This window comes from Desulfofundulus sp. JL263-se (assembly GCF_056316025.1).
Window position 1 is genome coordinate 1,829,387 of the sequence record NZ_CM149993.1, and the last position, 56,759, is coordinate 1,886,145.

Annotated in this window: 60 protein-coding genes, 5 tRNA genes and 4 pseudogenes (2 of these 69 running past the window's edge); 57 read left to right on the forward strand and 12 right to left on the reverse strand. The window is 46.7% G+C overall.

Annotation, left to right across the window (positions count from 1 at the left end):
- Together selB and ACX4JR_RS09300 are read left to right on the forward strand one after the other, a co-directional pair.
- A protein-coding gene (gene selB, locus ACX4JR_RS09295; RefSeq protein ID WP_476057805.1) for a selenocysteine-specific translation elongation factor crosses the window boundary here: on the forward strand, positions 1-1,691 show its 3' portion. It extends 271 nt beyond the left edge of the window; the window shows 1,691 of its 1,962 coding nt (coding positions 272-1,962); its start codon lies beyond the left edge, outside the window; the stop codon is at positions 1,689-1,691.
- Positions 1,692-1,753: 62 nt separating this feature from the next.
- Positions 1,754-2,902, forward strand: coding sequence for a class I SAM-dependent methyltransferase (locus ACX4JR_RS09300; protein WP_476057806.1), 1,149 nt, complete (start codon positions 1,754-1,756; stop codon positions 2,900-2,902).
- Here the strand turns inward: ACX4JR_RS09300 and ACX4JR_RS09305 are convergent.
- Positions 2,899-3,120, reverse strand: a complete 222-nt coding sequence (locus ACX4JR_RS09305) for a hypothetical protein (RefSeq protein WP_476057807.1) — start codon at positions 3,118-3,120, stop codon at positions 2,899-2,901. The genes ACX4JR_RS09300 and ACX4JR_RS09305 overlap by 4 nt on opposite strands.
- Before the next feature lie 21 nt (positions 3,121-3,141).
- A complete protein-coding gene (gene rnhA, locus ACX4JR_RS09310; RefSeq protein ID WP_476057808.1) occupies positions 3,142-3,594 on the reverse strand; it encodes a ribonuclease HI in 453 nt (150 codons plus the stop codon).
- A gap of 313 nt (positions 3,595-3,907) precedes the next feature.
- On the opposite strand from rnhA, the gene ACX4JR_RS09315 reads away from it, so the two are divergent.
- The 9 genes and pseudogenes from ACX4JR_RS09315 to ACX4JR_RS09355 all read left to right on the forward strand — a co-directional run.
- The gene (locus ACX4JR_RS09315; RefSeq protein ID WP_476060521.1) at positions 3,908-4,990 is read left to right on the forward strand and encodes a BMP family ABC transporter substrate-binding protein; all 1,083 of its coding nucleotides are present in this window, start codon (positions 3,908-3,910) and stop codon (positions 4,988-4,990) included.
- Between the two features lie 61 nt (positions 4,991-5,051).
- Complete coding sequence (locus ACX4JR_RS09320) at positions 5,052-6,575, forward strand: ABC transporter ATP-binding protein (RefSeq protein ID WP_476057809.1); 1,524 nt, start codon at positions 5,052-5,054, stop codon at positions 6,573-6,575.
- On the forward strand, positions 6,572-7,675 hold the full coding sequence (locus ACX4JR_RS09325; RefSeq protein ID WP_476057810.1) for an ABC transporter permease: 1,104 nt from the start codon (positions 6,572-6,574) through the stop codon (positions 7,673-7,675). The genes ACX4JR_RS09320 and ACX4JR_RS09325 overlap by 4 nt, the downstream gene beginning before the upstream one ends.
- Positions 7,672-8,604, forward strand: coding sequence for an ABC transporter permease (locus ACX4JR_RS09330; RefSeq protein ID WP_476057811.1), 933 nt, complete (start codon positions 7,672-7,674; stop codon positions 8,602-8,604). Before ACX4JR_RS09325 ends, ACX4JR_RS09330 begins: the two co-directional genes overlap by 4 nt.
- 28 nt (positions 8,605-8,632) lie before the next feature.
- A complete protein-coding gene (locus ACX4JR_RS09335) occupies positions 8,633-9,205 on the forward strand; it encodes a xanthine phosphoribosyltransferase (protein WP_476057812.1) in 573 nt (190 codons plus the stop codon).
- 139 nt (positions 9,206-9,344) lie between these two features.
- Entirely contained in the window at positions 9,345-12,185 is a 2,841-nt protein-coding gene (gene purL, locus ACX4JR_RS09340) for a phosphoribosylformylglycinamidine synthase subunit PurL (RefSeq protein ID WP_476057813.1), read from the forward strand.
- Entirely contained in the window at positions 12,182-12,955 is a 774-nt protein-coding gene (gene purQ / locus ACX4JR_RS09345; RefSeq protein ID WP_476057814.1) for a phosphoribosylformylglycinamidine synthase I, read from the forward strand. Before purL ends, purQ begins: the two co-directional genes overlap by 4 nt.
- A 24-nt stretch (positions 12,956-12,979) precedes the next feature.
- The gene (locus ACX4JR_RS09350) at positions 12,980-13,435 is read left to right on the forward strand and encodes an N-acetyltransferase (protein ID WP_476060522.1); all 456 of its coding nucleotides are present in this window, start codon (positions 12,980-12,982) and stop codon (positions 13,433-13,435) included.
- Between the two features lie 67 nt (positions 13,436-13,502).
- Positions 13,503-13,639, forward strand: a pseudogene (locus ACX4JR_RS09355) (thiamine pyrophosphate-dependent enzyme); the annotation flags it as partial.
- Between the two features lie 99 nt (positions 13,640-13,738).
- Here ACX4JR_RS09355 and ACX4JR_RS09360 read toward each other — a convergent pair.
- Together ACX4JR_RS09360 and ACX4JR_RS09365 are read right to left on the reverse strand one after the other, a co-directional pair.
- On the reverse strand, positions 13,739-15,622 hold the full coding sequence (locus ACX4JR_RS09360; RefSeq protein WP_476057815.1) for an NADH-ubiquinone oxidoreductase-F iron-sulfur binding region domain-containing protein: 1,884 nt from the start codon (positions 15,620-15,622) through the stop codon (positions 13,739-13,741).
- Entirely contained in the window at positions 15,561-16,118 is a 558-nt protein-coding gene (locus tag ACX4JR_RS09365) for an NADH-quinone oxidoreductase subunit NuoE family protein (protein WP_476057816.1), read from the reverse strand. The genes ACX4JR_RS09360 and ACX4JR_RS09365 overlap by 62 nt, the downstream gene beginning before the upstream one ends.
- A 151-nt stretch (positions 16,119-16,269) precedes the next feature.
- Between ACX4JR_RS09365 and ACX4JR_RS09370 the strand changes: the two genes are divergently transcribed.
- From ACX4JR_RS09370 to ACX4JR_RS09385, 4 genes are all read left to right on the forward strand, one after another.
- Positions 16,270-17,229: a restriction endonuclease gene (locus ACX4JR_RS09370; protein WP_476057817.1), complete on the forward strand. Its 960-nt coding sequence runs from the start codon at positions 16,270-16,272 to the stop codon at positions 17,227-17,229.
- A 176-nt stretch (positions 17,230-17,405) separates the two neighbouring features.
- Positions 17,406-17,927, forward strand: a complete 522-nt coding sequence (nuoE, locus tag ACX4JR_RS09375) for an NADH-quinone oxidoreductase subunit NuoE (protein ID WP_476057818.1) — start codon at positions 17,406-17,408, stop codon at positions 17,925-17,927.
- A gap of 92 nt (positions 17,928-18,019) precedes the next feature.
- Positions 18,020-19,834 carry an NADH-quinone oxidoreductase subunit NuoF gene (gene nuoF, locus ACX4JR_RS09380; protein WP_476060523.1) on the forward strand — a complete coding sequence of 605 codons (1,815 nt, stop codon included), beginning with the start codon at positions 18,020-18,022 and terminating at the stop codon, positions 19,832-19,834.
- Between the two features lie 2 nt (positions 19,835-19,836).
- On the forward strand, positions 19,837-20,481 hold the full coding sequence (locus ACX4JR_RS09385) for a 2Fe-2S iron-sulfur cluster-binding protein (RefSeq protein WP_476057819.1): 645 nt from the start codon (positions 19,837-19,839) through the stop codon (positions 20,479-20,481).
- Positions 20,482-20,524: 43 nt separating this feature from the next.
- Here the strand turns inward: ACX4JR_RS09385 and ACX4JR_RS09390 are convergent, their stop codons facing one another.
- Together ACX4JR_RS09390 and ACX4JR_RS09395 are read right to left on the reverse strand one after the other, a co-directional pair.
- A complete protein-coding gene (locus ACX4JR_RS09390; protein WP_476057820.1) occupies positions 20,525-21,301 on the reverse strand; it encodes a tRNA (adenine-N1)-methyltransferase in 777 nt (258 codons plus the stop codon).
- A gap of 327 nt (positions 21,302-21,628) precedes the next feature.
- A tRNA-Sec gene (locus ACX4JR_RS09395) sits at positions 21,629-21,726 on the reverse strand.
- A gap of 187 nt (positions 21,727-21,913) precedes the next feature.
- Here ACX4JR_RS09395 and ACX4JR_RS09400 point away from each other — a divergent pair.
- From ACX4JR_RS09400 to ACX4JR_RS09560, 33 genes and pseudogenes are all read left to right on the forward strand, one after another.
- Positions 21,914-22,876 (forward strand): polyprenyl synthetase family protein, encoded by a 963-nt coding sequence (locus tag ACX4JR_RS09400; protein WP_476057821.1) that lies wholly within the window; start codon positions 21,914-21,916, stop codon positions 22,874-22,876.
- A gap of 110 nt (positions 22,877-22,986) precedes the next feature.
- The gene (locus ACX4JR_RS09405; protein WP_476057822.1) at positions 22,987-23,628 is read left to right on the forward strand and encodes a precorrin-2 dehydrogenase/sirohydrochlorin ferrochelatase family protein; all 642 of its coding nucleotides are present in this window, start codon (positions 22,987-22,989) and stop codon (positions 23,626-23,628) included.
- Complete coding sequence (locus ACX4JR_RS09410; RefSeq protein WP_476057823.1) at positions 23,603-24,943, forward strand: glutamyl-tRNA reductase; 1,341 nt, start codon at positions 23,603-23,605, stop codon at positions 24,941-24,943. The genes ACX4JR_RS09405 and ACX4JR_RS09410 overlap by 26 nt, the downstream gene beginning before the upstream one ends.
- 188 nt (positions 24,944-25,131) lie before the next feature.
- Positions 25,132-26,073 (forward strand): hydroxymethylbilane synthase, encoded by a 942-nt coding sequence (gene hemC, locus ACX4JR_RS09415; RefSeq protein WP_476057824.1) that lies wholly within the window; start codon positions 25,132-25,134, stop codon positions 26,071-26,073.
- Entirely contained in the window at positions 26,066-27,589 is a 1,524-nt protein-coding gene (gene cobA / locus ACX4JR_RS09420; protein ID WP_476057825.1) for a uroporphyrinogen-III C-methyltransferase, read from the forward strand. Before hemC ends, cobA begins: the two co-directional genes overlap by 8 nt.
- 46 nt (positions 27,590-27,635) lie before the next feature.
- Positions 27,636-28,811 carry a putative heme d1 biosynthesis radical SAM protein NirJ1 gene (gene nirJ1, locus ACX4JR_RS09425; protein WP_476057826.1) on the forward strand — a complete coding sequence of 392 codons (1,176 nt, stop codon included), beginning with the start codon at positions 27,636-27,638 and terminating at the stop codon, positions 28,809-28,811.
- Between the two features lie 15 nt (positions 28,812-28,826).
- The gene (gene hemB / locus ACX4JR_RS09430; protein ID WP_476057827.1) at positions 28,827-29,813 is read left to right on the forward strand and encodes a porphobilinogen synthase; all 987 of its coding nucleotides are present in this window, start codon (positions 28,827-28,829) and stop codon (positions 29,811-29,813) included.
- A gap of 100 nt (positions 29,814-29,913) precedes the next feature.
- Complete coding sequence (gene nirJ2, locus ACX4JR_RS09435) at positions 29,914-30,906, forward strand: putative heme d1 biosynthesis radical SAM protein NirJ2 (RefSeq protein ID WP_476057828.1); 993 nt, start codon at positions 29,914-29,916, stop codon at positions 30,904-30,906.
- A gap of 1 nt (position 30,907) precedes the next feature.
- Positions 30,908-31,378 carry a siroheme decarboxylase subunit alpha gene (ahbA, locus tag ACX4JR_RS09440; protein WP_476057829.1) on the forward strand — a complete coding sequence of 157 codons (471 nt, stop codon included), beginning with the start codon at positions 30,908-30,910 and terminating at the stop codon, positions 31,376-31,378.
- Complete coding sequence (gene ahbB / locus ACX4JR_RS09445; protein ID WP_476057830.1) at positions 31,372-31,842, forward strand: siroheme decarboxylase subunit beta; 471 nt, start codon at positions 31,372-31,374, stop codon at positions 31,840-31,842. Before ahbA ends, ahbB begins: the two co-directional genes overlap by 7 nt.
- A 22-nt stretch (positions 31,843-31,864) precedes the next feature.
- Positions 31,865-33,187 (forward strand): glutamate-1-semialdehyde 2,1-aminomutase, encoded by a 1,323-nt coding sequence (gene hemL / locus ACX4JR_RS09450; protein WP_476057831.1) that lies wholly within the window; start codon positions 31,865-31,867, stop codon positions 33,185-33,187.
- Positions 33,188-33,295: 108 nt separating this feature from the next.
- Positions 33,296-33,817, forward strand: a complete 522-nt coding sequence (locus ACX4JR_RS09455; RefSeq protein WP_476057832.1) for an NADH-quinone oxidoreductase subunit NuoE family protein — start codon at positions 33,296-33,298, stop codon at positions 33,815-33,817.
- Between the two features lie 188 nt (positions 33,818-34,005).
- Entirely contained in the window at positions 34,006-34,257 is a 252-nt protein-coding gene (locus tag ACX4JR_RS09460; RefSeq protein ID WP_476057833.1) for a TM1266 family iron-only hydrogenase system putative regulator, read from the forward strand.
- Between the two features lie 70 nt (positions 34,258-34,327).
- Positions 34,328-35,395, forward strand: a complete 1,068-nt coding sequence (gene hydE / locus ACX4JR_RS09465; RefSeq protein ID WP_476057834.1) for a [FeFe] hydrogenase H-cluster radical SAM maturase HydE — start codon at positions 34,328-34,330, stop codon at positions 35,393-35,395.
- Positions 35,388-36,800 (forward strand): [FeFe] hydrogenase H-cluster radical SAM maturase HydG, encoded by a 1,413-nt coding sequence (hydG, locus tag ACX4JR_RS09470; RefSeq protein ID WP_476057835.1) that lies wholly within the window; start codon positions 35,388-35,390, stop codon positions 36,798-36,800. Before hydE ends, hydG begins: the two co-directional genes overlap by 8 nt.
- Positions 36,801-37,096: 296 nt before the next feature.
- The gene (locus ACX4JR_RS09475) at positions 37,097-37,738 is read left to right on the forward strand and encodes a redox-sensing transcriptional repressor Rex (RefSeq protein WP_476057836.1); all 642 of its coding nucleotides are present in this window, start codon (positions 37,097-37,099) and stop codon (positions 37,736-37,738) included.
- A 28-nt stretch (positions 37,739-37,766) separates the two neighbouring features.
- Complete coding sequence (locus ACX4JR_RS09480; RefSeq protein WP_476057837.1) at positions 37,767-38,252, forward strand: TIGR00725 family protein; 486 nt, start codon at positions 37,767-37,769, stop codon at positions 38,250-38,252.
- A gap of 3 nt (positions 38,253-38,255) precedes the next feature.
- Positions 38,256-38,657: a secondary thiamine-phosphate synthase enzyme YjbQ gene (locus ACX4JR_RS09485; RefSeq protein ID WP_476057838.1), complete on the forward strand. Its 402-nt coding sequence runs from the start codon at positions 38,256-38,258 to the stop codon at positions 38,655-38,657.
- Between the two features lie 104 nt (positions 38,658-38,761).
- Positions 38,762-38,839: transfer RNA gene (locus ACX4JR_RS09490), tRNA-Pro, on the forward strand.
- 82 nt (positions 38,840-38,921) lie between these two features.
- Positions 38,922-39,007, forward strand: a tRNA-Tyr gene (locus ACX4JR_RS09495).
- Between the two features lie 5 nt (positions 39,008-39,012).
- A tRNA-Gln gene (locus ACX4JR_RS09500) sits at positions 39,013-39,087 on the forward strand.
- Between the two features lie 363 nt (positions 39,088-39,450).
- Positions 39,451-39,684: a 4Fe-4S binding protein gene (locus ACX4JR_RS09505; RefSeq protein ID WP_476057839.1), complete on the forward strand. Its 234-nt coding sequence runs from the start codon at positions 39,451-39,453 to the stop codon at positions 39,682-39,684.
- Between the two features lie 194 nt (positions 39,685-39,878).
- Positions 39,879-41,306, forward strand: a complete 1,428-nt coding sequence (locus tag ACX4JR_RS09510; RefSeq protein WP_476057840.1) for an ISLre2 family transposase — start codon at positions 39,879-39,881, stop codon at positions 41,304-41,306.
- Positions 41,307-41,360: 54 nt separating this feature from the next.
- Complete coding sequence (locus ACX4JR_RS09515) at positions 41,361-41,534, forward strand: hypothetical protein (protein ID WP_476057841.1); 174 nt, start codon at positions 41,361-41,363, stop codon at positions 41,532-41,534.
- 116 nt (positions 41,535-41,650) lie between these two features.
- Positions 41,651-41,738: transfer RNA gene (locus tag ACX4JR_RS09520), tRNA-Leu, on the forward strand.
- Between the two features lie 131 nt (positions 41,739-41,869).
- Positions 41,870-42,178: pseudogene (locus ACX4JR_RS09525) on the forward strand (phage integrase N-terminal SAM-like domain-containing protein); the annotation flags it as partial.
- Positions 42,179-42,232: 54 nt separating this feature from the next.
- A complete protein-coding gene (locus ACX4JR_RS09530) occupies positions 42,233-42,856 on the forward strand; it encodes a tyrosine-type recombinase/integrase (RefSeq protein ID WP_476060524.1) in 624 nt (207 codons plus the stop codon).
- Between the two features lie 77 nt (positions 42,857-42,933).
- Positions 42,934-44,004 carry a recombinase RecA gene (gene recA / locus ACX4JR_RS09535; protein WP_476057842.1) on the forward strand — a complete coding sequence of 357 codons (1,071 nt, stop codon included), beginning with the start codon at positions 42,934-42,936 and terminating at the stop codon, positions 44,002-44,004.
- A gap of 481 nt (positions 44,005-44,485) precedes the next feature.
- Positions 44,486-45,130: a hypothetical protein gene (locus tag ACX4JR_RS09540; RefSeq protein ID WP_476057843.1), complete on the forward strand. Its 645-nt coding sequence runs from the start codon at positions 44,486-44,488 to the stop codon at positions 45,128-45,130.
- Positions 45,127-46,272 (forward strand): helix-turn-helix domain-containing protein, encoded by a 1,146-nt coding sequence (locus ACX4JR_RS09545; RefSeq protein WP_476057844.1) that lies wholly within the window; start codon positions 45,127-45,129, stop codon positions 46,270-46,272. The genes ACX4JR_RS09540 and ACX4JR_RS09545 overlap by 4 nt, the downstream gene beginning before the upstream one ends.
- A gap of 114 nt (positions 46,273-46,386) precedes the next feature.
- A pseudogene (locus tag ACX4JR_RS09550) lies at positions 46,387-46,815 on the forward strand (transposase); the annotation flags it as partial.
- A 109-nt stretch (positions 46,816-46,924) separates the two neighbouring features.
- Complete coding sequence (locus tag ACX4JR_RS09555; RefSeq protein ID WP_476057845.1) at positions 46,925-47,563, forward strand: mechanosensitive ion channel family protein; 639 nt, start codon at positions 46,925-46,927, stop codon at positions 47,561-47,563.
- Between the two features lie 53 nt (positions 47,564-47,616).
- A pseudogene (locus ACX4JR_RS09560) lies at positions 47,617-47,889 on the forward strand (DUF5395 family protein).
- 229 nt (positions 47,890-48,118) lie between these two features.
- Here the strand turns inward: ACX4JR_RS09560 and ltrA are convergent.
- From ltrA to ACX4JR_RS09585, 5 genes are all read right to left on the reverse strand, one after another.
- A complete protein-coding gene (gene ltrA / locus ACX4JR_RS09565) occupies positions 48,119-49,375 on the reverse strand; it encodes a group II intron reverse transcriptase/maturase (protein WP_476060525.1) in 1,257 nt (418 codons plus the stop codon).
- 314 nt (positions 49,376-49,689) lie between these two features.
- Positions 49,690-49,986: a hypothetical protein gene (locus ACX4JR_RS09570; RefSeq protein WP_476057846.1), complete on the reverse strand. Its 297-nt coding sequence runs from the start codon at positions 49,984-49,986 to the stop codon at positions 49,690-49,692.
- A gap of 82 nt (positions 49,987-50,068) precedes the next feature.
- On the reverse strand, positions 50,069-50,608 hold the full coding sequence (locus tag ACX4JR_RS09575) for an ATP-binding cassette domain-containing protein (RefSeq protein ID WP_476060526.1): 540 nt from the start codon (positions 50,606-50,608) through the stop codon (positions 50,069-50,071).
- 115 nt (positions 50,609-50,723) lie between these two features.
- Positions 50,724-51,221 (reverse strand): ImmA/IrrE family metallo-endopeptidase, encoded by a 498-nt coding sequence (locus ACX4JR_RS09580; protein WP_476057847.1) that lies wholly within the window; start codon positions 51,219-51,221, stop codon positions 50,724-50,726.
- 6 nt (positions 51,222-51,227) lie between these two features.
- Positions 51,228-51,740, reverse strand: coding sequence for a helix-turn-helix domain-containing protein (locus ACX4JR_RS09585; protein ID WP_476057848.1), 513 nt, complete (start codon positions 51,738-51,740; stop codon positions 51,228-51,230).
- 176 nt (positions 51,741-51,916) lie between these two features.
- Here ACX4JR_RS09585 and ACX4JR_RS09590 point away from each other — a divergent pair, with 176 nt between their 5' ends.
- The gene (locus ACX4JR_RS09590) at positions 51,917-52,156 is read left to right on the forward strand and encodes a helix-turn-helix domain-containing protein (RefSeq protein WP_476057849.1); all 240 of its coding nucleotides are present in this window, start codon (positions 51,917-51,919) and stop codon (positions 52,154-52,156) included.
- A complete protein-coding gene (locus ACX4JR_RS09595) occupies positions 52,140-52,457 on the forward strand; it encodes a hypothetical protein (RefSeq protein WP_476057850.1) in 318 nt (105 codons plus the stop codon). Before ACX4JR_RS09590 ends, ACX4JR_RS09595 begins: the two co-directional genes overlap by 17 nt.
- Positions 52,458-52,720: 263 nt before the next feature.
- Here the strand turns inward: ACX4JR_RS09595 and ACX4JR_RS09600 are convergent, their stop codons facing one another.
- Positions 52,721-53,188, reverse strand: coding sequence for a helix-turn-helix domain-containing protein (locus tag ACX4JR_RS09600; RefSeq protein WP_476057851.1), 468 nt, complete (start codon positions 53,186-53,188; stop codon positions 52,721-52,723).
- 220 nt (positions 53,189-53,408) lie between these two features.
- Here ACX4JR_RS09600 and ACX4JR_RS09605 point away from each other — a divergent pair, with 220 nt between their 5' ends.
- From ACX4JR_RS09605 to ACX4JR_RS09635, 7 genes are all read left to right on the forward strand, one after another.
- Entirely contained in the window at positions 53,409-53,669 is a 261-nt protein-coding gene (locus ACX4JR_RS09605; RefSeq protein ID WP_476057852.1) for a helix-turn-helix domain-containing protein, read from the forward strand.
- Positions 53,670-53,733: 64 nt separating this feature from the next.
- The gene (locus ACX4JR_RS09610) at positions 53,734-53,970 is read left to right on the forward strand and encodes a hypothetical protein (protein WP_476057853.1); all 237 of its coding nucleotides are present in this window, start codon (positions 53,734-53,736) and stop codon (positions 53,968-53,970) included.
- A gap of 14 nt (positions 53,971-53,984) precedes the next feature.
- On the forward strand, positions 53,985-54,224 hold the full coding sequence (locus ACX4JR_RS09615; protein ID WP_476057854.1) for a hypothetical protein: 240 nt from the start codon (positions 53,985-53,987) through the stop codon (positions 54,222-54,224).
- Complete coding sequence (locus ACX4JR_RS09620) at positions 54,224-54,466, forward strand: hypothetical protein (protein ID WP_476057855.1); 243 nt, start codon at positions 54,224-54,226, stop codon at positions 54,464-54,466. Before ACX4JR_RS09615 ends, ACX4JR_RS09620 begins: the two co-directional genes overlap by 1 nt.
- 20 nt (positions 54,467-54,486) lie before the next feature.
- A complete protein-coding gene (locus ACX4JR_RS09625; RefSeq protein ID WP_476057856.1) occupies positions 54,487-55,275 on the forward strand; it encodes a hypothetical protein in 789 nt (262 codons plus the stop codon).
- Positions 55,276-55,483: 208 nt separating this feature from the next.
- Positions 55,484-56,245 carry a hypothetical protein gene (locus ACX4JR_RS09630; protein ID WP_476057857.1) on the forward strand — a complete coding sequence of 254 codons (762 nt, stop codon included), beginning with the start codon at positions 55,484-55,486 and terminating at the stop codon, positions 56,243-56,245.
- 103 nt (positions 56,246-56,348) lie between these two features.
- Positions 56,349-56,759, forward strand: the 5' portion of a protein-coding gene (locus ACX4JR_RS09635) for a hypothetical protein (RefSeq protein WP_476057858.1). Its footprint extends 342 nt past the window's final position; only the first 411 of its 753 coding nucleotides appear in the window; the start codon lies at positions 56,349-56,351; its stop codon lies off the right edge, out of view.

Consider the following 56,759-nt stretch of genomic DNA (forward strand, 5'->3'; position numbering starts at 1 on the left):
TTGGCGGAATCGATATGGTTATGCTGGTAATTGCGGCAGACGAAGGTATAATGCCCCAAACCCGCGAGCACCTGGATATCATTCAACTTCTTCAGATAAATAAGGGAATTGCAGTCATCACAAAAATTGACCTGGTGGATGAAGAGCTTTTGGAGCTGGTAGAAGAAGATGTGCGGGACTTTCTTTCCCGGACAGCCCTTGCTGGCGCCCCTATCATTAAAGTTTCCTCCTTAACCGGAGAGGGAATAGACCAACTAAAAAAAGCCCTGACCGAAATAGCTGAAACCATACCTCCCAGACCGGAGACCGGTTTTCCGAGATTGCCGATAGACCGGGTTTTTTCCGTTACCGGTTTCGGTACTGTGGTCACCGGCACGCTTATTTCAGGCCGCCTGGAAATCGGCGCAAACGTGGAAATTTACCCGCAGGGCATTCAGTCTAAAATTCGTTCCCTGCAGGTACACGGGCAAAAACAAAGTCATGCCAGTGCAGGGCAGAGGGTGGCGGTAAACTTAACGGGCGTGGAAACCAGTGATATTAAAAGAGGGAACGTACTCGCCGCTCCGGGAACCTTAAAACCCTGGAACAGGCTGGACGTAAAGCTGCATCTTTTAGAAAGCACCCCGCGCCCGCTTAAAAACAGAGCCAGGGTAAGGGTATACCTGGGGACTGCAGAAATATTATCCCGGGTAATTCTTTTGGACAGAGAAGAACTAAATCCTGGAAATGATTGTTATGCCCAACTCCTGCTGGAAAAGATGGCTTCATGTGCCAAAAATGACCGGTTTGTTATTCGTTCCTATTCCCCCATGCGTACCATTGGCGGCGGAAAAGTTATCGACCCCACGGCCCGCAAACATAAACGGTTGCAGCCGGAAGTTATTGAGGCCCTTAAAACCAGGGAAAAGGGTTCCCCACCTGAACTGGCCGAACAATTTTTAGCAATACAAAAAACACTTCTTACAATAGATGAAATCAAACCTTTGTCCGATTTGAGCCGGAAAGAAAAGATCAATACTTTAACGGAATTACTCAATAAAAACAAAGTTAAAAAAATAGAGGGAGATCCTGACCTTTACGTTCTCACAAGCATTTACAGCCAATGGTCGGAACAAATATCAGACCTGTTAAAACAATATCACCGCCAGTACCCTTTACGAGAAGGCTATCCCAGGGAAGAATTACGGTCGCGGAAATTTTCCAATCTTTCCTCCAAGCAATTCCAGCAACTTTTGCAAACAATGGAAGAGGACGGATTTCTAAAATTACATGCCCAAACCATTTCCGCCCCCGGTTTTAAGCCGCAGCCAAGCGACAGGCAGAAAAAAATTATCGAGCAAATCGAAGAAAAATTTAAATCCGCCGCCTTTCAACCTCCCGCCTGGGTCGATACTTGCAAGCAGGTAAAACTTGACGAAGAGCAGGTTAACGAAATTTTACAGTATCTCCTGCGGGAGGAAATTTTAATAAAGTTAAGCGATAATATTTATTTTCACCGGGAGGTTTTGGAGGAGGCGAAATCAAAAATAGCCAACTACCTGAAAGAAAAAGGGGAAATTTCCATTGGAGAGGCCAGGGACATTCTCCAAACATCCAGAAAATACGCCCTGCCGCTCCTGGAATATTTCGATGCCCGGAAAATAACCCGGAGGGTAGGGGACATGAGGGTAGCCGGCAAGGCGCTGGAATAAAAAAGCCGCTGCTTCCTGGCAAGCGAATTGCGTAATGCCGGTAATGAATAGGGGGAATAATTTTGCCTGCTGCCAACCCGCTCTTGGATTATATAAGAAATGTAATTTCCAGCCAGGGACCCATAACCTTTGCCCAATTCATGGATATTGCCCTGTACCACAAACAGTGGGGCTACTATATGAAAAACGTCCAGTTGGGCCGGCAAGGAGATTTTTTTACCAGCCCCCACGTCAGTCCCGTTTTTGGCCGCATGTTAGCCCGCCAACTACACGAAATGTGGGAGCTGGCAGGGAAGCCCAACGGGTGGGAGTTGGTGGAATACGGCCCCGGAGAAGGCTTATTAAGCAGAGACATTCTAATTACCATAAAGGAAGAATTCTCGTCATTCTTTAATGCCATAAATTACCGGCTTTTGGAAACCAGTGACACCCTGGCCAAGCGACAAAAAGAACTTCTGAAGAAATCTAACTTCAAACCACTTAAAGTAAAATGGATCAAAAGTTTAGATGAAATAAGCCCGGTCCCTTTCAAAGGATGTATTTTCTCAAATGAACTGATAGATTCATTTCCCGTACACTTGGTTAGGCAAACTGAAGATGGCTTGAGGGAACTATACGTTACCATTCAAGACGGGGAATTGACCTTTATACCGGGCCAATTATCAACTGAAAAACTTGAAGAATACTTCGCAGAGCAAAGTATAGAACTGGCACCGGGCCAAACCGCCGAAGTTAATCTTAATGCCATTACATGGCTTGCCGGCGTAGCAAAATTTTTAAATAAGGGATTTGTTTTAACCATTGATTACGGCATGTCGGCTGAGGAATTATATTCCCCGGCTCGCTTTGACGGCACCCTTCGCTGCTTTTCCAGGCATCGGCTGAATACGTCCCCCCTGGAAGACGTTGGGCAGCAAGACATCACAGCAAGTGTCAACTTTACCGCCCTGGAAAAATGGGGTGAAATGGTGGGCCTAAAGAGCCTCGGTTCAATCAGCCAATCCCAGTTTTTAATTAATTTGGGTATTCTGGAAGAACTGAGAACGGGCCGCGAGTATAGCTACGACCCCTTAAAAATAAAAAAGACCATGGCCATAAAACAATTGATCATGCCCGAAGGAATGGGAAGGGTTTTTAAAGTACTGGTCCAATATAAAGGATTCGACACCCCTCCTCAGCTGTTCGGGCTGCGTCCGGGCAGAGGAATTTAAAATTCTCTACAAATGTTTATAAATACTTTTTTTCCGGGAAAGATATTTCCGGAGGTGATAATAATAACGTCCAAGTCAAGCAATACTGATTTTCCCTCTTTATCCATTGATGCTAAAAATTCCGGTTCAAAAAGCAAATGCGCCCAAAAACCGGACGACGCCACCCTGGAAGCAGCGATAAAGTCTTCAGAAAGGGATGAAAGCTGTTCCGTAAGCAACTCGGAAACATAAAAGCCGCGTTACCCACGCGGCTTTTCTTTAATCTTTTTTATGGCTTCCACGGCCAGCCGATCACAACGATTATTATACTTATTGTCGGCATGACCCTTTACCCACACCCATTTAACCCTATGCCTGGAAGCCAGTTCAAGGACTCTTTTCCAGAGATCCGGGTTTTTGGCCGGTTTATCTTTACCCCTCATCCACCCTTGGGCCTGCCATCGCTTTACCCATCCCTTATTCATGGCGTCAACAATATATTTGCTGTCTGAGTAAAGGGTAACCCGGCAGGGCCGTTTCAGGGCTTCAAGCCCCTTGATAACTGCCATTAGCTCCATTCTATTATTGGTGGTATTTTCACACCCTCCCGATAATTCCTTTATAATTTCCTTATATTTTAAAACAACCCCGTACCCCCCGGGACCCGGATTCCCGCTGCACGCCCCGTCCGTATAAATTTCAACTTCCGTCAAAAACATCTCTCCCGTTACACTTTTTAGGTAAGAATTATACCACGTATTACCATTGGATGTAAATACGCGGCATAGAAGCAAAAATTTTAGAATCTCCTGGATTTAAATAAATCATCCATCGACAATGATTTTTGTCATCTTAAGAAGGATTTTAGCGAATAACATGGAATCAATTTAGGGTTAACTTTAGATTGAAACGGCTTAAGAGGAGGTGGCAGTTTCCAAGGAGGTTTTTTAAAACTTATAAATCATAGAAAAGTAAGGGAGGTTGAAGGGGTTGTCCATAAAAAATTTCAAGTTTCTTTCGATATTAATGCTCACCATTGCAGCCACTTTGTTATTGGCCGGCTGTGGCGAGAACGAGAACACGGCACAGGATCAAAATGATGACAAAATTAAAGTGGCTTTCATGTATGTAGGGCCGGTAGGGGATGCCGGGTGGACCTATGCCCATGATCAGGGGAGAAAATACCTGCAAGAAAAACTTGATTACGTTGTGGCCGAAGATATAGTAGAAAATGTCTCTGAAGGGGCGGAGGCAGAAACCGTACTGACCCAGTTGGCCGAAAAAGGTAACGATGTTATTTTCTCCACCAGCTTCGGGTTTATGGACCCAACCATTAATGTTGCCAAGAAATATCCCGATAAAATTTTTCTTCACTGCTCGGGATATAAAACCGCCGAGAATGTAGGTACATATTTCGGTAGAATGTACCAGGCCCGCTTCTTAACAGGTCTTGTGGCAGGAAGAGCAACCAAAAGTAACATTATAGGTTATGTGGCTGCATATCCCATCCCGGAAGTCATTCGCGGTATAAACGCCTTTACCTTGGGAGTCAGAAAAGTAAATCCGGATGCCATTGTAAAAGTTGTGTGGACCAATACCTGGTACGATCCAGCTAAGGAAAAGGATGCCGCCAAGGCATTGCTTGATGCCGGGGCAGATGTCATCGCCCAGCACCAGGATACCCCGGGACCACAGGAGGCCGCCGAGGAGGCCGGAGTCTACGGTATAGGCTATAACACCGATATGAGTAAGTTTGCTCCCAAAGCGGTTCTTACTTCAGCCATTTGGAACTGGGGGCCCTACTATGTAAAAACCCTTGAAGCCATAAAAAACGGCACCTGGAAATCCAACCAGTACTGGGGTTCCCTGGCCGAGGGCATAGTTGATATTGCTCCTTTCGGCCCCATGGTGGATGATGAAACCAAAGAGCTGGTTAAAAAGTGGAGAGCCAAAATAGAAAATGGTAAATGGGACGTATTTTATGGCCCAATTAAAGATCAAAACGGCAATATCAGGGTAGAAGAAGGACAAAAAATGACCGATGAAGAAATTCTCAATATGGATTGGTTTGTAGAAGGTGTAAGGGGAAGCCTTAAATCCTCTAAATAAATACCAACCAGGGTTACTGGCAGGACATCCTGCCAGTAACCCTTTGTTAAGAGGCGACAGTATGAGGCAAGAATTCCTCCTGGAAATGAAACAAATAACCAAGAAATTTCCCGGAGTACTGGCAAATGATAAAATTGATTTCTCGGTGAAGCCGGGAGAAATTCACATGCTGCTGGGAGAAAACGGCTCCGGGAAGAGTACCTTAATGAGCATTTTGGCCGGGCTTTACAAACCCGACTCCGGTGAAATATATATTAAAGGCAAAAAAGTTAATTTTAAATCGCCCCGGGACGCCATTGATGCAGGTATCGGCATGGTTCACCAGCATTTTAAACTGGTGGAAACCTTCACCGTAGCAGAAAACATAATACTTGGAACCGGCCAAAAGTTTAAATTAAATATGCCTCTTGTGGAAAGTCAAATTACAAAAATTTCCGCAAAATACGGGCTGATGGTGGACCCTGCCGCAAAAATATGGCAGCTCTCTGTTGGAGAAAAACAAAGAGTAGAAATATTAAAAATGCTTTACAGGGGATCGGAATTACTGGTGCTGGACGAACCAACGGCTGTTCTTACCCCCCAAGAAAGCCGCGACCTGTTCAAGAACCTCAGACAAATGGCAGAAGATGGCCGGGGAATAGTAGTTATAACCCACAAGCTCCAGGAAGTAATGGAAGCTGCCGACCGGGTTACCGTATTACGTTCCGGGAAGGCTGTGGCCACCCTGTATAGAAAAGACATTACGGAGCAGGATCTGGCTTGGCTTATGGTAGGGCGAGACGTAGTTTTCCAGCAAAAAAAATCCCCTCAAAACTTCGGTGTAAAGGTTTTGGAACTAAATCAAGTGGAGGCCCTTAACGATAACGGCAGGCCCGCCTTGCGGGGGATTACGCTGGACGTTCGAAAAGGAGAAATTTTCGGCATTGCAGGGGTAGCCGGAAACGGGCAGCGGGAACTGGCGGAAGTTATTACGGGTATACGCAAGTGTACTTCCGGCAGCATCTACCTAAATAATAAAAACATTACCAACTTGGAACCGGGTGAAATTATTGGTCGAGGAGTAGGGTACATTCCGGAGGACCGCTTAGGCACAGGCCTTATACCGAAACTTGGCGCCGTGGATAATGTAATGTTAAAAGAATATAAAAGTGCCTTTTCCCGCGGGCCTTTATTGGATTATAAAAAGGCTTTTTCAAAGACAAAAAGTCTTATATCCCAGTTTAATATTAAACTAACTAATCCGAGTGCGCCGGTCAGCCTGCTATCAGGCGGAAACTTGCAAAAATTGCTCCTGGCCAGGGAAATATCATTAAACCCGGCTCTTCTGGTTGCCGTTTATCCTGTGCGCGGGCTGGACGTGGGCGCCACTGAAGCGGTGCACCGGCTGCTCCTTGAACAGCGATCTAAAGGGACCGCCATATTACTCATTTCAGAAGATCTGGATGAAATTTTTAAACTTAGCGACAGAATTGGAGTTCTTTACGAAGGCCAAATAACCGGCATTTTAAAAACAGAACATGCTGATTTGGAAGAAATTGGTCTCCTGATGATGGGGACTAAAAAAACAGGGGAAATGCTATCATGAACAACCTGCAAAATATACTTCCCCCCATATCCCTGGAAAAGAGACTTCTCCCTTCACCGGCAGCCAGCCTGCTGGTGCCGTTAATTTCGATTACTTTGGCCCTTTTAATCGGGGGAATATTTCTTGGTCTCACCGGTAAGGACCCCTTACAGGTTTATTTAGTAATGTTCGTCAACTCTTTCGGCTCTACTTACGGGCTGACCGAAACCGTTGTAAAGGCAATTCCCCTTCTGCTGGCAGGGCTAGGGCTGGCTGTTGCCTTTCGTATGCAACTATGGAACATTGGCGGTGAAGGACAAATATATATGGGGGCCTTTGGAGCCACCTGGGTGGCGCTAAACTTTCCTAATCAGCCTGTATGGATAGTATTGCCTGCGATGGTACTGGCCGGATGTATTGCAGGGGCCTTTTGGGCCCTCATACCCGCCATACCCCGTGCTTATCTGGGGGTTAACGAAATCATTACCACCCTTATGCTAAACTATGTTGCCATATTATGGGTGGATTACCTGGTCTATGGCCCGTGGAAAGACCCCAACGGGTATAATTTTCCCATAACGGCTCCTTTTTCGGAATCCGCCGTACTGCCCACACTGAACGATACGCGCATTCATGCCGGCTTATTAATAGGTATTATTTTGGCAATTATATTTTACATAATAATTTTTCACACAAAATTTGGATATGAAATCCGGGTAATAGGGGAAAGCCCCGAGGCGGCCCGTTATGGCGGCATGAACATTACCAAAAAAATTCTACTGGTGATGATGATCAGCGGAGCCGTTTGCGGACTTGCAGGCATGGCCGAAGTGGCCGGCGTTACTCACCGGCTTCAACACGGTTTCTGCCCGGGATACGGTTATACCGCAATTATCGTGGCCTGGCTAAGCAAGCTAAACCCCATTGGCATTATCATCGTTGCCTTATTGTTCGGCGGCCTGCAGGTTGGAGGATACGCAATACAGATGAGCGGCGTCTCTGCCACTGTAGTGTCAATGTTGCAGGGAATCTTGTTATTTTTCGTATTAGGCGGCGAAATACTTACACGATACAGGATCTCAATTAATACCCGCAACGGCCAGGGGGATGATGCCTCGTGAACTCAGACATTTTAATCGCCATGCTGGCCACCGCCATAACCGCAGGCACCCCGATCCTTTATGCTGCCCTGGGGGAGATTTTGGCCGAGCGCTCGGGAATATTGAACCTGGGCGTGGAAGGTATGATGCTGGTTGGTGCCGTCAGCGGCTTTATAGCCGCCTTTAAGACAAATAACCCGTGGATGGGTGTCTTTGTAGCCATGGCGGCAGGTGGGGCCATGGCCTCCATCCACGCATTTTTTACGGTAACCATGAAAGCAAACCAAACGGTCAGCGGCCTGGCCTTAACCATTTTCGGTACCGGATTGAGCGGATACCTGGGCAAGCCCATGGTTGGGATACCGTTAGAAATTTCCTTCAAGACACTTGAATTACCCGTATTAAGTAATATTCCATTCATCGGCCCGATAATGTTCCGGCAAGATGCCCTGGTTTATTTAAGTTACCTGCTTGTTCCTGCGCTATGGTTTTTTATATACAGGACCAAGCCCGGGCTGCAATTGCGGGCGGTGGGTGAAAACCCGGCAGCTGCCGACTCCCTGGGGATTAATGTTTTCCGTATCAAATATATTTACGTAATCTTGGGCGGTATGCTGGCAGGTTTGGGGGGAGCTTATCTTTCCTTGGTTTATGTACCTACCTGGATGGAAAACATGGTGGCCGGCCGGGGATGGATAGCCGTTGTCCTGGTAATATTCGCCACCTGGAACCCGGGCCACGCACTTTTGGGCTCATATATCTTTGGAGGAATTGACGCCCTGGGATACCGCCTGCAAACACTGGATGTGCTGATACCTCCCTATTTTCTTAAAATGCTGCCGTACCTTTTCACAATAATAGTCCTCATCCTCGTAACAGGGAAAAATGCCGTCAAGCATATCGGGGCACCCCGCTCTTTAGGTCTGTCCTATGACCGGGAAGAACGGTAACAAATCCCAGGTAAAAGGAGTTAAGTTTATGCAAGCTCTTAAGGAAAAAATATTAAAGGAAGGTAAAGTGCTGTCCGATACCATACTTAAGGTGGACTCTTTTTTAAATCACCAAATTGACCCCGCGCTTATCATGGAATTGGGAAAGGAACTCGCCTTTAGATTTCAAGAGGACTCTGTAACTAAAATTCTTACCGTTGAAGCTTCTGGAATTGCCGTTGCCATGGCCACCGGACTGGCCCTTAACGTCCCGGTGGTTTTTGCCAAAAAGAAACGGGCAGCTACAGCCGACCCCAATGTGTTTTCCAGTACCATTTATTCTTTTACTAAAAAAGAGTCTGTGGAAATATATGTAAACAGCCGTTTTTTACAGCCCACGGACAATATCTTACTGGTAGACGATTTCCTGGCTCAAGGAGATGCGCTTAGGGGCATGGTAGATATAGTCCGGCAATCAGGTGCCTCAATAGCAGGGGTAGGTATTGTCATTGAAAAGGTCTTTCAGGGAGGAGGACAAGCCCTCAGGGAAGAAGGAATACGGATAGAATCCCTGGCCCCTATAACCAGCCTTGCTAACGGGAAAATTATCTTTGATTCCTAAAACACCTTAAAAAGGTGTTTTTTATTTAGTTGCCCCTCTGGGTAAAAACACCCGATTGTTTTTTGTCCGCGTATGTACTACAATGTTACGGGGCTTTGTCGCCGGCTTTGGCACTCCAATCTGGAGGTGGAGACAAACAATGAGTATTCAAGAGGTACGGATAACAAATCGCCCCGGACTTCCTGATGCTAGGGGAGACGAAATATTATACGAAATTAAACATTCCCTTCGCTTAGATAATATTACTTCCGTTAAAACAGCCAAGGTTTATCGTTTCGAAGGTATAAGTGAAAAAGAAGCTAAGTACCTGGCAGAAAAACTTTTGGCTGAATCCATATTTCAAAATTATACATTGAACCGGCCCATCCTTACCGGCTGTGATCATATATTGGAAGTGGCCTATAAGCCCGGGGTTATGAACCCTGAAGCCGCATCCCTTATGAAAGCAGCCAGGGACCTTGGCATAAACCACTTGAAAGCAGCCGATTCCAGCATGGAATACGGTTTCACCGGAGTTGGCATCACCGAAGAAGACATAAACTTAATCACCCGACGCCTTCTGGTGAATGATACCGTTGAACGTGTGGTTAGGGAAAGGCCAAAAACATTAATTATTGGAGGAAGTCCTGGCAAAACAGAGATTATACCCCTTCGCCGGATGACCGAAGGTGAAATGGAGGAATTGAGCAAAGACCGGCTTTTCTTGAACCTGGAAGAAATGAAAATAATACAATCCTATTTTATGAAAATAGGCCGGGATCCCACGGATTGTGAACTGGAAACTATTGCTCAGACATGGTCGGAACACTGCGTTCACAAGACATTCAAAGCTAAATTGATAGTAGACGGGCGAGAAAAAAAGCCCCTCATGGCCCGCTTACAGGAATCCACCCGAAATGCCAACCATCCCCTGGTACTCTCGGCCTTCGTGGACAATTCAGGGGTAATGGAATTTTACGATGGCCAGGCAATTTGCGGTAAGGTTGAAACACATAATTCTCCTTCGGCAATTGAGCCTTATGGAGGTGCCATGACCGGCAGCGGAGGTGTTTTCCGGGATATTATGGGTACCGGACAGGGGGCAAAGGTAATCGCCTCCACGGACATGTTTTGTGTGGCCCCACCTGACTTACCCTTTTCAGAAGTACCGGAAGGGTGCCTGCACCCTAATTACCTGCTGCGCCGGGTGGTTGCAGGTGTACGGGATTACGGCAATCGCATGGGCATCCCCACCAATAACGGCTCCGTACACTTCCACCGTGATTTCCGGGCTAAGCCATCCGTCATAGTCGGAGCCTACGGGATAATTCCCGCCGATAAGTGTAAAAAAGGAGAACCCGTGGAAGGAGACCTTGCCGTGGTTATAGGAGGTCGCACCGGAAGAGACGGCATTCACGGGGCCACCTTTTCCAGCGGGGAAATGACCGACAGAACCATGTCCGTTAATTCCAGCGCCGTGCAAATAGGTCATCCTATAGAAGAAAAAAGAATGAGTGACGCCCTTCTATTAGCCAGGGACCGCGGCTTAATCCGGGCCATTACCGACTGCGGGGCCGGAGGATTCAGCTCGTCTTTGGGCGAAATGGGTAAAAACATAGGCGTGGACGTTTGGCTGGATAAAGTACCTTTAAAATATCCCGGCCTTGCTCCGTGGGAAATATGGCAATCGGAAAGTCAAGAACGAATGGTCGTAGCTGTCAAACCTGAGAACCTTGAATCTCTGGTGGAAATATGTAAGGATCATAACGTAGAGGCCACCGTTATCGGAAAATTCACCGGAAACAGGCGGCTTAAAGTATACTACGGGAAAGAAATAGTTTGTGACCTGGATATGGAATTTCTTTATAATGGCCTGCCGCAACGCATTATGGCCGCATCCTGGAAGCCTGAAACTTTTAAGGAACCAGATACCAGTAAATCAATTAAGTGGGAAGAAACTTACAAAAAAATAATGGGAAGCCTCAATGTATGCTCCAAGGAACCCATTGTACGTCAGTATGACCACGGGGTGCAAAGCGGCAGCGCCCTTCCTCCTTATGGTGGAGTGGCCCACGACGGGCCCAATGATGCTACTATAATTACCCCCATACTGGGTAAGCCCTATGGAGTGGTAATCAGTCATGGTTTGAACCCCATTTTGAATAAAATAAATCCCTATTACGGCAGCTTGTGGGCAGCGGCGGAAGCAGTATCCAATGCAGTGGCAGCAGGGGCAAACCCGGAAGAAATATGTTTAATTGACAATTTTATATGGCCCTTCCCCGATGAAGAGTCGCTGGGCGCCCTGGACATGGCCGTAGATGCCTGCAGTGACTTTGTAAGGGCTACAGGAATGCCTTTTATCTCCGGAAAGGATAGTTTAAGCAGCACTTACCGCTCCAAAGAAGGAGAGGTAATAAAGATTCCGCCCGTCCTTTGTATTTCAGCCTTCGGCCGAATTCCCGACGTTACCAAAACCTCTTCTGCAGACTTTAAAGAAAGCGGCAACCAAATTGTTTTCGTAGGTCATCGCGATACTTCCCAAATGGCGGGTTCTGCCTATTTTGAACTGCTTGGTGCCCTGGGTAATAACCTGCCCCGGGTAGAGCCGGAAAAGTTATACGAAGTTTGGAAAGTGATACACAAATTAATAAAAAATAATAGCATCATAGCCTGCCATGACATAAGTGAAGGCGGGCTGGCGGCATGTTTGGCGGAGATGTGTTTTGGCGGAGGCTTGGGAGCTGAAATAAATATTCCCGGGAAAGAAAGGCCGGATTACTTCCTGTTTAATGAGACGGCAGGATGCTTCCTGGTGGAAGTGCCTGCTAACAAGGACCCCGCCCTGCTGTTTAATAATGTTCCCTTCGTGAAATTAGGGGTTATCACCTCCCGCCCCGTTATTACAGCCAAACAAGGGAACCGGCATTTATTTGAAATTAGCTTAGATGAATTAAAGGCCGCCTGGCAAAAACCCATGAGGGAGGTGTTCGGCGGTTGAGGCCTAAAGTATGCATTTTAAGAACAGACGGAACCAATTGCGATATTGAAACCCTTTACGCGGTGGAAAAAGCCGGAGCACAGGGGCAGTTGGTTCATATAAACCAGCTTCGCAGCGGCATGGAAAACTTACTTGATTACCAGATACTGGTTATACCCGGAGGATTCACCTACGGGGATGATGTTCATTCCGGCAAAATCCTGGCGGTGGAATTGATATCATTTCTAAAGGAACAAATGCTGGAATTTGTATCCCGGGGCAAACCAATCCTGGGCATTTGCAACGGGTTTCAGGTACTGGTGAGAACCGGCCTGCTCCCCAAAGGCAGGCCGGGGGATATCTCAGTCGCTTTAATGGGTAACGACAGCGGGCGCTTTGAATGCCGCTGGGTAAACATGAGAGTGGAAAAGTCAAACTGTATTTTTACCCGGGGAATGGAAGGTTCAATAGTTAGTTACCAGGCCGCCCACGGCGAAGGGAAATTTTATACCGATAGAGACACCTTAGAGTTCTTGGAAAATTCCAGTCAGGTGGTGTTCAGGTATTGTACAGCTGATGGGGAGCCCACTTCCTTATACCCGGCAAATCCCAACGGCTCCCTTAATGCCATTGCGGGAATATGCGATCCTACCGGAAAGATAATGGGCCTGATGCCCCACCCTGAAAGGTTTATTGAACCTTACCACCATCCCAACTGGCGGCGCCAATCCACAAAGCCGCAAGGACTGGCCATATTTGAAAATGCAGTGAAGTATGCACAACAAATATAAAACTAAACAGGATGAGTGATGCTTATGTTGATTCGAAAGGCAAAAATATCCGATGTTGAAACAATTCACAGCTTTATCTCCTATTACGCCGGCCAGGGACTGATGCTTCCCAGGTCGAGGTCTTCCCTTTACGAGGATATAAGGGAATTTACAGTAGCTGAGGAAAAAGGCAAAATTATCGGCACCGGGTCATTGCACATAATTTGGGAAGACCTGGCGGAAATTCGTGCCCTTGCCGTTCACCCGGAACGTCAAAGGGAAGGTGTCGGGCGGGCGCTCGTACAATCTTTTCTAGCCGAGGCGGATGAATTGGAAATTCCCAGGGTATTCGCCCTGACATACCAGGCTCCCTTTTTCCAAAAATGCGGCTTTGCCATAATAGCTAAAGAAGATCTTCCTCAAAAAGTGTGGAAAGAATGTATTAACTGTCCCAAGTTTCCTAAATGTGAGGAAGTTGCCGTTATAATAAACTTAAAATAGTAGTCAACAAAAATAGTTGACTGGCATATTGTTTTATTCTTCCACTGATATTTATATCTAGATAACCATGACTGGTGGCCAAATGCTCCCTACAACCATGCCGGAACAAAAGACTGGACTGAAACCAGCCCTTATGGGCGGGATCCGGTGCGAACAGGCTATCCCATGCAGGGGCCCGAAATAATAGCCGCTATCACCAGGGATTAAGTACTAAAAAGAAGCCGGGGCATTAAATGCCCCGGCTTCTTTCGTCGGCACGAAACACCTTAGCGCAGCGAGGAAGGGGGCAGCCATCTACTTTTTTCAATGTAATGCAGTGGTAAAGATTGCTCCTTGAGGACACCTGGCCATGCAGGCGCCGCATTTAAGACACTTCTGCCGGTCAATGAAATACGGTTCTCCCTTTCTATCGCCTGTTATGGCGTTGGCAATACATGCCTTGGCACATAACCCACAGGCAATGCACTTTTCTTCGTCTATCGCATAATCCAAAAGCGCCCGGCAAACCCCTGCAGGACAAGTTTTGTCTCTGATATGAGCCTCATATTCGTCACGGAAATAACGAAGGGTGGACAAAACCGGGTTAGGGGCAGTCTGCCCCAGGCCGCAAAGGGAGGCATCCCGTATTTCGTTGCCTAATTCCTCCAATGCATCCAGGTCCTCCATGGTACCTTTGCCTTCGGTAATACGTTCTAATATCTCTAACATTCTCTTGGTACCCACCCGGCAGGGAGTACACTTGCCACAGGACTCGTCCTGGCTGAATTGCAAATAGAATTTGGCAATATTAACCATGCAATCTGTATCATCCATTACAATCAATCCCCCGGAACCCATCATGGAACCCTTTTCCTTAAGGGACTCATAGTCAATAGGGGTATCCAGGTGCTCAGCCGGAATACACCCCCCGGAAGGTCCCCCGGTTTGAACGGCCTTGAATTTCCTCCCCTCGGCCACACCACCACCAATATCGTAGATTATGGTATGCAAGGTAGTCCCCATGGGAACCTCAATAAGGCCGGTATTCATTATCTTTCCCGCCAGGGAAAACACCTTAGTTCCCCTGCTATTTTCAGTACCCACAGAGGCAAACCAATCAGGTCCCCACTGTAAAATTACAGGTATGTTTGCATAAGTTTCTACATTATTTAGCAATGTGGGCTGTCCCCATAACCCACATTCCGCCGGATAGGGGGGACGCGGCACAGGTTCACCCCGCTGCCCTGTGACAGAACGCAAAAGCGCCGTTTCCTCACCGCAAACAAATGCCCCTGCCCCCAACCTTAAATCAATATCAAAACTGAAATCTGTATTTAATATTCGACTTCCCAACAGCCCCTGGTCCCTGGCCCGGCTTATTGCTATTTGAAGCCTGTCCACTGCGATGGGATACTCAGCCCGCACATATATAAATCCTTGACGGGCCCCAATGGCATACCCGGCTATAGCCATGGCCTCTAATACACTGTAAGGATCTCCTTCCAAGATACTGCGGTCCATAAAGGCACCGGGATCCCCTTCGTCGGCATTGCATACCACATACTTTTCCTCACCTTTGGCCTCGGCAGCTATTTGCCACTTGCGGCCGGTCGGAAAACCCCCCCCGCCACGTCCCCTTAAGCCTGATTTTTTTATGGCTTCAATAACATCCCGGGGTTTTTGATTATACAAAACATCGGCCAGGGCGAAATACCCCCCCGTGGCAATATATTCTTCCATGCTTTCAGGATTAATTAACCCGCAATTTCTCAGCGCCACCCGGCGCTGTTTCTTAAAGAAGTTGATATCCTCTATTTTTTGCTTTATTTCACCGGATTGTTCTCTATAGAGCAGCCTTTCCACTATTTTACCTTGCTTAAGGTGTTTTTCTATTATTTCCTTCACATCTTTTTTCTCAACCAGGCAATAGCAGGTCTTTCCAGGATGGATAACCACAATGCTACCCATTTTACAAAAACCAAAACAGCCCGTTTTAAAAACCGAAACCTTATCTTCCAGTTTTTCCTTTTTAACTCGATCTACAAACTCTTCCCTGACCCCATGACTTCCTGATGACGTACAGCCGGTACCGGTACAAATCATTACATGGTACTTATCTGAATCAGGAAATTTTCCCTGGCGGAGTTCAATGAGGGGGAGAAACTTGCGCCTGATCTCTTTCAGGTCTCTCAAGTCGTTTATCATCATACTTCACCTCCGCCTGCCGCTCGTACTTTCTTATTAGCTTCGGTACGTCTCTTCTGGTTAACTTGCCGTGCACGTCACCATTTATCGTTACCACCGGCGCCAAACCACAGGCACCCACGCAGCGGGAACTTTTAACGGTAAAAAGCCGGTCGTCCGATGTATCACCGCCGTTAAGTCCCAGCCGGCTTCTGAATTCGTCCAAAATACCTTGGGCCCCCTGTACATAACAAGCAGTGCCTAAACAAACGTTAATTGAATACTTTCCCCGGGGTTCAGTGGAAAAAAGCGCGTAAAAAGTCACCACCCCGTTGACCTCGCTCACCGGCATGTTCATTTTTCCTGCAATATATGTTTGAACCTCTTCCGGAAGATAACCGAAAATTTCCTGTGCTTCTCTAAGTACTTTTATAAGCTGTCCCTCTTCCTGGCTGTACCGCTCAATAACTTCATCCAATTGCTTATATTTTTCATCAAGATTCTCCTGCTCCCAATCCATATCGCCACCTCCCGTAGTTAATGTTATTTTTAATCCACGGGTCACTTTTAATACTACTTAACCACCAATACTTGTTTTATTTTTAAAAAGAGTCTATTTTGGCAATAATTAGTAAAAAGGTGTAATTTAAATGTAAAGGGGACCGGAACAAATGATAAAACGTTTTTTGAGCCTGGGGTTCGGCTCTTGGGAAAAACGCAGGCAAAGGGGAACATATCTACGTTACTACATTGAGAATCCTGAGGATGATAGGAATATTCTGGCCAGATGGCTGGACTTTTTAAGCATCCTGCTGGTTACCTGGCTGCTGGGCTTTGTTTTATTATCCGGAATTACCAAAACCTTACAAGCCCTGCTTTTTTCGGCAGCACTACTGGCTATAGGACTGGTAATAACGGATATTGTTAAACGCAAGCAGCTGCGCCAAAAGCTTTTGCACACCCGCCTGGAACTGAATAAACAAAGTTATTTGGAAAAAATGGAACGAATGGAAGAAAAGGAGTTTTTCAGCTTCGCAACTGAATTGTTAAAAAAATATGGAATTCAGTTCACTAAAGAAAATATTTCCATAGGTTTAGAAGAGAAAATATGGGAAGGAACATTTAAAGAAAAACCTGTTTGGATTAAACTTTTCGCTGATGACAATAAGGTAACCCCAGCAGCTATGAAAAAACTTATAAATAACTTAACTGTCCACGACTTCACTGCAGGAATTGTAATTATAAAAGGAAAAGTCTCGCCCGAGGTCCAACATATTATCGAGCTTGAGCGTAACAAAATGTACGTAGAGGTATTGGACAGAAACAGATTGGCCCAGATGGCCGCTTCTTTGGAGAATATTACATTGTCCCGATCACTGGCAGATGAATTCTCTCAACTAAAAAAGCGGCAAGAAAAAAGAAAACTCCTTTTAAGAGAAATCATTGGTTCCCGGCAAAAAACAATAAGATTTATTTTATCCGGAGTATTGTTATTAGTTTTATCTTTCTTCTGGCAGAACACCACGTTAAGTCTAGTTTACGCCTTCTTTGGCATAGCAAACATTTCCTTAGCCGTTATTTCTTTTGTCCTTGAAAGACAAAAAGCCCGGGCTCAGTTATTGAAACCGTAAAAAATACCGCTCAACGCGGTAATTTTTTATTATAATTTTGAGAGATATTTCATTTTTTTGTTAAACTAAAAACATCTTAATAATATATTAAGATTTTATAATATAATACGGTTTATATCATCAGAAATTTATGATATATTTGTGATGACAATATTGAAAACAAGGAGTTGTGCCAATTGAAATTAACTGATGAAGAGAAAAAAATTGCAGTGAAAATAAGTCAAAAAATTTTGGCAGAATATGAGAAGGACAAAGGAAAAATGATTCCTGTTTTGCAGCGCATACAAAATGAACTGGGATATGTGCCGCCCCAGGCAATGGAAGCAGTGGCAGAGCATTTTAAAGTCCCGGCGGTGGATGTTTACAGTATAGTTACCTTTTATAACCAATTTCGCTTAACACCCCCGGGGAAGAACCAGGTAAAGGTTTGTATGGGAACAGCTTGCCACATGAAGGGCGGACATATTATATTGGATTCCTGGGAAAGGCGCCTGAAAATTAAATGTGGTGAAACAACTGAAGACCGGGAATTCAGCCTGGAAAGGGTGGCCTGTGTAGGATGTTGCACCCAAGCCCCGGTAACTGTAATTAATGAGGAAATACACGGAAAAGTAACTCCAACCAGGGTGGATGGCCTGATATTTTCGTATCAATTAAATAAAGAAAAAGAAAATAAAAAGGCAGGCGAAGAAAATTGAGTACCACAACCACAGTCGCCGCTTCAATTTTTAAAAAAATTAAACAGGAAGCCCTGGCAAACTGGGAAGCCTTAAAGAAAAAACCGTTGATCATGGTGGGCACGGCTACCTGCGGCCGGGCTGCGGGAGCTTTAGAGATAGTAAAAGTCATTAAACAGGAACTAATTAACCGGCAAATTGATGCAGAGGTAATTGAAGTAGGGTGCATGGGACATTGCTATGCCGAACCCATGGTGGTTGTCTGTAAACCGGGATACCCGGCAATTTGCTACGGATATGTTAACGAAGGATTGGCATCGATGCTGGTCAAGGAGTTTGTGGCCGGAGAAGACCCCTGCATCGAATTTGCCCTGGCCGCCCTGGAAGTTAACGATTTCATTCCCACTTTTGAAGATTTTCCCCGGGGTATGGTTGAACAAAAGATAGTCATGGAACTGTGCGGGCTTATTGACCCGGAAAACATTTATCAATATATAGCCAATGGAGGCTACGAAGCACTGGCCCGGGCCCTGGAAAAATCACCGCAACAAATTATAGAAGAAATAAAAGCCTCCGGGCTCCGCGGGCGCGGCGGCGCAGGCTTCCCCACCGGGATTAAATGGGAGACCTGTAGCAAATCCGAAGAAAAAATCAGGTATGTTATATGTAATGCCGACGAAGGCGACCCGGGTGCATTCATGGACCGTACCATCCTTGAATCCAACCCCCACCAGGTACTGGAGGGGTTGGCCCTGGCGGCCTATGCCGTGGGTGCCTCAAAGGGCTATATCTATATACGGGCAGAATATCCCCTGGCTGTTGAAAGGGTAAAATTAGCCATTAAACAAGCTGAAGAGGCAGGCCTTTTAGGTAAATCTGTGCTGGGCAGTGATTTTAACCTGGAACTGGAAGTGTTTCAGGGTTCCGGGGCCTTTGTCTGCGGGGAAGAAACGGCTTTAATCGCCTCCATGGAAGGAGAGCCGGGAATACCCCGCCACCGCCCGCCGTTTCCCGCCCAGGCCGGTTTACGGGGCAAGCCCACTGTCATTAATAATGTAAAAACCCTCTCCTATGTTCCCCATATTATCCGCAAGGGAGCCGGCTGGTTCAAAGACATCGGTACCCCCGACAGCCCGGGCACGGCCATTTTTGCCCTTGCCGGTAAAGTAATAAATACCGGACTGGCGGAAGTACCTATGGGTACAACCCTTCGCCAGTTAATTTACGATGTCGGCAGCGGCATTGAGGGCGGCAAACAATTTAAGGCGGTACAAATCGGCGGGCCTTCAGGAGGGTGTTTGCCCGAATCGTTCCTGGACACCCCCATCGACTTTGATTCTCTGCATCAGGCCGGAGCCATGATGGGTTCAGGCGGTATGGTGGTACTTGATGAAAACGACTGCATGGTGGAAATAGCCCGTTACTTCCTGGACTTTACCCAAAAGGAATCCTGCGGCAAATGCACTTTCTGCCGCCTGGGAACCAAACAAATGTTAGACATTTTGGAAAAGATAACTAGAGGGGAAGGTAAGCCCGAAAATATAGATATCCTTTTGGAACTGGCTGAAAACGTGAAAGCAGGTTCTTTGTGTAATTTGGGAAGAACTGCTCCCAATCCCGTGCTGAGCACCATCAGGCATTTTCGCCATGAATATGAAGCTCATGTTAATGAAAAACGTTGTCCGAGCCTGATGTGTAAAGAACTTATTGCCTATTACATCGTGCCTGAAAAGTGCGAGCGCTCCTGTGACGCTTGCGTTGGCTCGTGCCCAGTTGAAGCGATTTTCTCCAATGAAGATAGGATAAAAGTAATTGACCAGGAAAAATGTGTGAAGTGTAATAGCTGCACGGACGCATGCCCGCCGCAATACAGCGCGGTAATTAAACTTTCGCCGCCTGAACTGGTCAAGGAAAGGGAGAATGGATAAAAATGAGTGAAAAAGTAACTTTAACTATTGACGGCAAACAAATTACGGCGCGGGCAGGCGAAAAATTATTATGGGTGGCCCTGGATAACGGCATCTACATTCCCCACCTGTGCGCAATGAGGGAGCATCATCTTTCCCCCTTTGCCGCCTGCCGGCTTTGTTTCGTAGAAGTGGAGGGAAAACCCGGGCCGGTAACCGCCTGTACCGAGCCCGTTTACGAGGGAATGACTGTTAAAACTCGCAGTGAACAGGTAGATCGCCTGGTAAGAACCGGTTTTGAATTAATCATGTCCAATCACCGTATCGACTGCAAAAACTGCCCTGGTAACGGTCGCTGCGAATTACAAAAAATAGCCAAAGGAAGGAAAATACCTCTAAAGCCCCAAAATTTACCTAGGCTGGATAAAGAACTGCCGGTGGATAACAGCCAGGAAAACATTATATACGATCCCAACAAGTGCGTTCTCTGCGGGCGATGCGTAACGGCTTGCCGTAAAGAAGGAGAGGGTGTCCTTGGTTTTGCCCACCGGGGCTTTGACCGGGTGCTGACAACCTTTGGAGACATACCCCTCGGTGAAACCAACTGCAACAGCTGCGGCGCCTGTATAAGGGTTTGCCCCGTAGGGGCCCGCACCCTAAAAGGCTAATAGTAAAAACGCCCGGGCTTTCTTAACCCGGGCGTTTTTACTATTATGAATCAGGGCAAATTTTAAAGGCCCTGCAAAGAAAACCGGTATGTCCCACCATACGGTGATTGGGGCGCGTACTCATCTCGCTGACATGCCAGGTACGGAACAATACCTCCATAACTTCCGGATAAGCATAATCGTCCCTTTCCTCCACGGCCTTATAGAAGCGCTCGGCCTGCCCGATGGTAGGCACATAGGCGATTATTATTCCTCCGTCAACCGTGGCCTCTGCCACCGGTCCCAGAGCCCGCCAAGGTTCCGGTACATCAAGAATAATCCGGTCCAATTCCTTGTCCGGGATCTCCTTATATACATCTCCAAGAGATAAAACCACATTACCGCGGGGCCCGAGAAACTCTTCCAAGTTTTTGCGGCTGGTTTCCAGCATGTCCTCCCTGTTATCATAGGCAATAATTTTGCCGCTGTCACCCAGAACCCGAGCAAGGGCTATCAGCAGCGCACCGGAGCCCGCCCCGGCCGTAAAGACCTTGCACCCTGGGAATATATCAGCCCAAAGTAGAATCATGCTGATATCCTTGGGATAAATTATATTGCTCCGCCGTGGCATGGACATAATAAAATCAATAAGGGTAGGACGGTAAATAAAAAACTTTTTTCCAAGGGAAGTGGCTACTACGCAGCCCGCAGGCCGACCGGCGATATCGTCACAGTCTAAAATTCCTTCGGAAAAGTGGTACTTTTTCCCCTCTACCAATCTTTTAACATAAACACGGCCTTTAGGACTTACAAGAGCCACTAACTCACCATACTTTAACAAATCCGCCACCTCCAATATGCCCGTACCGATATTCCCCTTTCCAAGCTATGGCCTCTCCGCCCGCTGGGGTATAAAGTTTAGGGTCTATTCCCCAAGCCATATTTTAAAACATAAACTTTTTGAATTTAAGATTTACCGCCAGTAAATGAACCGGCCATACTTTACGCTGTAACGCAGGCTTAAAACAATGGAAAAGTACCAATGGTCGCAGGATGCCTTAACCTTGGCCAAGCGGTGTTACCCGCCTATACCCGGCTGTTACCAGGTACTAAAAGCCCCTTAATAAAAAGAAAAAAGACTCCCGGTCCCCGGAAGCCTCGATATTACTGGCGGGAGTGTGTGGGAATCGAACCCACCAAGGACGGGGTTACCGCCCCACGGCTGGTTTTGAAGACCAGGAGGGCCACCAGGCCCCATCCACTCCCAACTCATCCTGCCACACGTTATTATACTGTAATTACAACAGTTACGTCAAATCAATCCCTAATAACCCTGTCTTCCACTTTTACTTTAGTTTTAATACCACAAGGGAGGATTTTATTATGGTTGTGGCGAAATTTTTTAAAATTCGTCACGAATGTTTTTCTGTAAAAATAAGCAGGTGAGAATACAATGAGAGAACTATTTGACGTAATAAAGCCTGAACTAGATATTGTGGAAGAAGAATTAATAAGAGTGGTTAAAGCACCGGACCCGCTACTCACTGAGACAGCCACCCACTTGATAAAGGCAGGAGGAAAAAGGCTGCGCCCTGCCCTTAGCTTATTAGGAGGTAAATTCTATAATTTTAAAATTGAAAAGGTTTTGTCTTTGGCAGTGGCCTTAGAACTAATTCACATGGCCACCCTTGTACATGATGATGTGGTTGACTCTGCTTTAACAAGGCGAGGAAATCCAACAGTTAAGGCCATGTGGGGTAACAAAATTTCCACTCATATAGGCGACTATCTTTTTGGGCTGTCTCTTATCCTCTTATCATCTTATGAAAATACCATAATCCCTAAAGTACTGGCCGAAACAAGCGTTAAAATGTGCGAGGGAGAAATATACCAGATTTCAGCTTCTTATGATACAAAGCAAACAATACGAGATTATTTTTATAGAATAAAAAGAAAAACAGCCCTGCTTATTGCGGCCTCCTGTCAACTGGGTGCCGTTGCCTGCGGTGCTCCCAGGGAAATATATATGGCCCTGCGCCGCTATGGCCATAACATTGGCATGGCATTTCAAATCACCGACGATGTCCTTGATATGACGGCGGAACAAAAACGCCTCGGCAAGCCAATTGGCGGTGATTTGCGCCAGGGCATCATAACCCTTCCGGTTATTTATGCATTAAAAAATGCCCCCCACCCCAAGCGCTTGCTGGAACTAATACATAAGCCGGATAAGTCAGATGATGAAGTATATGAAATCATTTCTCTCATTAAAAAATACGGGGGACTGGAAGAATCAGACAGAATAGCACAAAAATACATTGAAAAAGCTAAACGGAATCTTGACCCGCTTCCCGATTTACCGGTAAAAGAAACAATGAAAGCAATCGCTGATTTTATTTCGGTTAGAAAATTTTAAGTATAGTTGTCAGCAGTATACAGTTGCTTGCCGTCTTAAATTCTGGTAACATGTAGAATGAACGTTTTGCTATTACTGGCACAATTATTGCTAGCAGGAGAATTGATATAGTGACCGTGTACTACCCGGTTTTCTTGAAACTGTCGGGAAAATTATGTGTTGTTATCGGTGGCGGTAAGGTTGCCGAGCGCAAGGTGCAATCACTCCTTGAATGTAACGCCCGGATCCGGGTAATCAGCCCGAATTTAACCAACCGGCTTAAGGACTGGGTGAATAAGGGCTTAATAGAATATAAACAAGGTAAATATGATCCTCAGGATTTAAACGGCGCTTTTCTCGTTATAAGTGCCACCAACCGGGAAGATGTTAACGAATCGGTTTCCAAGGAGTGTTTTCGAAAGGGCATCTTGGTAAACGTTGTGGACACACCCTCCAAGGCAAACTTTTTCGTACCTGCCACCGTACGGAGAGGACCATTATCCATTGCTATCTCTACTGATGGGAAAAGCCCCTTAATGGCCAGATTAATAAGAGAAGATTTGGAAGCACTCTACGGCCCCCAATTCGGTAGTTTTATTGAGTTTCTAGGAAATATTCGGAAACAAATAATTAATAACATAAGCAACCCCCAAAAAAGGCAAAAAATTCTTTCAACGCTGGTTGATAAGAAAACTCTTTGCCTCTTACGACAGGGATGTTTGGAACAGGCAAAGGAGCGGGTCAATAATGTTTATCGTAGTTGTAGGGATTAATCATAAAACGGCGCCTGTGGAAGTGCGCGAGAAACTATCTTTTTCCGAACATTCAATGCCTAAATCTCTTGCCGAATTATGTTCCTATCCTGAAATTGACGGAGCGGTTATTCTGTCCACCTGCAACCGTACAGAGATATATGCCGTAACTAAAAATATGGGGCAGGGAATAAAAAATATCAAAGAATTTCTTTCCCGCAACTCAGGCGTTGCGATAGAATCACTGGATAAGTACCTTTACATTTACAAAGACCACAATACAATCCACCATCTTTTTAAAGTAGCAGCCGGGCTGGATTCCATGTTACTGGGTGAAACCCAGATCCTGGGCCAGGTTAGAACTGCTTATGAATTGGCCCTTAACAGTAACAATACCAACCGGATATTAAATACCTTATTTCAACAAGCCATTAGAACGGGTAAAAGGGCCCGGGCTGAGACCGGTATTGACCAGCACGCAGTATCCATAAGTTACGCTGCCGTAGAATTGGCCAAGCAAATATTCAAAGAGCTCAGCGGGCGGTCAGTACTGGTTGTCGGTGCCGGCAAAATGAGCGAGCTAACCACCAAACACTTGGTGGCAAACGGAGTTTCAGGAGTAATTGTATCCAACCGGTCTTATGACCGGGCTGTAACGCTGGCCAGACAATTTAGCGGCAAAGCGGTTAGATTTGATGATTTATTCAAATACATGGAAGGGGCGGACATAGTAATAAGTTGCACTGCAGCATCCCATTATGTTGTTCATAAAGAACAGGTTGCAGCAGTAATGGGCAAACATCCCGGTAAGAAACTTATGATGATTGATATAGCCGTACCGCGGGATGTTGAACCCGATGTACGAGAAGTACCCGGAGTTACTGTTTATGATATCGATGCCTTACAAAATGTTGTGGACAACAACTTGGACAAAAGGAAGCGCTTAGCAGTTATGGCCGAAGCCATAATTGAAGAAGACACAGAAGAATTTATAAAATGGCTAAAGATACAATCTGTAATTCCTACCATAGCGGAATTAAAACGGAAGGGCGAGGAAATTAAACAAAAGGAATTACGCAGGGCCTATAACCGCCTGGGAGAATTATCGGACTACGAGCGAAAGGTAATTGGTTCTCTGGCCAATTCCATTGTTAATCAATTATTACATGATCCCGTTACCCGTTTAAAGTCCTATGCCATGTCGGAAAAAGGAAGGCTATATTCTGAGGCCCTGCAAAATTTATTCAACCTGCACAATGAAAATAATGAAGAGAAAAGGAACTATTCATCAGTCTCTTCAGATGTTCATACTACAAGTGCCGGCGAAGCCAATTAACCTGTCAAGTCATAATATATACTCATATAAAATACCACCCTCTATTAGAAAAAATTAACGCGGGTAACACAGGTAAAAATCTGCAGACACCCACACTTTTGGGGCTGACATGGTTATTAAGGAACAGCAAGGGGAATTCTTTGCAAAAGAATATTTCAAAAAAGAATATGGCAAGTGGAGGCACTTAAATGCGGCGTGAAATTATCATAGGTACCCGTAAGAGCGAACTGGCCATGTGGCAGGCCCGGTGGGTATGCAATCGCTTACAGGAATTGTATCCGGATCGCCACTTTACCATAAGGGGAATGAAAACCACTGGAGATAATATATTGGACGTAGCACTGGCTAAAATAGGCGATAAAGGTCTCTTTACCAAGGAATTGGAACTGGCCCTGGAAAGAAAAGAAATTGACCTGGCAGTTCACAGCATGAAAGATTTACCCACCCGACTTCCTTCCGGTTTTTTTATCGGGGCAATTTGCCCCCGGGAATTTCCGGGTGACGTTTTGATTGCTCACCCCAAAACCCCCCTGGATAATCTACCTCCCAGGGCAAAGCTGGGTACCAGCAGCTTGAGAAGGAGGGCCCAGCTTTTGCGGTACCGCCCGGACTTAGAAATCATAACCATACGGGGAAACATTAATACCCGTATTCGCAAATTAAAGGAACAAAACCTTGACGGCATAATACTTGCGTACGCGGGGGTTTATCGAATGGGGTGGGAAGAAATGATAGCACAAAAAATACCTTTTTCCATTTGTCTGCCCGCAGTGGGCCAGGGTTCCCTTGGATTGGAAATCAGAGAAGGTGACCGTGAAATCTTAGACATAGTAAGTAAGCTGGACCACCCGGAATCAAGGTATGCAATAACCGCTGAAAGGGAACTGATGAAAACACTGGAAGGCGGTTGCCAGATCCCCATTGGAGCATTGGGCAGTGTAAAGGGTAATACATTGAAACTAGAAGCAGTAGTGGCAAGTTTGGACGGCAGGGATTTGGTCCGCTCAAGAATTGAAGGCCCTGTACAGGATGCCCGGGCCCTGGGTAAACAACTGGCCCAAAAACTGCTCCGGATGGGTGCCGGAGATATTTTAGAAAAAACCAGACAGGAGAATGATATAAATGGCTAACGGAAAAGTATACCTGGTCGGTGCCGGCCCGGGAGACCCCGGTTTAATAACCGTAAAGGGCCTGGAATGCATAAGACAAGCCAACGTAGTAGTCTATGACCGCCTTGTGGATCCCAGGTTGCTTCAAAACTGCCGCAACGATGCGGAAAAGATCTACGTGGGCAAGAGCCCCGACCGGCACACCCTCAATCAGGATGAAATCAACCGCCTGCTGGTGGATAAAGCTAGAGAGGGTAAAATTGTAGCTCGCCTAAAAGGAGGAGACCCCTTTGTATTTGGGAGGGGGGGAGAAGAAGCTGAAATACTGGCCGAGAATGAAATTCCCTTCGAAATTGTTCCGGGTATAACATCGGCCATAGCTGTACCTGCCTACGCAGGCATCCCCGTTACCCACCGGGACTATACCTCCACCATGGCCATTATTACCGGCAATGAGGACCCGAACAAGGAAGATTCCAACATCAACTGGGAGCACATTGCTACAGGGACGGGAACACTGGTTTTCTTGATGGGCATGGGCAATCTCCCCAAAATCACAAAGAAATTAATTGCCCACGGGCGCTCCCCTTTAACACCGGTAGCGCTCATCCAATGGGGAACCCGCCCGGAACAAAGAATACTTACAGGCACCCTGGAAAATATTGCAACCCGGGCCAGGAAGGCCAATTTTAAAAATCCCACCGTCATAGTAGTGGGTGAAGTGGTTAAACTAAGAGAAAAATTGGCCTGGGTTGAAAAAAAACCATTGTTCGGCAAAAGGGTTGTAGTTACCCGGTCCAGGGAACAGGCCAGTTTCCTTTCCAAGCAAATTTCCCTTTTAGGCGGGGAGCCCATAGAATTTCCCACCATTAAAATTGTTCCCCCGGAAAATTTCGCTCCCCTGGATGAAGCAATTAAAAACATAGCTTCCTTTAACTGGCTTATTTTTACCAGCGTAAACGGGGTAAAGTTTTTCTTCCGGCGATTACATCAATTAAAGAGGGATATCCGGGACTTAAAAGGTGTGAACCTCTGTGCCATAGGACCCAAAACACGAAACTTTCTCGAAAGTTATGGCCTGCAGGTTGATTATGTCCCGTCAGAATATAAGGCTGAAGAAATAGCGGCAGGACTTCGCGAAAGGCTTAAGCCCGGGGACCATGTATTATTGCCCAGGGCGGATATTGCACGGAAAGTTCTCCCCGAAACCTTGCAAGAACTGGGAGTAAAGGTAAGGGAAGTTATTGCATATAAAACAGTAACCGGAAATGAAAATTCAGAAAATATTATAAAGTTGCTTCAATCAAATAAAGTGGATATTGTAACCTTTACCAGCTCATCCACGGTTCGCAATTTTGTTTCCATGTTACAGGTTCCCAACCTGCAAGAATTAATGAAAAATGTCATTGTGGCCTGTATCGGCCCCATTACGGCCCAAACAGCAAGGGAAACAGGATTACAGGTTTCAGTTCAAGCAAGTGAATATACCATTGAAGGACTGCTAAAAGCGATTATAGACTACTTAAAATTTAATTAAATACTGCATGTTACAATATTTAAAAAAGATAAGGATTTGATAGGAAATGATCAGTATTAGCAAATTGTTATGCGGTAATGAATATTTCGGGGATTCATTAAGATATCATAAAACTTCGCGGCATCAAAAGCACGGGACTTCCCACGGGCACGGCCCGGTAGTGGTATGGAACATCACCCGGACCTGCAACTTAAGGTGCAGGCATTGTTATTCCGATTCCGATTCCAGCACCCGGGAAAACGAACTTACCACGCGGGAAGCCCTTTCCCTCATTGATGACCTGGCGGAATTTAACGTTCCCGTGATATTGTTTTCAGGGGGAGAGCCCCTCATGCACCCGGATTTTTTTAAATTAGTTAATCATGCCAGGAAAAGAAATATAAGGGTTACCATATCAACTAATGGTACCCTTATAACCCGTGAAGTAGCTAGAGACCTGAAAAAAGCAGGGGTTTCTTATGTGGGTATCAGCATTGATGGAATAGGAGAAAGTAACGACCGCTTCAGGGGTAAAAAAGGGGCCTTTGAATCCGCCTTGAGAGGAATCAGACATTGCAAGGAGCAACAGCAAAAAGTCGGCCTGCGCTTTACCATCAACAGGCACAATTACCGGGAACTCCAGGATATTTTTAAGTTAGTGGTAGAAGAAGACATTCCCAGGGTATGCTTTTATCACCTGGTATATACCGGCAGGGGCAATAAAATGATCGAAGAAGATATTTCCCATCAAGAAACCCGCAATGCACTTGACTTTATCATAGATAGTACGGCTGAGCTCCACCGGAAAGGCGTGGATAAAGAAGTTCTTACGGTGGACAATCACGCTGACGGAGTATACCTTTATCTCAGGTTGCTGCGCGAAAAGCCGGCCAGGGCAGAAAAAGTACTGGAATTATTGCGGTTGAACGGTGGAAATCGGAGCGGAATAGCCATAGCCCAGGTAGACTGGCAGGGCAACGTCCACCCCGACCAATTCACCCAAAACCATACCGTGGGCAATATTACGCGGGAAAGTTTCTCCCAAATTTGGGGTAACCCTGTTCACCCGGTATTAAAAGGTTTAAGGGACCGGAAACCGCTATTGAAGGGGCGTTGCAGCCAGTGCCGTTGGCTGGATATTTGTAACGGTAACTTCAGGGCCCGGGCTGAAGCCGTTTATGGTGATTTTTGGGCACCAGACCCGGCCTGTTACCTTACAGACCAAGAAATAGGAATAGCTTAACAGGGGTGTAATTATATGACCTTTCCGACAGCCCGTTTAAGACGCCTTCGTTCCACTGCAACTCTGCGTAGACTAGTACGGGAAAATTACTTAACCGTCAATGATTTGATATTACCCGTTTTTGTAACCCACGGCCGGCAAATAAAAAAAGCCGTCAGTGCCATGCCCGGTGTATATAATTATTCCATAGATGTATTAATAGAAGAGCTCAAGCAAGTAATCGAGTTAGGCATACCAGGTATTATACTCTTCGGCATTCCCGAAAAAAAAGATGCCGTGGGATCAGAAGGGTATGCTGAAGACGGTATAATTCAAAAAGCAGTTAAAGCAATTAAAAATACCTATCCGGATCTGCTGGTAATTACTGACGTTTGCTTATGTGAATATACAGATCACGGACATTGCGGGCTGGTAGAAGACGGCAAGGTTTTAAACGACCCCACGCTGGGCCTCCTTTGCAAGTGCGCAGTTTCCCATGCCCGTAGCGGCGCCGACATGGTTGCCCCTTCGGATATGATGGACGGGAGGGTGGCTGCCATCCGACAGGCCCTCGACAGTGCAGGCTTTACAGAAGTCCCCATAATGGCTTATTCAGCCAAGTTTGCCTCTGCATTTTACGGCCCTTTCAGGGAAGCAGCCGGTTCGGCACCTCAATTCGGGGACCGCAAATCCTATCAAATGGACCCGCCGAATGCAAGGGAGGCACTAAGGGAAGTGGAGCTGGATATTGAAGAAGGGGCGGATATTGTTATGGTCAAGCCCGCACTGGCATACATGGATATCATTAGAAAAGTCAAGGATACCTTTAACCACCCTGTGGCAGCTTATAACGTAAGTGGTGAATACTCCATGGTCAAGGCAGCAGCCGCCCAAGGCTGGATAGATGAAAAAAGTGTGGTTATGGAATACCTTACCGGGCTGAAAAGGGCAGGCGCGGATATAATTCTTACCTACCACGCGGTGGACGTAGCCCGGTGGTTGAGGAAAGACATGGCTTCATGAACCCCGCCGGCACGAAGCATACGAGCGTAGAGGAGCACCAACCATAACTGACGAGCTATCTTCAGGACAGCAAATTTATTTATGGAAGGGACTTGATGCCATGCTGGTATCTTGGAACACAACCAATGCCTGCAACCTGTATTGCCAGCACTGCTACCGCGATGCCGGAACCAGTGTGAAAAACGAACTTAATACAGAAGAAGCAACGGCCCTGATCGACGAAATAGCCAAAGCCGGATTTAAAATAATGATCTTCAGCGGCGGAGAGCCCCTTATGCGCCCTGATATTTACCAATTAATTGCTCACGCCGCACAAAAAGGACTGCGGCCAGTTTTGGGAACAAACGGCACCCTTATTACCCCCGCGGTGGCCCGAAAACTCAAAGAAGCAGGTACCGCTGCCGTAGGTATAAGCCTGGACAGCATTGACGCATCCAGGCATGATCAGTTTCGGGCTGTTTCCGGTGCCTGGCAAAAGGCCGTAGATGGCATGAGGACCTGTAAAAGGGAAGGTTTGCCTTTTCAAATTCATACAACGGTAGTGGAATGGAACTACGATGAAATAGAAGAAATAACTGATTTTGCCGTTTCCGTAGGGGCGCGGGGTCATCATATCTTTTTCCTGGTTCCCACGGGCCGAGCGGTTGATATAGAAAAGGAAAGCCTCAGGGCCACACAATACGAAAATTTAATCCGGCGATTATTGAAAATACAACAACAAGTTGATATAGAAGTTAAACCAACCTGTGCTCCACAATTTATGCGTATTGCTGAACAGATGGGCCTGAAATTACGCTTCAGCCGGGGGTGTTTGGCCGGCATTTCCTATTGCATTATAAGTCCCACCGGAAACGTTCAGCCCTGCGCTTACCTGGACATTCCCGTAGGAAATGTACGTATCACACCTTTCAGTGAAATCTGGAAAAGTAACGAGGTATTTAACAAGTTGCGTTCCATGGAATACGGTGGACAATGCGGCACTTGTCGCTATAAAAAAGTATGCGGCGGATGCAGGGCAAGGGCTTATTATTATCACCAAGACTTCATGGCAGAAGAACCCTGGTGTCTTTATCACGGAAGAAAGGGATATTGAAATGAACTTGGACAAGCTGGATAAGAAACTATTAAACCTAATCCAAACAAATTTTCCCATAGTACCGGAACCTTATAAAGAATTGGCCCGAAAAATGGGTACAACGGAAGAAGAAATAATAAACAGGCTGCGGGCCCTTCAAAAATCTGGAATTATCCGCAGGTTAGGTGGAATATTCGATTCCCGTAAAGTAGGGTATACGGGAACGCTATGCGCAATAAAGGTTCCTCCGGAAAAAATTGAGGCCGTAGCCGAAGTTATAAATCAATATCCAGGCGTTACACATAATTATCTACGCAATCACGAATACAACATGTGGTTTACCCTCTTGGCTGAGTCTACCGAAAAAATTGAGGAAATAATCACCGAAATACAGGAAAAGACAGGGATAAGGGAAATACTGAACCTCCCTGCCAGTCGTATATTTAAAATCAGGGTAAATTTTGAACTATCGGAGAGAGGAAAATGTTAAGTAAACAGGAAAAACAAATAATTAAAGAACTACAAAAGGATTTGCCTTTGGTAAGCAGGCCCTTTAAGGAAGTAGCCAACAGACTGGGTATGAAAGAATCACAGTTGCTCGATAAAATAAAAGAGTTTAAAGAAAGGGGCATCCTGCGCAGGTTCGGGGCCGCAGTCAGGCACCAAAATTTGGGCTATGTAGCGAACGCCATGGTTGTCTGGGAAATACCTGACGATCAAGTCGCCCGGGCAGGAGAGGCCATGGCCCGGTTCCCTGAAGTTACCCATTGCTACCAGCGTCCCACCCACCCCCACTGGCCTTATAACTTATTTACGGTGGTCCACGGCAGAACCGATGAGGAATGTAAAGAAAAAGCCGAGCATATAGCCCGGGAAACCGGGTATCACAAATATAAACTATTATTCAGCACCCGGGAATTAAAAAAAAGTAGTATGAAATATTTCGAAGATTAAAATTCTAAGTAGGAGTGGTAAAGTGTATCAAAATTTTACCAAATCAAAGAAGCTTTTTGCAGAAGCTAAAAAAGTAATCCCCGGGGGCGTAAATAGCCCCGTTCGCGCCTTTAAATCCATTACCGATATGGATCCCCTTTTTATCGACCGGGGAGAAGGGGCAATGATCTACGATGTAGACGGTAACGGCTACGTGGATTACGTTGGCTCCTGGGGCCCCCTTATTTTAGGACACCGGCACCCGGAAGTAGTAGAAGCCCTCTCCAAGTGCCTGGAAAAGGGGACAAGCTTCGGGGCTCCCACCGAACTGGAAACGGAACTGGCCCGGGAAATTATAAATGCCGTTCCCTCCATAGAAATGGTCCGCCTGGTCAATTCAGGTACAGAAGCCACCATGAGTGCCTTGCGCCTGGCCCGGGGATATACGGGGAGAAATAAAATCCTCAAGTTCGAAGGATGTTACCACGGACATGCCGATTTCCTGTTAATCAAGGCTGGTTCCGGCGCCCTTACCACCGGAGTACCTACCAGTCCCGGCGTCCCCCCCTCTACAGCGGAAAATACCATAAATGCACCTTTCAACGACATAGAAACTTGTAAAAAAATTTTCGAAATGGAAGGGCCGGATATTGCAGCGGTAATTGTTGAGCCCGTAGCGGGAAACATGGGCGTCGTGCCACCGAAGCCGGGATTTCTAGAAGGCCTTCGTAAACTTACCCAACAATATGGCACACTTTTAATTTTCGACGAAGTAATGACCGGATTTCGCATTTCATATGGAGGGGCCCAGGAATTATACGGAGTTGAGCCCGATTTAACATGCCTCGGTAAAATAATTGGCGGAGGCTTACCTGTGGGCGCTTACGGAGGCAAAAAGGCCATCATGGAACACATATCTCCTGCGGGCCCCGTTTACCAGGCCGGGACATTGTCCGGGAACCCCCTGGCAGTTACAGCGGGACTAGCTACCCTCAAAGTTTTAAAACGGGAAGGTATTTACCGCCAGCTGGAAGAAAAATCGGCCCGGTTGGCCCAAGGGCTGAAAGAAGCAGCCCGGGAGGCCGGTTATCCAGTCACCGTTAACCGGGTGGGCTCTATGTTGTGCACTTTCTTTACCAAGCAACCGGTTACAGACTATACCACAGCCTGCTCGTCTGACACCGAAGCTTTTTCCACCTTTTTCAAAGCCATGCTCCAGCAGGGAATCTACCTGGCACCTTCCCAGTTTGAAGCAGCTTTTGTATCGCTGGCACACACTGATGAACATATAGAAAAAACAATTGATGCTGCTAAAAACGCATTAAAAAATTTAAGACAATTTTTACAAAAAAGCAAAAAATTATAGAAAAAAGTTATTTACTTGTCAATCTGTTTAACTTTCAGATATAATAACTTTAACGGGCCTCATTTTTTGATAATCTTTTACCTACCGTAACAGGTAGGGGGGGATACCATGGAAAAAGATAAAAAAATATACAATTGTCCCCAGAATATTACAAATAATAAATTCATACCAGTTGATGTCGTTATCCAAAAACACAAAAACCAACCGGACGCTTTAATTCAAGTGCTGCAGGAGGTATACTCCCTGCTCGGTCGCCTACCCGGTGATGTACTCGATCACATTGCGGCTGGATTGAAAATACCAATAGATGACATACGAACTTTAGTTTCCGTTTTCCCGGAGCTAAAAAATAAAAACGGCAACGGACAAGATATTTATGGCCGGCATAAAATATGTGTTTGTAAAGGAACATCGTGCTATATCAGAGGTTCCAACGAAATATTAGAAAGGATAAGTAAGGAATTAAATGTAGAGCCGGGAGGTACAACCTCTGACGGGCAGTTCTCTGTGGAAGTAGTTCGGTGCATAGGTGCGTGCGCCCTTGGTCCGGTTATTACCGTGGACGATGCAGTGCACCCGAGAATCAAGCCGGAAAAGATTTCTGAAATACTGGATAAGTATTGTGAATAATTATTTAATATCCTGACACTACGGTGTGCAGCCGGGTGAAGGGAGAAAAAATTTCATAATGACTCCCTGCGAAAAAAGGATTACCCGATTTCTAGGGGAGGCATTAATCGGCGGGAAAATAGGAAGGCCTGCTTTTTTCGCATGGGAAAAAGCAGGCTTTCTTTATTAACAATCAAGGAGGTGCAACTATGCCCCAGCGGATTGGAGTAATTGGAATAGTAGTGGAAGATCGTAAAAAAAGCGCAGGCTTAATTAATCAAATTTTAGGAGAATATGCGGATATAATTGTGGGCAGAATGGGCATCCCGTACCGGGAAAGAAATATATCGGTCATCTCCTTAATCATTGACGGAGACACCGATAAAATAGGTGCCCTTACCGGGAAACTCGGTAATATTAAAGGAGTACGGGTTAAATCAGCCTTAATTTCCAAGGACTGAAACAAAAAATTTATAAAAGGCAGCGGGCCTTAAAGGTTTCGAAAATGTAAATATAGTGAGGGAATTTTAAATGCGCAAAAGCTTTAAATCGGCCTTAGAAAGGGCATGCCTGGGAAAACCCCTATCCCGGGAAGAATTGGTTACACTTCTTGAAATTCAAGATAAAGAAGAAAGGAATGCCCTTTTTTCACGGGCAGACCAAATCCGCCGGCGATATGTGGGCGACGAGGTTCATTTCCGGGGTATTGTGGAGTTTTCCAACCACTGTATTAGAAACTGCCACTATTGCGGTTTACGCCGGGATAACAGACAACTTAAAAGATATAGGATGACACCGGAAGAAATTATTAATACTTGTAAGACAGCCGTAGCATCCGGTTTTAAAACCATAGTACTGCAGTCGGGGGAAGATCCTAATTATTCAGCTGAAACACTGGCTGATTTAATACATTATATAAAATCAAAACACCAAATTGCGGTAACTCTTTCATTAGGAGAAAAGCCCCAAAATTTTTATCGCCTTTTAAAGGATGCAGGTGCGGACAGGTACTTACTTAAACATGAAACAGCAGACCCTGAGCTGTTTTTCCGCCTGCGGCCCGGAACTAATTTATCACAGCGCCTAGAATGCTTGAAATCTTTAAAAAAATTAGGATACCAGGTGGGGTCCGGCAACATTGTTGGGCTGCCCGGGCAAAGTATCAATATCCTGGCTGAAGACATATTGCTCATGCAAGAACTAGAGGTGGATATGGCAGGCATAGGTCCCTTTATTCCCAGCGAAAACACTCCCCTGGCCCGATGCGCACAGGGTGATTTATTCCTTACATTAAAAGTCCTGGCGGTAACCCGTTTGGCCCTTCCCTGGGCTAACTTACCGGCCACCACTGCCGTGGGTACCATACATCCCCAGGGCAGGAAGCTGGCCCTTGAATGCGGTGCCAATGTAATTATGCCCAACGTTACCCCCCCGGAATTCAAAAAACATTATAGAATTTACCCAGGAAAAGAAAATTTTTCCGGAAATACCATTGAGAAATTAAAAAAACTGGTACACTCTCTGGGTAGAAGAATTTCCGATAGTAAAGGAGATGTTGTCCCTAAATTGTTGAGAAAGGAGAGTTTTAACAATGTGTAATTATAAGGCGGACTTTATTAATGATGAAAAAATTAACGGCATATTGGAAGACGCATCCACTGCCTCCAAAGATGAGGTAAAGGAAATCATTTACAAAGCCGGTGAAGCCCGCGGGCTTACCCCCCGGGAGGTGGCGGTTCTGTTACACATTGAAAATCCGGATATGTTGGACCTTATCTATGAAAAAGCAGCGGAAGTTAAAGAAAAGATTTACGGCAAGCGCCTGGTTTTATTTGCCCCCCTTTACCTGAGCAATTACTGTATCAACAACTGCGTCTATTGTGGATATAAGAGAACTAATAAAATAGAAAGACGCCGTCTTACCATGGAAGAGATCAGGGAAGAAGTTACCATTTTGGAATCAATGGGTCATAAGCGCCTAGCCATAGAATGCGGGGAACATCCCCGGAAATGCCCCATTGATTATGTTCTGGATGCAATTAGAACTATTTATAAAGTCAAGGAACAAAACGGAAGCATTCGCAGGGTAAACGTGAATATTGCAGCCACTACCACGGAAGAATACAAACTTTTAAAGGAAGCCGGTATAGGTACCTATATCCTGTTTCAGGAAACATACCACCGTGATACCTACGCAAAAATGCATCCTGCCGGGCCCAAAAAGGATTACGACTGGCACACTACAGCCATGGACAGGGCAATGAAAGCGGGAATAGACGATGTCGGACTGGGTGTGCTCTTCGGCCTTTATGACTATAAATTTGAAGTCGTGGCCCTGCTTATGCATGCCCTATATTTGGAAGAAACATTCGGGATTGGGCCCCATACCATTTCCGTTCCCCGACTTCGCCCTGCCAAGGGAACTGATTTAAAACAATTTCCCCACTTAGTGTCTGATAAGGAATTTAAAAAACTGGTGGCCACTATCAGGCTGGCCGTTCCCTATACAGGAATTATTTTATCTACCCGGGAAAAACCAGAATTTAGGGATCAATTATTATCTGTAGGCGTTTCCCAAATTAGTGCAGGCTCGTGCACCGGAGTAGGTGGATATAAGCGCGAAAAGGAAAATCAAAACTTTAAAGTGGGGGATAATACGGCTCAATTTGAAGTTGAAGATCACAGAAGTCCTGATGAGGTGTTAAGAAGTATATGCTTATCCGGGTACCTGCCCAGTTTTTGCACCGCCTGTTACCGCAAGGGACGTACTGGAGACCGGTTTATGTCTCTGGCGAAAACCGGTAAAATTCAAAATGTTTGCCAACCTAATGCCATTTTAACTTTTAAAGAATTTCTCATGGATTATGCTTCCGAGGAAACCAGAAAAATTGGTGAGCAGACTATTGAAAAAAATCTTTCCTTAATTGACAGCCCGGAAATTCTTGAAGCTACCAGAGAACGACTCCTTCGAATAGAAAACGGTGAAAGGGATCTTTATTTCTAAAAGTTGTTTTCACTTGGCCGGTGCTCGTAAACGTCCATGCCATTGACACCAGCGGCAAGGTATGAAGTACCTGAGCGCAGCAGGGAGCACCGGCCATAATAATAATGACCTTGTCTAATTTTATTGACAGATCTAATTTTATTGACAGATAAATAGAATAATGATATAAGTATTTAAGGTATGTGAATTTCATAACTTATTCATGTAAATCATAAATTCAAATATTGCCGTTTCAGTTTTTAAGTTAAAATTTTCACTAAAAGTTTGCATTGGGAAGCTCAAAGGAGGCGAACTTGGTGAAAACGCTAAGGGTTCCGGAAGCCACGGTAACCCGGCTGTCTATATATTCGCGCTATTTAGAACGCCTGGATAAAAACGGGGTTACCACGGTTTCTTCCGGAGAAATTGCAGAAGGTGTAGGAGTCAGCCCGGCTCAAGTAAGAAAGGATTTAGCTTACTTCGGAGAATTCGGCACCCGCGGTGTCGGTTATAATGTAAAAGATTTAATGAAGTATACTCTTAAGATATTGGGATTGGACCAGCCCTGGTCCCTGGTTCTTGTAGGAGCAGGGAATTTGGGTTTTGCACTATGCACATATAAAGGTTTTAATGCACGAGGCTTTACCATTAAAGCGGTTTTTGATAACGACCCCACTAAAATTGGTAAGCGAATAGGAGATCTTGAAGTTCTCCCCATGGAGCAGTTTAAAGAAAAGGTAAAAGAACATAAAGCACGAATAGGTATTATCGCGGTACCCCCTAAGGCTGCCCAAGAAGTAGCCGATCTAATGGTTGATGCAGGGTTGGAGGCCATATTAAATTTTGCACCGGTAGCATTAAACATTCCCAGTCATGTGGAAATTCGAAATGTAGATCTTTCTGTTAAATTAGAAATACTTACTTTTAATTTGGGATTTCATTCTACACAGAACCGTTAACCTCGTGAAGTATTTCTAACCCTGGAGAGTGATTATTATTTGCTACATTGGAGTAATAGGTGCTGCCCAATGCAGTGAAGAAATTAAAAACCTGGCCATACAAGTGGGTGAAGAACTAGCCAAGAAAAAGGTAACAATCCTGTGTGGGGGGCGGGGCGGCGTAATGGAAGGTGTGGCCATGGGTGCCGCCAAGTATAATGGAATCGTAGTAGGAATATTACCCGGTGTCAGCCGTCAAGAGGGAAATACACACCTAACCATAGCCCTGGCCACTGGCCTGGGTGAAGCGCGAAACGCAATAATTGCCCGGGCAGCCGACGCGTTAATCGCCATTTCCGGCGGAGCAGGAACCCTATCAGAAATCGGCCTGGCTCTTAAAATGGGAAAAACCGTTATCGGCCTGCACACCTGGGAAATAAAACCCCCCGTTCCTAGAAAATACCGCTTTATTAATGTTACCTCCCCATATGAAGCTGTACGTCTTGCTCTTGAAGCTTCACGGCAAAGGAGTTAAAAAATGAAACCAATTACCTTAAATATTATTACTAATAAGCGTATACAGTTTGTTGATATTACCCGGGACATTAATAAAGTCATAACTGAAACAGGTATAAAAGGAGGAATTTGTTACCTTTACGTACCCCATACCACGGCTGCCATTACCATCAATGAAAGTGCAGACCCCACTGTCCAGCTGGATATCCTGAACTGGCTGAATAAAATAGTACCTTTTAAAGATAATTACGAGCATATGGAAGGCAATTCCGACGCCCATATAAAAGCATCCCTTATTGGAGCCAGTTGTAACATATTTATAAACGAAGGAAAGCTTTTACTTGGCACATGGCAGGGTGTGTTTTTCTGTGAATTTGATGGACCTAGAAAAAGAAAGGTATATTTAAAAATAATTTCCGGTTAATATAAAAGGGATTTCCCATTATGTAAACTCATTACCTGTAACTTACCTTGACATTTGACATCCTTAGATATTTTAGGTATAATGTAGTTCGGTCTCATGAGGAACGGGATGTAGCGCAGTTTGGTCAGCGCGCTTGCCTTGGGAGCAAGAGGCCGGGGGTTCAAATCCCTCCATCCCGACCATGAAAACTAGGTGGTCCCCTGGGCAAAGTGGTCCAAAGATACTAAGTGTTCAAATCCCAGCGGAATCACCATCCATATAGAGGGAGGGGTGCCCGAGCGGCCAAAGGGAGCAGACTGTAAATCTGCCGGCTGTTGCCTTCGTAGGTTCGAATCCTGCCCCCTCCACCAAACGCTGGGGTGTAGCCAAGCGGTAAGGCAGCGGGCTTTGGACCCGTCATGCGTTGGTTCGAATCCAGCCACCCCAGCCAAAACCCCCATGGAGTTAAATTTCCATGGGGGTTTTAAAATATATAAAATTATGTACTTAACATCAAGTACTTGGCCGGTTGATACCGGTTAATCTTTGACTCCTTTTAATTCTTCCGGCCCGCCCCATATTCCATATATTCCTGTATCCTGTAAAGGAAGTACACTGCCTATCATAATTCTTTATTACACCTTGAATCCTTTTAACCATACTTATTTCCCCCTTTTTTCATTAATTTAATATTATTTTATCTTATATAAAGATAATTATTTTTTAAAAAATAATGAACTTTTGTCAGGAGGATTTAAAGTTCAACCGTAGAAATTATTAGATAATTATTTCAATTTAAAGGAGGCGTTTCGCTTTGGCCGAGAATAAAAAAAAGAAAATACCCAAGTTTAACTTTGTAATTGACCCTGTGCTATGCATGGCTTGTGCCGCTTGCGAGCTTGAATGCCGTGACGATGCCATTTATATCGATGACAACATCAACTACGCCATCAATCTTAATAATTGTAAGCGCTGCGGTCGTTGTTACCGGGCCTGTCCATCCGGGGCAATATCCCGTATACCCAACCCCGAATACAAAGCAAGCTAGAGTTATTACCAAATAGCTTATTTTTACTTCCGGGTATATCCCGGAAGCTTTATTTTACCATGTTTTTATTGTTGAAGATAACTTTGGCCGTGTAAAATTTCAGTAGGCACCAGAAGGAAATCAACCTCCTAGAAATAGAAATGAGACCTCACCCCAAAAACACTCCAACGGAAATTAAAGGAGGGCGAGGTCTCATGTTAAATATTCGCCACATAGTGGGGGCAGTCCTTCTATTCGGTTCTGGCCTAACTAAATTAATTGGCGAGTGCAAAGACTTTTATGAGCTTGAAAAAGGCATCCATGAGCTGTGCCAGGCAGTCTGCAACCAAATTTTCACCTGGGCCCTGGAACAGATCGATACCCGCCTGATGAATGAACGTGACCGGAGCACCTGGGAAGTGGTCGGCTTTCGGGCTAAAACAGCAGTAAGCACCTTTGGGGAATTTCTCTTCAAAAGGCGCCTGTACAGGAACAAAAAAACCGGGGAAACCAAATTCTTTTTAGACGAGCTGCTGGGCTGGCCAGCCCGGGCCAAGATCACCCCCCGTTTAAAAGAACTGGCCGTCAAACTAAGCACCGAACTTTCCTTTGCCCGTGCCGCCGAGATCTTAAACCACCTTGTTTCCGGCCTAAGTCCCATGACCGTCTGGCAGGCTACCCAAGAAGTGGGAGAAGTCTTGCAGCAAGAAGGAGAAGAAAAAAGGGCAGCGGTTTTTGAAAAGGGCGAAGCTCCCGGCGGGAAAGAGGTAACCCCGGAGCTGTGTATCGAAGCCGACGGAGTGATAATCCGCCTGCAGAAGACAAAAGAGAAAAGAGGAGAAATTAAGCATATGGTCGTCTACGAAGGGAAGGAACAAATTGGCCAAGGTCGCTTCGCCCTGAAAAACAAGCTTGTTTTAAGCAGCCTAAATGACGGTAAGGCAGCCTGGGAAGAAAACTATGCCGTAGCCGGGGGAAAATGGGACCTGAGCCAAACCGAAAGGATCTTCATCGGCGGCGACGGGGCAGACTGGTCCAAGCAGGGAATTGATTACTTTCCCGGCGCTGTGTATCGCTTAGACCCATACCACCTGAGCAGGCATTTAACCGAGGCCCTCTGGTACGACGAAGAAACCTACCGGAAGGTGGCCCTGGCCATTTCCCAGGGTAACTGGGAGGAGACCCAAAGAGTTCTTACGGAAGCAGCAAAAAACACCAGGGGCAACCGGAAGAAGAGGATCACCAAACTTCTGCATTATCTTGAGGAAAACTGGGCGGGGATCGCTGCCTCGCCGGGAGCAAAACGTTTGGGCACCATTGAAGGGCAGATTCAACACAACGTGGCCCGGCGGATGAAACGCCTGGGAGCCAGGTGGACAATCCCTGGAGGAGACCGGATGGCCCGTGTTTTGGCCGCTAAGGCAAACGGGGAGCTTGGCAATTATACTTTGCGCTGGCCGGTGAAACACCGGAAATTGAGAGAAATTGCGCAGTTAAAGCCAGTCGAAAAACAAAAAACAGAGGATGTGGAAAAATGGCTGCAGGCGTCTGTTCCGGCTTTAAAGGGTCCTTTTGCTGACCGGCTGTGGATTAAGTATGTTTTACGTGAACTTAGCCGTCCCAGCTTTTCTGCTCTTTTGTAAAAGCATGTTCCTTGGAGAGCCTTTGAGGTTTTCAGGCGGCGCCGGAGGGTAGCCTTGACAGCCGGGGTCCCCGCATGTGATAAAATGTACAAGCCGGCGGGGTATGCTAAAGTATGCAGCATGTTCCCCGGAGCCGCCCCGTCGGTACTGAAACTATATCACATGCGGGGTGGCTGTCAAGGCCGCCGCCGTAAAACTAATGTTTTAAGCGGTGAGGTCTCATGTTAAAAGATACCTACTGAATCTTGACACGGACAGATAACTTTAAGGCTATTGACAAATAGTTTAATATATGCTAGCATGTTTATTGTCGCTGGGCGGTATTATAAACAAATAAGTTACATGCGGCAGTGGCGGAATTGGCAGACGCGTAAGATTCAGGATCTTATGGGCGTCACGCTCGTGGAGGTTCAAGTCCTCTCTGCCGCACCAAGTCCCAATATTCAAGGCTTTCAGGGTTTTTCTCCTGAAAGTCTTTTCTTTTTCTCCTCGCAATACTCCGGAAAAAGTCTTGCACAGAGTCTTGCGCGGAGTCTGGCGCGTTTTGAAAAGGAGTGAAAACCATGCCCCGCAGAAGAAGGGTGTCCACCCTCCCCCCGGACATCAAAAACCGCTTGCAAAATCTTCCCCCGCAAAACTGGAGTTACGAGAAAGCGCTGGAATACTTCATCCGCCACCACAACCTGAAAGGTACCCGCAAAAGTACCATTGAGTGGTATGTTGTCGCACTTAAAGATTTCTATCAATTCCTTCTCAGAAACAAAGAAAGCGCCATACTCGAAGACATTTCCACAAAAGACATAGAGGAATATATACTTTACTGCAGGGAACGAGGTCTCAAACCTATTACAGTTAACGGGCGGATAAGGAGCTTGCGCTCGTTTTTCAATTACCTTATAAACCATAAAATAATCTCCCGGAACCCCATGAAAGGTATATCTCTGGTTAAGCACCCCAAGCCGGTTGTCCCCACCTTTACAGAGGAACAGATACGGAGGCTATTGAAACAGCCCGACCTTTCCACGTTTTCCGGGCTCAGGGACTACATAATTATGTACCTCCTGCTGGACACCGGCATCCGTATCGGGGAACTCCTGAAAACCAGGAGAAAGGACATCATCTTTGAAAATGGTTACCCCACATATCTAATAGTGAGGTCTCCCAAGAACCAGCGGCAGAGAACACTCCCCCTTTCAGGGAAAACACAAAACCTTTTCAAAGTATACCTGGAAACGGTGGACGAATTTTTTGGCAGAGAAGCCCCACTCTTTCCGAACCAGGACGGCGAACCAATCAGCAAGCGGACAGTCCAGGAACGCATCGCTGTTTACGGGAAGAAGGCCGGAATTATCGGGGTCAGGGTATCTCCCCACACCTTCAGACACACTTTCGCCAAGTTCTGGATAATGGAAGGGGGAGACGTATTGAGCCTTCAGGAAATTCTTGGTCACTCAGACCTCGAAATGGTCAAGAACTATACCCGCATGTTCACCCCGGACCTGAGGAGGAAGCACGATCGGTTTAGCCCGATTGTGAGAAAAGATTTTTAAAAATTTCCAATTAATGTTTTGCCACGGAACAATCGTTTTAAGTATAATTATGGAAAAATATTAACGGGGGAGGTCTTATGCCCAAAACAGCGAAGCCAGCCACCAGGGAAGACGCGCTGAAAAAGGCACTGGATGACCTCAAAAAGAAATTTGGCGAGGGTGCCGTGATGCGGCTCGGTGAAAAACCCAATATAGCGGTTGAGGCAATTCCTACCGGCATACTTTCCCTGGACCTGATTACCGGGATAGGCGGCATGCCGAGGGGGCGCATTGTGGAACTCTTCGGGCCGGAAATGTCCGGCAAGACCACGGTGGCCCTCCACGTGATAGCAGAGGCCCAGAAGGCAGGGGGAATCGCAGCATTTATTGACGCCGAGCACGCCTTGGACCCCCTTTATGCCAAAAACCTGGGGGTCAATATCGAGAACCTCTTGGTATCCCAGCCGGACTACGGTGAACAGGCGCTGAGCATTTGCGAAGAGTTGGTGCAGAGCATGGCCGTAGACGTGATTGTGATTGACTCAGTGGCGGCCCTGGTCCCCCAGGCGGAAATCGACGGCGAAATGGGAGATATCCAGGTGGGCCTCCAGGCCCGGCTGATGTCCCAGGCCATGCGAAAGCTGACGGCGATCACCAGCAAGAGCAGGACCGTAGTGATATTCATCAACCAGCTGCGGGAAAAGGTAGGGTCGAATAATTTCGGCGGCGGAACGCCGGAGGTTACACCCGGCGGCAGGGCGCTGAAATTTTACTCATCCATGCGGCTTGATGTCCGCAAAAAAGAAGCCATCAAGGACGGCAGCGAGATTGTCGGAAACCGCACGGTAATCAAAATCGTCAAAAATAAGGTTGCACCGCCCTTTAAAGAAACTGCCGTGGAAATGTTCTACGGAGAGGGGATCTCCCGGGAACTGGACGTCCTGGACCTGGCCGAGAAACACGGGATTGTCCAGAAATCCAGCGCGTGGTACTCCTATGGCGGGGAGCGCCTCGGCCAGGGGCGGGAGAACGTGCGGAAATTCCTGAAAAAACACCCGGAAGTCGTGGCCGAGCTGGTGCAGAAAGTGGTGGAAAAAGCCGGGATTAAGACAGCAGATGGAAAAGTTGTTGAGAATAATGTAGTGCCGCTGGTTAGGAACCCGGATTAGCCGGGTTTTTCTTTATTATGCAGACTTTAAATAATTATATAACAGTGAACTGAAGATTTTTTTCTCGATCTGAGCTGGTTGAACGTAATGCTATAGTAATGTAAGGTATGCAGGTCGTAAAAAACACTGAGTCTTGACACAAACTCCCCGGCGTAAGCCTGGAAGAAAAGTATTGCAGTTGGAAGGAAAGAAGATCTACTTCATCCATGGCCACCAGTGCTTAGAATTGAGAGCTTTTCGGACAAGCCCACGCTGCTACTGCCAGGTTCATCCTGGTTATCGAAGGACAGAAGAAAGCCTCTACCAGTTTTCTTTGTTCAGTCTGTGCCCGGTTCCACATACCGGGCGTTTTCGCTAATTCCTAAAGAGGTGAGCATTTTTATTAACATGATGGAAGTTTATAACAATTTTACTTGACAAATAAATGATTTTATGGCAATATGCTTTCAAGTGAATATTATAAAGTGAAGGAGGCTTTCTTTTGAAAAATATCGATGCTAAAACTTTACTAGAAGAAGAACTTCCTGTTTCCGTACGGTCTCTTTTTGTGCCCGCTGTTAAAAGGGCATATGCCATGGTTTATGAACATTTTACAGAGCTTGATTGGTTAAACTGGCCTGTAGGTAAAGACTTATTTCGTATTGTGCGACGGGTAGCAGTTGAGTTTGAGCTTAAAAAATTGGTTGATAGAAAAAAATTACCTTTAAAGTACAGGATAGCTTATAACAGTTCGTATAATTATCGTCATTTAGAGCTTAGAACTAATAGGTGTGTGATTACGACGAGCCAAGTTACGTCTCCAAATGCGGTTCCGCGCCGCGCCGTATATCGTAACAACTGGAGTTTGAATAATCAGCCTTGTCTTGTATTTCCTGGCTTCAATGATGAAGATGCCGTCACATGGGAAGGTGGGCCCTATTATATAATTCTAACTCATGGTTATTATGGAAAAGTGCCAGAACATGTTTGTTTAGGGGTACCTGCACCAAAAGTCAGAAGTTGGCTTGCTCATATTAATCTACTCAATGAACCACACCAAACTGAGATTTACGAAGATGTTGAAGTAATCACCGAAGAACAATTGGTAGAATTTAAAGACTTTGCTCAAGAGGTGTTGAAGAAATGAAACGTAATATTGGGTCACCCCGTTTATTTGGTCTTGTGCCAGAAAGGTTAAGGGAAGCCCGGTTGGCTAAAGGTTATACAATAGCGGAATTAGCAGAAACCACAGGTGTTACGCGACAAGCAATTTCTCAGTTTGAGCTTGGCCATACAACACCTAGTGGGCAGGTACTTCAAAAAATAATTGGTGTATTGCAATTTCCATTAGGTTATTTCTCAAAGCCCATAGAGAAAACTTCTCCTTCTGGAGTAACTTTTTTCCGTAGCTTAAGCTCTGCTACAAAGAAACCAAGAGAAATGATTGCTGTTAGAGCAAAATGGTTAGAAGAAATATTTACTTACTTAGAAAAATACTTAAAATTCCCTGTAGTTAATATCCCTGATTTTTCTTACGCAGAACCTTTGAGCAATGAAAAAATAGATGATATCGCTGTATCTGTTCGTAAAAAGTGGGGTTTAGGTCTTGGACCTATAAGTAATGTTTTACGATTATTTGAAAAGCAAGGAATTGTTATTGCTAGAGCAATACTTAATTATTCTAAAGCCGATGCTTGCTCTCAATGGAGAGGTGGACGTCCCTTTATTTTTCTTGGTTCGGATAAAGAATCAGCTGTTAGATCACGTTTTGACTTAGCCCATGAATTGGGCCATCTCGTTCTTCACATGTGGGTTGATGATGTTCAATTTAATGAACCTAAAACAAGAAAACGTTTAGAAGATGAGGCAAATAAATTTGCAGCTTCTTTTTTGTTGCCAAGGGATACTTTTGGTGAAGAGGTATTATCTACGTCATTGGAGCACTTTATTACTTTAAAAAAACGGTGGAAAGTATCAATTGCTGCTATGATAATACGTTGTCAGGATTTGGGCATTTTATCCGATTCTCAAACGATTTATTTGTTTAAAAAAATAAGCAGGTTAAAATGGAAAACTAGAGAGCCTTTAGACGATGAATTAATACCTGAGAGCCCAAGCCTTTTAAAACAAGCTATTACCTTGTTAATTGAAAATAACGTGGTAACACCTTCAGAAATTGTAGATTCTATTAAACTACCAGTAGATGAAATTGAAACTTTGTGCAATTTGCCACCGGGAACATTGAAAATTGATGATCTCGGGAATAAAATTGTTCAACTTAGGAAATAGACTCTCTCAGAAGGAACGCCCCGTGAAGGGGCGTTGAGGCTGTTGACAAAAACAAGTCAACAGCCTTTTATTTTATGGTAAAATTGAGTAAATAAGAATTAGGAGCGAACAAACATGTTAAAAAAACCAGAGTACCGCCAAGGACAACTGGAACTTGTTTGCCTAAAACAACTGGTACCTGAAGATCACTTGCTGAGGAAAATAAGTCGCTTCATAGACTTTAACTTCATAAGAGAAAAGGTCAAACACCTATATTGCCCGGATAACGGTCGTCCTTGTGTAGATCCCGTAATGCTTTTTAAAATGCTTTTTATTGGCTACCTCTTTGGCATAAGATCTGAACGGCAACTGGTTAAAGAAATAGAGGTTAACATAGCTTACCGTTGGTTTTTGGGCCTTTCCCTAACAGATAAAGTTCCTCATCATTCCACCATTAGCCAGAACCGGCGGCGTAGATTTAACGGCACAAATATTTGTCAGGAAATATTTGATGAAATAGTTATGCAAGCAATTAAGAAAGGACTAATAGGCTGCCGCGCTCTGGTTAAACCTGGTCCTGCGCACGGTTATCGATTGGTATCTTCATAACATTGCCCGCCGCACGCAGACTGCGTTGGACGACTTGTTCTTGCCATTGCTGCGCAAAGTCCTTGTGGTGGTTGTTTATTTCCTGGCATTTACAATTATCCTGAGCCACTTCGAAATCAACGTAACCGGCCTCATCGCTACCGCCGGGGTAGCCTCTCTGGCTATTGCCCTGGCCGCCCAGGATACCCTGGGTAACATGCTGGCCGGGTTTATGCTTCTGACCGACCGGCCCTTCCGGGAGGGGGATCGTATTGAGTTGAATAACGGGATGCGGGGTGACGTTTTGCATATTGGCCTGCGTTCGACGAAGATACTCAGCCGCGAAGGCAAGTACGTGGTTATACCGAACAAGGACCTTGCCAACGGTCAGGTGATTAACCATGTACTCCCGGATCCCAAAATGCGTCTGCGCATTCCTGTCGGGGTAGCCTACGGTACCGACATGCGCAAGGTTAAGGCCATCATCCGCTCCATTCTGGACGAAAATCCTCGCGTTTTGAAAGACCCTCCGCCGCGGATCTACTTTACGGAGTTCGGCGAATCCTCGCTCAATTTACTCATCCGGTGTTGGATTGAGGATGCGCGGGATCAGTGGCCCATTACCGACGAGATCAACATGGCCATCAAGGACCGGTTCGAAGCGGAAGGCATCGAGATCCCGTTCCCTCAACGGGATATCCACATCCGGAGTCAAGGCCGGTAATAGCGGTTCGGAGAACGCACGCGAAGGGAGTAAGGTGCATGCGTGGTGTACGGATGGATCTGCGGCTGGTTCACGACGGGCGGCAATGGGTCGCGAGCAGCGACAATATCGTAGTCGGCGGCACAAGCCTCGAAGAGTTGGAGTAAAACGTCAAAAAGACCATTGCGGCAACTGGCAGGTTTGCTGTTGGAACCAAGGTCACTGTGCGCATGCGGTTCGATTACGACACTTTTCCCAACGCCGCTTGGTACCGGCAGTACATGCCTTACTATTTTGACCACTTAAATTTCGTTCCAGATCGGCTCCTGATAAGCGAAGCGAAGTAAATATTGCTAGCTGGAGCACGGCCAGACGACTGACCACAAGGTCTGGCCCTTCTGCCGGCAGAACTTTCTTCTGAACAGAGAGAAGAAGAGGGGGCAGAGGGCAATGTCAATGAGGATGTTGTCTACGCGCAAGGGGCGAAAGTAATACTGAGGTACAAAATCGAGTAGGAGGGGGTGATTAACCCCCGTCCTCTCACACCACCCAGCATGCGGGTCCGCACTGGGCGGTTCACCAAGCGCTACGAATAAAATGATAACGCTCGGTTAAACTCATGAGGCCCTGGGCCTGCCAGTAGGTAGTGTTCAGGGCATTGTTTAATGGGCCGCCGGTTATGCGCCAGTATCCCTTACGGGTGTTCGCCAGCTGGTGTGCGACCCATTCCGGGAGACCGAGGGCCCGCAATTCCCGGTAACGGGTGCGAACCCGTTTCCATTGTTTCCACAGGCACATGCGCAGGCGCCTTCGTAACCAGCCTTCAATATCCATTAATCTGTTGGACATGTCGGCCAGTGCAAAATATCCTACCCAACCCATCAGGTACTGGTTAATCCGCTGGATGCGTTCTTCCATGCTTATGCTTTTGCTTCGAGAAGTTAGTTCCCGGATTTTGTCCTTCAGCCGCTTGATGGTTTGAGGGGCCAGGCGGATGCGCACTTGCCCCTTGATTTTGTACATGCTAAAACCAAGGAGTTTGCGCTTCCATGGACGGTCTACCGCGCTCTTGGTCTCGTTTACTTTGAGTTTTAACCGTTTCTGCAGGTAGGCGGTTATGCTGGCCTTGACCCTTTCTCCGGCCCGGCGGCTGCGAACATAGATGTTGCAGTCGTCAGCATACCTGACAAAGCGGTGTCCCCGCTTCTCCAGCTCTTTGTCCAGGTCATCAAGTATGATGTTGGCCAGTAGCGGGCTTAGAGGCCCACCTTGTGGTGTGCCCTCGTCCGTTACCAGAACCAAACCATTTACCATGACCCCGGATTGCAGGTATAGCCGGATTAGTTTGAGTATGCGCTTATCTTTGACTTTGCGCGCTGCCCTGGCCACGAGGATATCGTGGTTCACCTGGTCGAAGAATTTCTCCAGGTCGATGTCCACTACCCATTCATAACCTTCTTGCACATATTGCCGCGCTTTGCGCACGGCATCATGCGCGCGACGCCCGGGCCTGAATCCATAGCTGTTGGGTGAAAATCCAGGGTCGAATATGGGCGTCAGTACCTGCAGAAGTTCCTGCTGGATTAAGCGGTCTATCAAGGTTGGGATTCCCAGAAGTCGCACTCCGCCGCCCGGTTTCGGGATTTCGACCCGGCGCACGGGTTGCGGCCTGTAGGTCCCGGCGAGCAGTTCTTTACGTATGCGCTCCCAGTTTTCTCGCAGATAGGCACGGAAGGATTCAACCGTCACTCCATCTACCCCGGGAGCTCCTTTGTTTTGCTCTACCCTCTTTAGTGCCGCCAGCATGTTGCTTCGCGCAAGCATGGCTTCCAGCAGGTTGTTATCATTTCCTTCGCGGGATGCATCCTCGGGTCGTGCCGGAGACACACTCGGCCCTCCCGCGGTCCCCCGCGGCTTCACCGCTTCCTCCCGCGGGCAGGCTCCGTTTGGAGTTTTCTGCTGTCTTCGCATGTCTCGCGAACTTGCCAAGTTCATCCCTCCACCTGGTGTTCGGTCCTTCCCTGCTTTGACGTCTGAAGCAGGTACTATGACCTCTGCTGACTTCTGCCGGATATGCCCAGCACTCAGAACTTGAGTGCTGGGCATATCCGGCAGACCTCCCCGGGTTTTGGGGGAAATTTTCCAAGCTAAGTATGGCTTAAAAACGGAAACATTTTCGTGGAAAAATTCCCCCAAAAAAGAGCGATAACTTTCCTCCCACACCCGCCGCGTTTACCGCCATACCCCTTGGCAGCATTGGGCTTTGCCTTGTCTTGCAGGCTCGCCCGAATATGACGGCCTCGCCCGCGGTTCGTGGTCCTCGGGTCGGGATTTTGCCTCGGGCTTCCTTCGGATTCCACGTCGCCGTGGACACCCTTGCCGTTGGCTAGCGGTTGGTGCTGCCAACCCCCGCAGGGGACTTTCACCCCCAAGTTATCGCCCATGCCGGGCGCACAAGTAAAGGGGTCCCGTGTAAATTACGGAACCCCTTGGTATGCTTATAATCTCGCAAGTGTAGTCCAGGCACTACGCCACTTCAATGCGGTTTTTCCGGATGAACGCGAAGGTTTCCTCCGCAGAGGCGATGTCCCGGATACAGCCGTCCACCATTACGGAGAAGCTGTCTCTGAGCTGCTCTGCCTCCCAAGGGTCATGGATCACGTATAGTACCGGGACCTGGAGAAATTTTAGTACCTCCCGGAATTCCGGCAGGAGCTTCTCTTTAATGGCCACGTCGATGTCGCTTAAGGGCTCGTCAAGAAGCATCACCTGGGGTTGCGGGGCCAGGGTGCGCGCCAGCGAAGTTCTGCTCTTGTAGCCGCCGCTCAGTTCTTCCAGCTTGCGCTCGAGGACATCCTCCAGGTCGAGCATCTTGACCACCTTCTGTACGAGTTCGTCGGAGCCCCGACCCCCGCGCAGGCCGTAACGGACGTTCTCCCGCACGAGAAGGTGGCTGAAAGCGCCGAATGCTGCGGCACATAGCCTACCCGCCTTTCCTCCGGCGGCAAGGCGCTCACGTCTTGTCCATTCAGCACCACCTGGCCCGCGTCCGCCGTAACAATTAATTGATAAGAATGGCCATTAACCGATGATCCTTAAACTTTCTTCAATATCTCTCGACATTCCCCCATAAAACAATAAAAAGCCTTTCCGGCTTTATCTTTTTTCCTCTCAATATTTCCTACGGTATAAACTCTTCTCCTGGTATTCCTATCCCTAACACTCCTAATCCTCTTGCCTGCAGTTCCCTGTTTACTACGTCCGCCGCCCTTTGTGAAAGGCCGTAGATCCTGGCAAATCTGTACACGTCGTACCCGCAGTCCTCGAACCCCTGCCTGTCCCACAAAATAGCGTAAATCAGGGCAAAGAGGTGGGCTTCGAGCTCATATTTTCCGCACCGGTTCTTAATATAGGGGTTGTCCATGAGGCGGTTCGTCTTCGGGTGAAGCACCTTGTGAGCCACTTCGTGAAGAAGTACACCCATCTGACGGCGATAGGGGAGCGAAGCATTTATGACAACCAGCGGTAGAGAAGGCACCACGATCAGCCCCCCGTGAACGCGGTTCATAGGGGCCAGCAGGACGTGTATCCCGTGACAATCGGCCAGTTCCCTGGGGTGGAGAAGACCGAAAAAGTCGATAACCTTCCGAACGGTTTTTAAAATCCACTCAAACAACACACGGCACTACCTCCTTACAGGAATAACTGTACATGGTTCAGTCACCCCCCTCAGTCTCGCGGGAAAATTTTTCTCGATCCTCTCAAGCGCCGCTTCGGTTTCGGCGGGCAGCGCCTTCTCAGCCCGTTTCTTTCTCAAGAAATCCAGGATGGTCTTCAGCATTATCTCCAGGTCTTCAATAATTTCCTTGTCCAATTCCCCCACGGGGAGGCCGTCGAACATGACCGTCTCAGACTGGAGGAGTTCTTTAAAAGCCTGCTCAAGTTCTATGCGCTGCTTTTCCAGCGATTTTTTGTTTTCCTGGGCCTTTGGAGTGGGGTCATCGGTACGGCCAAGGAGATAGTCGGTTGATACACCTAAGATGTTTACTAATTGCTTCAAAGTTTCGATGTCTGGTTGATGTTGATTATTCTCATATCGTGCAATGGTTGCATGAGAAAAACCTAATTTTTTTCCAAGGGCAGCTTGTGTCAAGCCTTTTTGTTTTCGAGCTTTTCTTAAACGCTCTCCAAAACTCATATTTTATCCTCCTAATTATAATGTATCGTTTTGGTAACATTTTAACCAGTACCGTACATTTTGAAAAGTGTTTGTACCGAAAAAGAAAATTTTTTCTTGACATGTACCGCTTTCGTACATTATAATATTATCAAACTTACGATAAAGGTACAGGCGGTACTAACGAAGGTGATTATATGGCAGCAACTGTTGATTTAGCAAAAATCCGTCGTCTTAGAAAAAGTAAAAAAATATCACAAGCAGAACTTGCCAAAAAATTAGGATACAAAACACATATCGGATTTCATTACCTTGAATCAGGCAAACGTCAAATAAAAGCTAACCAACTAGCTATCATTGCCTCTGAATTAGGAGTAGCAATCGAGGAATTGTATATCTCAGACGAAAGGAAATCCGACCATGCCCAACAATCCTAACCTCTGCACCATTCATCTTTTCCCCGACCCTGCCGACCTCGCGGCGGCCAGGACCGCCGTGAACGTCCTGGCCCGCTCGGGCCGGGGTTCTACCAGGCAGACAATGCTCCAGACTCTGCGAGCAATTTTAGACAAGTACGGCCTCAAGCGGCTCACCCTCCCGGAATGCACAGTAGAAGCCGCCCCGGAGCCGGGATGGGCGGCGGTCCGCGCCAGGCAGCTCGTCGCCGGACGGCACTGCCCGGGGTGCGGGGCCGACATCTACCGCAGCAATCACGCGCAAGCCGCCCAGGAAAAATGAAAGGCCGTGCAGGCGGCGGTAGGGGATTTCCAGAACCAGCAATCCACAGCGTTCGGCCATTTCACGGGGGTGGAGGAGGCCGTGTTTTTCGATGAGAGATTTCACGGTTTTTAAAACACGTTCGAACAGCATAAATCCGAAAGACACCTCATAAAAACACTTGTTCTATATTTAGAATAAACCAACTATCCCGGGCACTACAGGATAATTCTGGAAATTATGGAGATAAATTTTCGATTTTAGTTTATAAAGTCCAACAAATTTCACCCCGCCTCTACAGCGGCCGCCAGACAGTCACTCGTCACCCCCTTCGTCTCCACTACGGCTTTTTTTGAGATGAGTGTCTTGAGAACAGCAACAACGGTATCGCGGATATCCAGGAGCACGTCCTCGTCGAGCTTCCCGACCGGCTTGCCGTTAAACATGATGTGGTCAGAACGGAGGACGAGATCCAGGGCTTCCTCGACAGTGAGGGTGTCAGGATTTTTATCTTTTATAAGATCAAAAATATCGGAAGGTTTTTCTTTTTTTATCGGTTCTTCAAAAAAATAAGATGGTTGAACCCGCAATACTTTCGCCAAATCTTCAAGAACAGGTAACGAAGGGTTAGCCCCACCCTTCTCAATTTTACTGATGTAAGTAGGAGAAATGCCAACCATTTTTGCAAGTTTTTCCTGGGTTAATCCCCTTTCAATTCTCAATTTTTTGAGTAACTCAGGTTTAAATTTCAATTGTATCCCTCCATCATGTTGAATATTTTTCAAGTAATTTTACCATAAAAATCTTGAAATATACTCATTTTTCTTTCGATAAAATCTTGAAATATAGTGCAGCAACCAGATTAAAAAAGCTCTAAGCAGATATCAATTAAAAATTGGCTCAAACAGGTATTAATCAGGTTTGAACGAACCTGAAAAATAGTGTAAATTTTAAAAAAGGAGTTGACTCACAGTGGAAATTAATAAGCAAATCGGCACACAAATTTATGTGCTCAGGAAAAAGAAAAATTTAACACAATCAGAACTTGCTTCCAGAATAGAGGTTTCTCCGACATTAATTTCCCATATAGAGCGTGGAAAGGTAAACCCCTCCATTAAAACACTTAACAAGATCGCAATTGTTTTAGGTTGTTCAGTTAATATAATTCTTCATCCAGAAAGCGAGGTGTCTCCATGCCCCGACACCACATCTTCGTCTACGTCGGCCCCGTGAAACATTTGTTGGAAGCGGTGAGAGAGTGGATCTGGCTGAACACCCACTAAGAAAGTGAAACCCCGTGCCCACGCAAGTTCTAATTCTCCCCGGCCAGCCCGCGAGGGAACCGGAAAACGAAAAAACGAGGCAGATCAAGGAAAAGTTACTGTCGTTATCCGCATTAATCGCGGAGCAGAAGCGGCTCACCCGGAAGCAAAAAATAGCCGCAGACGAAGTCCGCGGCCAGATACAAGAAATCGAAGCAGAAACATTATACCAGATTAAAACGGCGACAAACAACGCATACCACAGGAAATAAGGAGGCGCAAACCTATGATTGGCTGGGTTGCCTGTTGCCAGTGTGTCAGTGAAGATGATATGCAAAATTGTTTCGGGTTTCAAGATAAATGGGACTGTGCCGGGAACCGTAATGCCCGGTGTCCCAAATGCAAGACAAAGTTAGAGCACCGCGAAAACGAGTACGGTATTCCAGAAGAAATCAGGTGTCCAAACGGCTGCGATTTAAGGAAGCATGTTCCTGATCCGTTTGAATATACAGAGATATCTTTTTAATGGACCGTGAAGCAGCTGTCCACATTTATGAAAGACTATCGTTACCCGCATTAATCGCGGAGCAGAAGCGGCTCGCCCGGGAGCAAAAAACAGCCGCAGACGAAGTCTGCGGCCAGATACAAGAAATCGAAGCCAAACAATTTGAGGCAGAAACAGAGGCCGGCCAGCTGGCTGACGAGTTCCGGGCCTGGAAAACCATAGCCGAGCTGACGGTGGCGGAACTGACCGCCGTGAAAAATTAAGTGAAAAGGAGCGATGTACATTGCAAAAACAAAACCTTGCGGTGGCGGAGTCCCCCAAAAAATTCGAGCTGGCAGTGCTGGACGGCGCCGGCCAGGGAAACCTGGAGGAGCTTATAAAGGAAAACTTCGGGGACGTGGAAATTACCTCCATTTTTGACCGGGTTAAATTCCCCACCGGCGGCGCGCTGAATTTCGAGATCCCCGGGGAAGACCCGGAAAACCCGGTCCTGGTGCCCGAAATCACCGGGGTAATTATCGACCACCACCGGGTAAACGCGTACTGGCCCGGTGAATTCACCGGGGAAGGCAACCCGCCGCAATGCTACGCCCACGACGGCATTAACGGCGTGGGGAACCCCGGCGGCCTTTGCGCCGCGTGCCCCTACAACAAGCCCGGCTCCAAGGGCGAAAAGCGAAAGGCCTGTAAAAATATGTGGAAGCTATACGTCCTGACTTCAGGGGAATTCTTCCCCATAGAGTTAACCCTGCCGCCTACGTCCTTGGGCGCCTTTTACCGGTTTCTCAAAGCTTTCACGTTCCGCAACCGCCTGAGGCTCCACCAGGCCGTGGTGAAGATCGGCCTGAGGCGGGTCAAGAACGCGAACAACATCCCGTACGCAGAGGCCACTTTCGGCGTGACCCAGAAGCTCCCGGACGAAGCTTATACCCGGGTCAGGGCGTACGCCGAAGCCCTCAAGCCAATATTGCGGAAACCTCCTGCGGTGCAGGCGGACGTAGACGAAGAAACAGTGACGGTGAACGAAACCACGCCGGGAGAAAACGAAGCTTCTGAAGAAATCCCGTTCTAATCAAAAAAACGGGGGGCCGGGTTTTTTCCGCCCGGCCTCCTGAGGCGAGCCCCGAAAAAAAAACTGAAGTTGACCAGTTGACCAGTGTTGACCAGTCTAAAAAAGCAGACTGGTCAACTCCGCAAAACCAGTAATGGCGCGGGTTTGAAGGCGGAGTTGACCAGTTGACCAGTCAAAAATCGATTTTTGATTCACCGGGGGTACCGCTATGAAAAAATGGGACTTCTATACCAGAGAGGGGAAAATCTGGGCAATAAGCGACAACGAAGGACCTCAGTGCATCTGTACGGTACCGGTAAACATAACCAGGATAGAAATCGATGAAGAGCGGGGAAAACAGTGGTACGTGGCCCTCCTCGGAGAGCCGGTAAACCGGGAAGTGCGGAGCCCGGCGGAAAAAGGAAGCATGGGGCTTGCCCTCGCGGTGATGGCCGCCGGGGCGTGGGGAGACCCGAAATTACTGGCACAATACTTCTACGATGAAATGATAGAAAGGTGGCGTCACCTTTTTCTTACTGCACAGAGAATAAAAGAAGATGACGACCCGGAGGCCGCCTCAGTGTACGAGGGTTTTTGGGAATGGGTTGATAACAATATCGACAATTTCGGGGCGGAATACGGCATTGGAGACTGGGGCTTTGTTCTCGAACAGGACAACTGCCGTACCGCGGTAGTATGGATCTCTTCATTCGCAAAATTTTTTGCTGACTTCGGGATCAGGAAAAAGTCCGAAAGAGAGGCGGTTCTCCGGTTCTGGAAAAAGAAAGGGTGGCTCGGAGGGCTGAAAAATGAAAAATTCAGCACGTCTGCCCTTCCGGATGGCCGCTTTCAAACCCGGGCCTGGGACAAGATCTTTAAGAGGGTAAGAAGGGCCTATGCAGTATGTCTGCCGGGCCCCGGAGAAATTGACCAGTTAACCAGTGTTAACCAGTCTGCTTCTTTAGACTGGTTAACTCCGCAAACCCAGTAATGACGCGGGTTTGAAGGTGGAGTTAACCAGTTAACCAGTCGTTTTTTAACTTTTTCATAAAACAGTCCCCAGCCGCGAAAAAAGTTAAAAAAGGGGAACGAAAATGGGATGGTATCCAAAAAAAAGAAAAACCAGGGGCAGAAAAATATCAAAGGAGCGGAACAAGTTTTCTTCAGTCCAACCAAGGCTCTCTAAATTTGCTCACTGGCTGGCGTCTCTGATAGCCGCCGCTGAGAAACGCGACCCGGAACTCCAGCGCCTTAAAAAAGCCCTTGCTGCCTTGCCGAAAGTAAAAGAAGTCGAGCCCCTGAGCCTGGTTGATGTTGAACATTCCTGGCGAATGGATGTAACCATGGGGCGTTCGACCAGCTACTACGCTATTGAGGAGGAAGTGCTCCTGGCCGACCTCCCCCGCGTGGCGGCTTCCCACAACCGGGCGGTGGCCGAGGCCGAGATCGAGCGCCGCCGCCGGGAGTTAGCATGGGAAGTGGCCCAAAAATTCTGGCCCATTTGG

What these genes read in the sequence shown, in the direction of transcription:
- ACX4JR_RS09315 (WP_476060521.1), top strand. Translation starts at nt 3,908, where the DNA reads ATGCTCACCATTGCAGCCACTTTGTTATTGGCCGGCTGTGGCGAGAAC.
- ACX4JR_RS09320 (WP_476057809.1), top strand. Translation starts at nt 5,052, where the DNA reads ATGAGGCAAGAATTCCTCCTGGAAATGAAACAAATAACCAAGAAATTT.
- ACX4JR_RS09325 (WP_476057810.1), top strand. Translation starts at nt 6,572, where the DNA reads ATGAACAACCTGCAAAATATACTTCCCCCCATATCCCTGGAAAAGAGA.
- ACX4JR_RS09335 (WP_476057812.1), top strand. Translation starts at nt 8,633, where the DNA reads ATGCAAGCTCTTAAGGAAAAAATATTAAAGGAAGGTAAAGTGCTGTCC.
- purL (WP_476057813.1), top strand. Translation starts at nt 9,345, where the DNA reads ATGAGTATTCAAGAGGTACGGATAACAAATCGCCCCGGACTTCCTGAT.
- ACX4JR_RS09350 (WP_476060522.1), top strand. Translation starts at nt 12,980, where the DNA reads ATGTTGATTCGAAAGGCAAAAATATCCGATGTTGAAACAATTCACAGC.
- ACX4JR_RS09360 (WP_476057815.1), bottom strand. Translation starts at nt 15,622, where the DNA reads ATGATGATAAACGACTTGAGAGACCTGAAAGAGATCAGGCGCAAGTTT.
- ACX4JR_RS09365 (WP_476057816.1), bottom strand. Translation starts at nt 16,118, where the DNA reads ATGGATTGGGAGCAGGAGAATCTTGATGAAAAATATAAGCAATTGGAT.
- ACX4JR_RS09370 (WP_476057817.1), top strand. Translation starts at nt 16,270, where the DNA reads ATGATAAAACGTTTTTTGAGCCTGGGGTTCGGCTCTTGGGAAAAACGC.
- nuoF (WP_476060523.1), top strand. Translation starts at nt 18,020, where the DNA reads ATGGTGGGCACGGCTACCTGCGGCCGGGCTGCGGGAGCTTTAGAGATA.
- ACX4JR_RS09385 (WP_476057819.1), top strand. Translation starts at nt 19,837, where the DNA reads ATGAGTGAAAAAGTAACTTTAACTATTGACGGCAAACAAATTACGGCG.
- ACX4JR_RS09400 (WP_476057821.1), top strand. Translation starts at nt 21,914, where the DNA reads ATGAGAGAACTATTTGACGTAATAAAGCCTGAACTAGATATTGTGGAA.
- ACX4JR_RS09410 (WP_476057823.1), top strand. Translation starts at nt 23,603, where the DNA reads ATGTTTATCGTAGTTGTAGGGATTAATCATAAAACGGCGCCTGTGGAA.
- hemC (WP_476057824.1), top strand. Translation starts at nt 25,132, where the DNA reads ATGCGGCGTGAAATTATCATAGGTACCCGTAAGAGCGAACTGGCCATG.
- cobA (WP_476057825.1), top strand. Translation starts at nt 26,066, where the DNA reads ATGGCTAACGGAAAAGTATACCTGGTCGGTGCCGGCCCGGGAGACCCC.
- nirJ1 (WP_476057826.1), top strand. Translation starts at nt 27,636, where the DNA reads ATGATCAGTATTAGCAAATTGTTATGCGGTAATGAATATTTCGGGGAT.
- hemB (WP_476057827.1), top strand. Translation starts at nt 28,827, where the DNA reads ATGACCTTTCCGACAGCCCGTTTAAGACGCCTTCGTTCCACTGCAACT.
- nirJ2 (WP_476057828.1), top strand. Translation starts at nt 29,914, where the DNA reads ATGCTGGTATCTTGGAACACAACCAATGCCTGCAACCTGTATTGCCAG.
- ahbA (WP_476057829.1), top strand. Translation starts at nt 30,908, where the DNA reads ATGAACTTGGACAAGCTGGATAAGAAACTATTAAACCTAATCCAAACA.
- ahbB (WP_476057830.1), top strand. Translation starts at nt 31,372, where the DNA reads ATGTTAAGTAAACAGGAAAAACAAATAATTAAAGAACTACAAAAGGAT.
- ACX4JR_RS09455 (WP_476057832.1), top strand. Translation starts at nt 33,296, where the DNA reads ATGGAAAAAGATAAAAAAATATACAATTGTCCCCAGAATATTACAAAT.
- ACX4JR_RS09460 (WP_476057833.1), top strand. Translation starts at nt 34,006, where the DNA reads ATGCCCCAGCGGATTGGAGTAATTGGAATAGTAGTGGAAGATCGTAAA.
- hydE (WP_476057834.1), top strand. Translation starts at nt 34,328, where the DNA reads ATGCGCAAAAGCTTTAAATCGGCCTTAGAAAGGGCATGCCTGGGAAAA.
- hydG (WP_476057835.1), top strand. Translation starts at nt 35,388, where the DNA reads ATGTGTAATTATAAGGCGGACTTTATTAATGATGAAAAAATTAACGGC.
- ACX4JR_RS09485 (WP_476057838.1), top strand. Translation starts at nt 38,256, where the DNA reads ATGAAACCAATTACCTTAAATATTATTACTAATAAGCGTATACAGTTT.
- ACX4JR_RS09510 (WP_476057840.1), top strand. Translation starts at nt 39,879, where the DNA reads ATGTTAAATATTCGCCACATAGTGGGGGCAGTCCTTCTATTCGGTTCT.
- ACX4JR_RS09530 (WP_476060524.1), top strand. Translation starts at nt 42,233, where the DNA reads ATGAAAGGTATATCTCTGGTTAAGCACCCCAAGCCGGTTGTCCCCACC.
- recA (WP_476057842.1), top strand. Translation starts at nt 42,934, where the DNA reads ATGCCCAAAACAGCGAAGCCAGCCACCAGGGAAGACGCGCTGAAAAAG.
- ACX4JR_RS09545 (WP_476057844.1), top strand. Translation starts at nt 45,127, where the DNA reads ATGAAACGTAATATTGGGTCACCCCGTTTATTTGGTCTTGTGCCAGAA.
- ACX4JR_RS09570 (WP_476057846.1), bottom strand. Translation starts at nt 49,986, where the DNA reads ATGGGCGATAACTTGGGGGTGAAAGTCCCCTGCGGGGGTTGGCAGCAC.
- ACX4JR_RS09585 (WP_476057848.1), bottom strand. Translation starts at nt 51,740, where the DNA reads ATGAGTTTTGGAGAGCGTTTAAGAAAAGCTCGAAAACAAAAAGGCTTG.
- ACX4JR_RS09590 (WP_476057849.1), top strand. Translation starts at nt 51,917, where the DNA reads ATGGCAGCAACTGTTGATTTAGCAAAAATCCGTCGTCTTAGAAAAAGT.
- ACX4JR_RS09595 (WP_476057850.1), top strand. Translation starts at nt 52,140, where the DNA reads ATGCCCAACAATCCTAACCTCTGCACCATTCATCTTTTCCCCGACCCT.
- ACX4JR_RS09615 (WP_476057854.1), top strand. Translation starts at nt 53,985, where the DNA reads ATGATTGGCTGGGTTGCCTGTTGCCAGTGTGTCAGTGAAGATGATATG.
- ACX4JR_RS09620 (WP_476057855.1), top strand. Translation starts at nt 54,224, where the DNA reads ATGGACCGTGAAGCAGCTGTCCACATTTATGAAAGACTATCGTTACCC.
- ACX4JR_RS09630 (WP_476057857.1), top strand. Translation starts at nt 55,484, where the DNA reads ATGAAAAAATGGGACTTCTATACCAGAGAGGGGAAAATCTGGGCAATA.